A 57,671-nucleotide genomic window follows, 5' to 3' on the forward strand; every position below is an offset into this window, starting at 1 on the left:
TACTTCACAATGCTCAATGATGCGTCCACCGAGTTGTCCAACTTGCTGATATAACGCTCTTAATAAGCGAGGGTTACGCACCTGCGCGATATGGGGCAGAAACAGTGAATGTTCCATGGTTAAATGAAGAGGATCGATTTGCTCGCTCAATGGAACAGATTGGGTGAGCGCATCCGCTTCCGCATTTACCCGATGTGATCTCTCCCATCTTTGTGCAGCCTCGATATGATAGGGTGGCAATACCAGCATCCCACTTACCACATATTCAGCATCAATACCGGTTGATGCGTACAGCTCTGCTACCCATGCTGAAAACATGGCTGCACTATATTCCGTTAGCTGTGTCACGCTATCGGGATAGTCCCACGGGCAGAGCGCCGACAAAATACCGCCCCCTGCCCAAGATGATTCCTGCCCAACCTTAGCTCGCTCCAAAATAGTGACCGTTGCACCTTCTTTCAGCAACTGAGCTGCAGTAGCAAGCCCCATCACGCCAGCACCAACAACAATAAAATCTTGAGTCACTTCATTCATATCTCAATCGCGGCATCGCATGCAATTCACTCCATTTTTAAATCTAATTCCAAATCAAAACTGACGAGAAGGTGAGCCAGGAACAGTATCAATAATACGGCAAAGAGAGTCGACAAAATCAATTTTGATTTAGAAATCGAATAGCCCATGCTTATCTATACTAGATACGGCTCGTCTCGGACTGACCGCTAAAATTACTCTCACACGCTTAATGACCCATCAATGCAGGCTAAAGTTGATTAAAAATCATCCGTTACCTCTAGAGGAGAAAATAGGGAATAAAAATTTTATATGCTTGTTAATAGTGGTTTTACAATGTTAGAGCTTATGATTGCGCTGAGCATTGGCGCTATTTTAGCCACCATTGCAGTGCCGAGTTACCAATCGATGATGGTGCAATCACGCCTTGCTACACAGGCGAATGAGTTTCTCACAGCACTTCATTTCAGCCGTTCTGAAGCAGTGAAACGCGGTATACGAATAACCATGTGTAAAAGCAGCAGTGGCACAACCTGTACAGCTGGTAGTAACTGGCAAGATGGCTGGATAGTATACAGCGATAGCGGGACAGCAGGGACAATGGATGGCAGCGATCAAATTTTAAGAGTTTTTCCTGCATTGAAAGGCAGCACAATGGATGGTGGCTCAAAGTTTGCAGATTGGATTGCTTACTTACCTAATGGAAGTAGTCGAGGTGCGGGTGGCTTAGTAGGCACCGGCACTTTCACACTATGCAATAGCACAAAAGGACGCAAGATTACTATAAACGGTACAGGTCGACCATATACTGAGACGATGTCATCATGTTAATCCTCAAAAGAAATTCTCAATTGCCACATCAGAAGGGTGTCACCATGATTGAAGTGTTAGTGGCAATCATTGTGCTATCCATTGGTTTGCTTGGCTTGGCAGGTCTGCAGTCTGCCGGGCTTACTTATAACCAGAGTGCAAGTTTTCGCTCTACTGCCACGATGATGACTTACAGTATTCTGGACAGCATGCGTGCTAATCGTACTGCAGCAATTAATGGTAGTTATAACATCGCTATAGGCGCCTCCATCCCTTCCGGTAGCACCATTCCAGAGCAGGATCTTAACAATTGGTTTAATGAATTGGCCTTGCGCTTACCCGCTGGCACAGGCGCCATTAATGTCGCCGGTAATGTCATTACCGTTACCATTCAGTGGGATGATAGCCGTGGTACTTTAGCTGCTCAGCAATTTATTCTGACTACCCAGCTATAGCATGAAGAGAATAGCTATAACACAGCATGGTTTTACATTAGTTGAGGTGATGGTTGCCATGACCATTGGACTTTTGTTAATGAGTGGTGTCATCACCATTCTAACCTCCAGTCACCAAACCTATCGAGTCAACGATGCCCTAGCCAGAGTACAGGAAAATGCGCGCTATGCCTTCCACATACTTTCAAAAGATATCCGTATGGCTGGCTATTCGGGTTGCGCAGGCAATGGTGTGCCGACAGTGAATACCTTAAATAACTCCGCAGATTTTTTATGGCGAATCGGGCAAGCTTTGGAGGGGTTCGAGGCGACCAGCGCAACGGGATGGACACCAGCTCTGCCTCCTTCAGGGGCTATTCCCAGTCCGCTAGGAGGACGAGATATTATCGTAGTGCGCGGAGTCGATGACAGTCCCACCAAGGTTACTCAACAACCTGGTGGAAATCCACCCGACTCCGCTGATCTTAAAGTGACAGCTGGTAGCGGATTCAAAGAAAATGATATCGTCTTGGTTACTGATTGCATGGCATCAGCTATCTTTCAAATTACCCATATCAATACTTCACAAGGAATGGACAATTTGGTGCATAACACTGGTAACCCAACCACAGACACGCCAGGAAATTATACAAAAGCCTTGGGTAAGGACTTTACTAAAGGAGGCGAGCTCGTCAAGATTTCTACCCGCTCTTATTTTATTCGCATGGCAGAGGAATGGCCGGCACTTTATCGCAAGGTTGGAACAAACCCGGCGGAAGAGATGGTGAGAGGCATAGAAAACATGCAGATCGAATATGGCGAAGATCTCGATGAAAACTGGACAGTGGATAGCTATCGTACCGCCGATGCGGTGACCAATTGGGGGAAAGTCGTCAGCGTCCGAATTAGTTTATTGATGCAATCGATAGAAGATAGTATCACCAGCCAACCCCAACCCTACACCTTTAACGGCACGACAACCACCCCTACTGATCGGCGACTACGCCAGGCTTTTACCACTGTGGTAACATTGCGCAACCGAGTATCTTAATAAGTTCCAGTAAAAATGATGAGACATGATTTATCAGGAAGCTAAGTTTGGATCAAGACAACAGGGGGTCGTTCTTGCTACCGGATTAATCTTTCTCGTCATGATGACGCTGCTGGGGGTAACAGCTATGCAAACTACCCTACTAGAAGAAAAAATGGCAGGTAATTTGCGTGACGAGATTCTGGCTTTCCAAGCGGCTGAAGCAGCTCTCAGAGAGGGAGAAATGTTTCTGCAGCAGATTACCTTACCCGAATTTGACGGTTCAAATGGGCTTTATGATTATGCTCAGATTGAAACTCAAGCACCAGACCCTGTGACCTGGTCTGGATGGGCTACCTCTGGCAGAACAATAGCTACCACAATGTCAGGTGTAGCAAGCCAACCACGCTATATCATTGAACAGCTCATCACTGTCCCTGCAGAAAAAGGAGGCAGCGTGCAGCAATCAGCCACAACGATGACATCCAATATATACAGGGTCACTGCCAGAGGAGTGGGCGGCACTGAGTCAGCAGTAGTGATATTACAAAGCGATTACCGAAGATGAAGGGAGATAAAATTGAAAAAACTGGGTTTTGCCAGGATATGGATAATTGCTGCTCTTATCACTAGCATTCCCATTCACACGCAAGCAACGCTTGCCCTATCAGATGTTCCTCTCTATCTGACTACCGCCGTTGACCCTAATGTGATGTTTACGCTGGATGACTCAGGTTCCATGCAGTTTGAAATCTTGCCGGAGGATTGGATTTTTCACGAGGTTTACTACGTGTTTCCTCGGGCGAACAATGTTTATGGTGGGGGCGACTACGAGAACCGGGTCGTCGATTTCGATCCGGATAATCCTTACTCCGCAGCTTCACGTTCCAGCTACGTTAACAAAATTTATTACAACCCTACTGTAAGATACCAGCCCTGGAGCAATGCGGATGGCTCTCTGATGAACAATGCTTCGCCTACCTGTGCGTCTCATAACCCCATGAATACAAGTGCTGGCTGCCGGAATCTTACTGTCGATATCACTCAAACTGCTTTCTGGTTAGATCACGATGGTGGTTTATCGAATGCTGAATCAAGAACATTCTATCCTGCTGTTTATTTCACTTACCACGGTGGTGAGATTCTGTCCATAAGCAGTTATTCCAGGATTGAGATTAAACCCACGATCTCTTCCTATATTGGCGGAGCAGATCGGACAGATTGTGCTGCAGCCCCTGTTTGCACTTATAATGAAGAAATTCAGAATTTTGCCAACTGGTACACTTATTATCGTTCACGTATCCTGTTATCCCGTGCCGGCGTAGGTAGGGCGTTTGCTGTCCCAGGAAGTAGCGTACGAGTCGGATTTGGCGCCATCAACCAGAGAAATACTAACATCGATGGTGTTGCAACCGCTACCATTATCAGTGGGGTGAGGCAATTTAGCGGGACAAATAGAACAGTTTTTTTTGATAAGCTTTATAATCACCCTATCCCGGCAGCAGGCACCCCGCTCCGCATGGCAATAGACAACGTAGGTCGCTATTTTATGCGTACCGATGATCAGGGCCCGTGGGGCCAAACGCCTGGTTCAACGGGGGGCACTCAATATGCATGTCGACAAAATTATCATATTTTGGTAACAGATGGTTATTGGAGTGATGCTTACTCTGGAGTAGGAAATTCAGATAATACAGCGGGGAATACCATTAGCAACCACCTCCCTTATGCCATTCCTGCTGCTTATAAATATACGCCCACACTTCCTTATTCTGACAACTACAGCAATACACTTGCCGATGTAGCAATGCAATATTGGAAGAATGACTTGCGCACCGATCTTGACAATAAAGTACCCACAAACCCGGAAAATCCCGCCTTCTGGCAACATATGGTGAATTTCACAGTGGGTCTAGGTGTGCAGGGCACACTATCCTCATTACCGGCTGGATCAGAATCATGGCCAGATCCAACGTCCGGTAATGCTGCCAAAATTGATGATTTATGGCATGCCGCCGTGAACAGCAGAGGTAAGTTCTTCAGTGTACAAGACTCGACCACTATTGCCAGCAATTTGAGCAACCTCTTCAGTACTATTACCTCAAGGGTAAGCTCCTCAGCGTCGATGACCTCGAATACCAGCAGAATGAGTACCGGCACTCATATTTATCAGGCAAAGTTTAATAGCAATGACTGGAGTGGGCAGTTGTTTGCATACCAATTGAGCTCGGATGGATCGTTGGATACGATGCTATGGGAAGCTTCCTCCGTGCTGCCATCACATGATAGTCGTGCCATTTTTACCCATAATGGAACGAGCGGACTTGCGTTTACTTCCGAAAATTTTTCACTTTTATCGAGCGAACAAAAAACTGTCCTGAACACCAATATGGGAGGTATTAACGATGGGCTGGGTGCCAATAGAATTTCCTGGCTGCGAGGTGACAAAACCACTGAATTGGCACAAGGCGGGAAATTCCGTAATCGCAACAATGGTTTGCTAGGAGATATTGTCAATTCAGATCTTTTATTCGTCCAGGCGCTAGATTTTGGCTATGATGCACTACCTAGCGGGACAGCAGGACAAAACTCTTATTCTAGTTATGCTCAATCCAATGCGAGCAGAACACCGGTGATTTATACCGGAGCAAACGATGGTATGCTTCATGCCTTTAATGCTGAAACAGGTATTGAACTATTCGGTTATATCCCTGGTGCCGCTTATCCCAAACTAAGCTGGCTAACTTCACCCGATTACACGCATCGTTATTTTGTAGATGGGAATGCTTATGCCGGTGATGCTTATATCGGTGCGACTCCCAGCTGGCGAACTATTTTGCTGGGTTCGTTGGGCAATGGCGGGAAAGGTATTTTTGCACTTGATATCACCGATCCAACTAATTTTTCTGCCTCAAGTGTCCTCTGGGAATTTTCTGATGCTGACTTGGGTTTTGTGCCAGGTCAAGCAAAAATTGCGCTATTGAACAACAATATCTGGGTTGCCATTGTCTGCAACGGGTACAACAGCAGCAATGATCGTGCCTACCTTTACATCATTGATCTGCAAACAGGTACGCTGATAAAGAAAATCGCAACCAATAGCAGTACCAGCAATGGCCTTTCCAGCCCGGCCTTGGTTGATACGAATGGCGACAGAATCATCGATATCGTTTATGCGGGCGATCTGCAAGGCAATATCTGGAAATTTGATCTATCACACAGCAATACAAATCAATGGGACATTGCTTACAAGGCAGGCAATACAATGGTCCCCCTCTTTACAGCTAGGAATGCCAGCAATCAGGTACAGCCCATCACTTCCCCCCTGGAAATCGGACTTCATCCCAGCGGTGGATACCTCGTTTATTTTGGCACGGGTCAGTATATTGCATCGGGGGATAATGCCAACACTCACATACAATCTCTCTATGGCATCCGGGATAATGGCAGCCCCATATCAGTAACAGATCGAAGCACGCTCCAACAGCAAACGATCCTGACTGAAACAGTGCTGCCTCCTTTTGAACGCACGGTATCAAACAATCCAGTAAACTGGTCGATTAAACAAGGATGGTATCTCGATCTTTTGCCACCGGCAGGCGGGCATCCCCAAGGGGAACGCTCCGTCATTATGCCCCAGCTCAGTTTTGGACGGATTGTCTTTACTACGCTCGTTCCTTCCACTGATCCCTGTGTTTCTGGCGGCCAGAACTGGTTAATGCTGTTAAACTCGGAAACAGGGGGAATGCTGACCACTTTGCAATTTGATACTGATAATAATGGCATGCTCAATAACGAAGATCGGCTAATCGCGGCTATTGGCTCCGACGGAGTACGCAGCGAATCAGTCACTATCAGTGCAGGTAATCTCACCCACCTGATTGCTGGTTCAACCTCTGGTTTAATTGAAGCCAATACGATTAAAGGAAGCTCACTTAATCCACGTCGCTCCTGGAGGCAGATACAATAACAATAGAAGAATTTAAACAATTAAACAGGCACTCCTGTTTATTCATAGAATCTAATATCATTTAATTCCATTTCCAAATCAAAAATGACGCGAAGGCAAGCCGCAGAAGTATCAATCATACGGCAAGGTGAAGCCAACCAAGTCAGTTTTGATTTGGAAATAGAATAACATCTGATTAGGATACAGGAATGGGACAAATGACTAGCACAATCCAGCCGAGAAAAAGATTATTGGGTTTTACCTTGATCGAAATAATGATCGTTATAGCAGTGATTGGTATTCTGGCGGCAATTGCACTGCCTTCCTATCAAGAGCATGTTCGTCGTACCAATCGTGCAGAAGCCAAAGGTATTCTGCTGGAGATGGCGCAGTTACTGGAACGTAATTTTACTGAGGCGAATCGGTATGACCTGAAAAGCGACACAACCAGTTTTACTTTACCCGTTACCCAGTCTCCCAAGACTGGTACAGCAAAATATACCATCCGGTTTTCACCAGACACCTTGACACAAAATAGCTATACACTGGAAGCTGTTCCAACAGGTTCGATGGCTAATGATGCCTGTGCCACGCTGACATTAACGCATACGGGCATCAAAGGCGTCAGCGGTAATCCATCATTAACCGCATCAGATTGTTGGCAACGTTAATTGTGCTCAGCATCCTCTCTAAAAAGACTCAAACAAAGTCCTCCTTTGCGGAAGTACCTTGAATACAAAAATTAATTTTCAGCGCTGCCCAAGCATCAATTTCTGCATTGAGTAAAGTTTCAGTTAACGGATTGCGCTCTAACCATGCTTGCGAAATAAATAGCTTACAGATTCCACTGCCTGCTTGTATTCTCATGGGAGGTAATTCAATATTCATGCGGCTGCGGTAGAAAATGGTCGCTAAGCGCAGCGCTATCGATTGAGCCAGACTAATAAAATTGCTCAGAAATTCACTGACTTTGGTCAGAGATCCCTGATGAGCGAGTACAAGCTGACTGAGCTGCATCTGCTCCATTTTGGAAAAACCCGGTATATCTGCATTCCCAAGGATATAAGCAGAATGTTTATGATAGCCAGAATGGGCGACCGAAATGCCAACCTCATGCAGGCGTGCTGCCCAGGACAATAAATGCAAGGCATCTTCTACTGTTTCCTCATCAGGATAATTAGCCAGGAGTTGCTTCCCCAGCGCTAAAGACAGCGATTCTATGCGTGCGGCTTGGACAGAATCAATACGGTAACGTTGCATAAATTGCCGCACGGACACTTCTCGCATATCTTCATTATGAACGCGGCCAAGCATATCGTAGAGCACGCCCTGCCGCAGTGCGCCTGTCGCAAGCAGCATACGTGGAATGCCCAATTCCTTGAAGGCAGCAAACATGATGGCAAAGCCACCTGCAATTACAGGTGCACGATCGGGATGTAAACCGGCAATGGCAATCTTTCTGATATCACCCACTTTTAGAAGGTATTCACGAAATGCTTCCAAACCTGCCAGTGTAATCCCTTCTCTTTTATCACCATTAAAGTTATTCAATCTAAGAATACGGTCTAATGCACGCGCTGTTCCAGAAGAACCATACACTTCTTGCCATTGATCAGCTGAGAATTCTGTTGTAATACTCTGTATCTCAGTTTGCGCTGCAAGCTCAGCCCTTTTCATGATACCCTTACTAATCTTCCCATCCGGGAAAAAGCGCAAACTATGGCTGACACAGCCCATATAAAGGCTTTCCAGTTTATTGGGTTCCAGGCGCGTGCCAATAATAAATTCGGTGGAGCCACCGCCGATATCGATGATCAGCCGGTTATTATCGGAAGCTGGCAGGCTGTGTGCGACCCCCAGATAAATAAGACGTGCTTCTTCATGGCCGCCAATGATCTCGATGGGAAATCCCAATACAGCCTCTGCTCTTACCAGGAACTCTGCAGCATTTTTGGCAACACGAAGTGAGTTTGTACCCACCACACGCACAGCATGAGTTGGAAAACCTCTTAGACGCTCACTAAAGCGTTTTAAACAATCCAGGGCACGCAGCTGGCATGCTTCGTCCAGCTTTCTGTCATGCGCCAGTCCGGCAGCCAGCCGAACCATTTCCTTTAAGCTATCTAATGGATAAAGCTGTTTGCCCACCACACGCGCCACTTGAAGGTGGAAGCTGTTGGAGCCAAGATCAACTGCAGCAAGCGTTGGATATTCGCGCATAACCCTCTGCCTAAATGTTAGGCATGGCTAAATTACACAAATGATTTACCCTCTTACTTCGCGTTCAATTTCCTCAACAGTAACATGGCGAACATCCTTGCCTTTGACCATATAAACCACATACTCAGACATGTTTTTTGCATGATCACCAATACGTTCGATCGCTTTTGCCACAAAAAGAATTTCCAGTGAGGTAGAAATTTTACGCGGATCTTCCATCATAAACGTGATGAGCTGCCGAAGAATAGCACGAAATTCTTCATCAACCAGCTCGTCCTGGCGTACTATGCGTGCAGCAGCGTTCAGATCCAAGCGGGCAAAAGCATCCAGCGCTTGGTGCAACATACCCGAAGCAATTTGAGCAACGTGTTTAACTTCCACAAAACGTGGCGCATGTAAGCGATCAGTTGAATAAATGAGCCGCGCCATGCGAGCGATTTTTGCAGCTTCATCACCGATTCGTTCCAAGTCAGTGATGGTCTTGATTACCGTCATAATCATACGTAAATCACTCGCTGTGGGTTGTCTAAGGGCAATAATCTGACTACATATCTCATCAATGGATACTTCCATGGCATTGACACGGTGGTCATTGTCAATGACCTGGTCAATGATAGTTTCATTGCCTTCTGTTAAGGCATCTATTGCCCGTTCAATTTGTTCTTCAACAAATCCACCCATTTGTAACACACGGGTTCGCACTTCTTCCAGATCTGCATCAAACCGTTTTGAAATATGTTCTTTAATAGCCATATTGCACCCTCAGCCAAGTCAGATGAAACTATTATTTATGTCATCAATAATATTTTTATTATAGGTCTCAACTAGCCAACAGTAATTGTTTCAACACCAGCATCTGTGCCTAGCAACAAAACATTGGCACCTTTTCTGGCAAACAATCCGTTAGTGATCACTCCTGTTATTTGGTTAAGCGTCGTTTCCAGCTCAACCGGGTTCAGGATTTGTAGACCATGTATATCCAAAATAACGTTACCATTATCGGTAGTAAACCCCTGACGCAGCGCTGGATGACCACCCAGCAAGGTAATTTCACGAGCCACATAACTGCGCGCCATTGGAATAACTTCTACTGGAAGTGGAAAACTACCCAAGATATTGACTAATTTACTCTGGTCAGTGATGCATATGAATTTTCTGGCTACCGCTGCAACAATTTTTTCTCTGGTCAAAGCGCCGCCGCCACCTTTGATCATATGCAAATGCTTAGTAATTTCATCTGCACCATCGACATAAACAGGCAAATCTGCAACTGTGTTAAGATCTAATACATCTATTCCATGCTTGTGCAAACGTTGTGCAGTTGCCTCGGAGCTGGCAACTGCACCTTCAATTTTATGTTTGATTTTAGCAAGCTCATCGATAAAATAATTTGCAGTAGAACCGGTTCCAACCCCGATTACAGCCCCAATCGGGACATATTGAATGGCGGCCTGTGCAGCCGCACGCTTTTGCTCATCTTGTGTCATGGTGCTCCTATGTCGATATCAAGTAATAGTCAACCATCAGAATAGTATTAACTGAATATTTAGACAATAACTACATTGTTTCCTGAGTAGCACTTAACAGTTCTGGCTATAACTCCCATTTCTCAATAGAAGATTGCACGATTAATAGAAGATTGCACGATTTCAACCTAGAACCAGAAATTTTTGCCTTTTCGATTTCAGTAAAATTAGTATGTGATACCCTCGCAAGAGTATCATAACTTTAAGGCAAAATAATGGCTATGAATACTCATTTTATTTTTATATGAATGTAATCAAGTTGCTTCCGGATGTGCTCATCAATCAGATCGCTGCAGGAGAAGTCATCGAGCGGCCCGCCTCGGTACTGAAAGAAATACTAGAAAACAGTATAGATGCTGGTGCAACAGAAATTACTGTCCAAATTATGCAAGGCGGCCTTAACCTGATCCGCGTAGCTGATAATGGAAAAGGAATTTCCGGAATGGACCTGCCTCTTGCGTTAGCACGCCATGCCACCAGCAAAATCAGCGCCCAGGAAGATTTACACAAAATAGCCAGTTTAGGTTTTCGTGGCGAAGCACTCGCAAGTATCGGAGCTGTCTCTCGATTATTGTTAATGAGTTATCAATCAGGCGACAAACATGCCTGGCATATTCAGGCTGAAGGAGGGCAAGTTACCCGTCCAGAACCGACAGCGCGTGACATTGGCACTACTCTGGAAGTGCGTGATCTTTTTTTTAATTTGCCAGCACGTCGTAAATTTCTGAAAACAGAAGCTACTGAATTTGCACATTGTGAAGAAGTATTCCGGCGTATCGCTCTTTCCCATGCCCATATTGCATTCAATTTGCAACACAACAATAAGACACGACATCACTTATATGCGGTCGATATCCTTCAGCGTATTACAGCTGTTCTAGGAAAAGAATTTAGTCAAAGTGCCGTACTGGTTTCTGAGCAGGCAAATGATATCAGCTTGCAAGGCATGGTCGCATTGCCAACTTATTCGCGTTCAGCTCGTGACTTGCAATATTTTTATGTCAACGGCCGCTACGTGAGGGACAAGCTGATTTCCCATGCTTTACGTGAAGCCTATCGCGATGTGCTCCATCTGGATCGGCACCCCGCTTTTGTGCTCTATCTTCAAATCAATCCTCAAAATGTAGATGTTAACGTGCATCCAGCCAAAGCAGAAGTGCGTTTCCGTGATGCGCGCGCTATCCATCAATTTGTTTTCCACAGTATCAACAAAGTATTGGCCTCACCTCACCGTCAAGCAGATTCTCAAATACCTCCTGCTATCGTTACCCAAGTAACCGATAACCCTAAGCGTCTTCCAATAACCTATTCACGACAAATAAATTTACCGCTTACAAGCGTTGCACAATCCTCAACTTTTTATCCAACCTTATATGGTGACAAACCGGATTTGCTGAAAATGGATCCTGGTAATCCACCTATTCAGCCCACGCAGCCAATTCCACCGTTAGGCTTTGCATTAGGACAATTGCTCGGGGTTTATATTCTGGCACAAAATGAGCAAGGTCTTATCATTGTAGATATGCATGCTGCTCACGAGCGCGTGGTTTATGAAAAACTCAAATCAGCGCTTGATCAACGATCATTATCCATGCAACCGCTGCTAATTCCAGTTACCTTTCAGGCTGATCGATTAGATGTCGCTACAGTTGAAGACAACTATACTGTTTTAAATGAGCTAGGTTTTGAAATAGCTATTCTTTCTCCCACCTCGTTAATTATACGAGCAGTATCAGCAGTGCTGAAAGATGCCGATATAGTCAAGCTTACACGCGATGTATTAGCTGAAATTCGTGAGTTTGGAGGCAGTCAGATATTAACCAGTAGACGTAACGAACTCTTGGCTACCATGGCTTGCCATGGCTCTGTCCGTGCCAATCGACAATTAACAATTCCAGAAATGAATGCACTGCTGCGCGAAATGGAAGCAACCGAACGCTCAGATCAATGCAATCATGGCAGACCCACCTGGTTCGCACTTAGTCTGGCAGAGCTTGACAAGATGTTCATGCGAGGGAATTAACTGCAATAGCCAAGCAAACAACAACTGTGTTCTATAGCTTCAGTCTCGCACAAGACCTGAAACTATAGAACACTCATGAATCCACTCATGAATCTTTAGTAATTTGATTTCTCTTCTGTGGATCTGGCTTTACCTCCACCTTCCTGAGCATCTGTTGGTATTTGATGGAAAGGCTGAATAGTTTTCCCGTACGCCGAAGGATCAGGTGTCTCTGGTGCTGATGGTTTGCCGCAACCAACTAACATTAGTATTGTTATCATTGCAGCTATGTATTGAACTCTCATGTTAAATTCCTTTAACGTAAGCAAATAATTAAATTGTTTCTTAAACTACGATGAGGATAGTACCCGTTATAACTATGCACAACATTGATCTTAGTCAAACATTAAAAATAAAAGACTCCTGTATACCTTTCCCGTTAACTAAGTAAACGACTGAAGAGACGATAGGTAAATGACGGTTAGGGAAGAAGATGCGGTCGAAATAGGCAAGAATGCCTGACCAATGAGCATCAATGCTGTTAAAGAATTGCTTGGAACATATTCATATTAGAAGCAGCTGCTTTTTTACCCACTCATCAAGTGCTTTCTGAGCCGAGGTTTAATTCGGCTGGGGCCAGATATTGCGTAATTTTTCTTTCATGTAATAGGTCTTTGCCAAGGATTTATTGAGCTTGAGTGCCTCATCCAGATGTTGATGCTCATTGTGCATGTTATCCAGATTGTCAGGATTCTTGAGCAACAACCAAAGCATCCCTATCAAAAGGGTTTATCCAGCCTATTTTTTTGCCTCTCATTGCAGATCGAGACGCAGTTTTGTCAGTTTTTCATTGAACAACTAACCGTTGAGATGCTCTTCAAATTCTATATATTCTGAATCATTCTTATCTGGTTATGCTATATTGGTATCGTTCGAATGCGCCGAACACTCCTCTCGACAGTATACGTTATTCCATTTTTAAATCTAAAGTGTATTTATTGAATTTTTTATCGATGTAATTTCAATTACTTGACACAATTAATAATTAACTTTTGATTTAGAAATGGAATTACAACATTGACAAACTGGTCATCTCAGATGTCAATGATCTTCTTGTATCGCAACCACGTCTGCTACCGAATAGATGACGACCTTATTGATTTGTAATTTTATGAAGGAGAATCGACGCAGACCTCTTCTTTATGCCACTTTGGTCTGGGTGTTAATTCTTGTGGGTTTCAGGGTATATTGTGCCCCTCTGGGCTATGGATATGGCAGTTCAACATTATCCATGCGATCGAGGATGAATTGCTGGCGACGCAACAATCTTTTCGATGGATTGGCAGGGAGTCTTGAATTGGCGATAGCTGCGGCTAGCAAAGCCGCCTGCTCTCGGTTTAGTTTCGAGGCAGGGATTCTGAAATACATCCTGGCTGCTGCTTCTGCGCCCCAAATACCGTCGCCCCATTCGATCACATTCAGGTAGATCTCAAAAATACGATGCTTGCTAAGCTCAGTTTCGAGCTGCTGGACGATGAAGAGCTCACGCAACTTGAAGAACTGATTTTCCGAAGGCGAAGAATAAAGGTTCTTGGCTAACTGCTGTGTAAGGGTCGTACCCCCTGGTTCGTCAGTTCCTTTTTCTTCCAGTTCATTTCAACGTAATTAAGCAGCTTACCGAAATCGACACCTTCACGCGAAAAAAAAGTGGCATCCTGCGCCGCAAGTACCGCATGTTTCAGATGAGGAGATATCTGTTCGTACGGAACCCCGTACTGAATGTGTCGCTTTATTATGCCCTTATGCTGCGCCTCAGCGGCACGCATATCGATAAATGCGGTCGACGCAGGATTTGTTAGTCCGAAGGGAACGAATATCGGGTAGGGTGAAAAACACTTGTGCGACATAACAGGCAATGCCCACAACGACTACCATGATTACCCACCACTAGCGTGAAGGCAACAGGGCATAAGAAGCATAAGCAGACATATCCTTTCCATATAAAAAATATTTTGCTGAGTGTTGTAATAACAAGAAGAGATTTTTTTCTAGCTTAGACTGAGAAGCTGTTTGGAAACTCTGAGCTTTAGCGTGAATATAGCGGTATTATGCTGTTAATATGCATTCACTATTGCCCACTTAAGCAAAATCAAGATCAAGCTGTCGTAATGATAATGGAATGGATATCTGCTATCTAGATGGCATCGAATTGCCAGAGTAGAGGTATTCTACTATTCCTGCCGGGGATGTATTCACCTGGTTTAAATCCGCCGGAACACCTTTAGGATGAACTGAGAGAAGAATGCTTTCGCCCCCCAAAAAAAGTAAATCTGTCATGTGGAAAGTTCCTCCCACAACAGCAAAATTTCAGGGTTATGCAGATGCCTTAACAATCTTCAGTATCATTTCAGATAAAGCAAACAAAAGTACTTCACTAACTCAGAAAATATGAACTATATTGAAGCAGATCCTGCGGTAAAAGTCCCTGCTTTTCTCGGCTAGCAGTTACTGCAAACTGCTCATAATTTCCGTTCAACCGGATCGATTAGAGTCGCGATAAAATCATTGTTTAGCTTTGGCAATAGCAATACGGATTGAACGATCCTCCTCCATCCCGTCCGCCAATAGAGCATTGGCAATATCGATGGCTTTCAGCCGGACTGACAGCGGTAAATTTTGCATAGCTGGCGGGCAATGCTCAGCAGTCCAAGGCATGAATTACTTTCATTCAAACTAAAATTGGCTTCAGGTTCAAACAAGTTTGAATTCTGGCACAGTGGAATAGTTCGGCTGACATAATGCTGCCTGAACCGCGTCATCAACTGTTTCTAAATAAATATACTGCATAGCTGATTTCGCTGTTTCTGGCACATCATGCAAATCTTTCTGATTACGTACCGGCAGCAGTACTGTTTGCAAACCTGCTCTTTGTGCAGCCAGCACTTTCTCCTTAATGCCCCCAACGGGCAACACCAATCCACGCAAGCTAATTTCACCTGTCATCGCCACTTCATGATGTACCGGTCGATTGGTAAACAATGAGGCAAGCGCAATAAACATGGCTACTCCCGCACTCGGCCCATCCTTTGGAATAGCTCCTGCCGGGACGTGTAGGTGCACATCGATCCCTTCAAACATGGATACGGGAATATCCAGTTCATTAGCGCGCGCTTTTACGAGCGTTAGTGCTGCTTGGGCACTTTCCTTCATGACATCACCCAGTTGCCCTGTCAGAATTAGCCGCCCGCTGCCACTTACTCGGGTAGCTTCAATAAACAGGATATCACCCCCTACTGGTGTCCATGCTAGCCCAGTAGACACGCCCGGTAAACTGGTACGTGCCGCAGTTTCATGTTCATATTTAGCCGGCCCGAGTATGGTATCCAAATCAGATGCATCGACACGCACTTGAAGTTGCGCATCTTCTGCAATACGTAAAGCAGTATAACGCATGATTCGGCCAATCTCACGTTCGAGCTGGCGTACCCCCGCTTCGCGCGTATAGTTGGCAATGAGGCTATCCAACGCTGCAACTGTTAGCTCACATTGATGTGGGTGCAAACCATTGGCTTCTTGCTGGCGGTGTAGCAAATAACGTAATGCGATTTGAAGTTTTTCCTCCCGCGTGTAACCGGGCAGATCAATAATCTCCATGCGGTCACGTACCGGTGGAGAAACCTGATCGATTACATTGGCAGTAGCAATAAAAATCACGCGACTTAAATCAAATGGAACGCCAAGATAATTATCCCGGAAAGTTGAGTTTTGCTCTGGATCCAGGATCTCAAGCAGTGCTGCCGCTGGATCTCCATGTATGCTCACAGTCATCTTATCGATTTCGTCGAGCATCATGACACAATTGCGCGCTCCTGCCTTACGTATGCCCTGCACGATATTACCTGGCATTGCCCCCACATAAGTACGCCGGTGACCACGCATTTCTGCTTCATCATGAATACCTCCGAGCGACACTCGAACGAACGATCGCTGTAGAGCACGGGCAATACTTTGACCGAGCGAAGTTTTTCCCACCCCAGGTGGGCCTACAAAGCAAAGAATCGGCGCTCGGCCGTGCGGTTTTAATTTCTGAACGGCCAGAAACTCGATTATACGTTGCTTGACGCGCTCCAACCCAAAATGATCAGCTTCTAAAATTTCCCGAGCAAGATTGAGATCAATCGGCGCTTCTTCCGGTAATCGCCAAGGTAACTCAGTCATCCATTCCAAATAAGTATGGAGCATTGAGTATTCGCTTGAGGCAGTTGGCATACGCTGCAACCGGTTAAGCTCTTTGCGAGTCTGCACTTCGATCTCAGGAGGCATCCCCGCTTTTGTGATCGCTTCATCGAGTTGGGCAATTTCCTGCCCATGATCCCCATCCTCACCCAATTCTTTCTGAATCGCTTTTAATTGCTCCCGCAATAAAAACTTGCGTTCGCGATCTTCCATTTGCTCCTTGGTACGCTCGCTAATTTCTCTCGATAACCTTAATACCTCAATCCGGTGTGCCAAAAGTTTAAGAACTTTTTGTAACCGTTCTTCGATATCAATCGTTTCAAGCAGCATTTGCTTTTCACTAATTTCTGTATCAAGCAAACTGGCTATAATGTCGGCAAGTTGTGCAGGCGCACGAGTTGTCTGCAGAGCATGCCCAAGCTCTGCAGGAATTCCTGGTAATAACGACAAAATTTCGGTTGCGCGCTCGCGCAGTTGCACAGCGAGTGCTTCAGTTTGAGTAGATGGTTGAGAAATTTCTTCGATACGGCTAATCCGAGCAGCTAGAAAAGGATACTCCTCAATTAATTCCTTGATTTGGAAACGCTCCATTCCCTGACACACAATATGCTGCATACCATCAGTCGCAGAGATATGGCGTACAATCTTGGCAATAGTACCAACCAGACATAGATCATTTAACTCAGGATTATCCACTGAAGCATCTCGTTGTAATACGATACCGATCGGGGCATTCGTTTGCAATGCATACTCGATTGTGGCGATTGACTTGTCGCGCCCGACAGCAATCGGCATGAGAACATGTGGAAATAACACCACGTTGCGCATGGGGATCAGCGCAATAACGTTATCAGGTAATTCGAACTTTAATTCGGCTGGCTGCTCCATGATCGGTTTCTCCATGAATGAGTGGTTTTAATCTGGATAAAAACATCCATTTGCACCATTCTTTCCGCATCTAAATAAAATGTACTGAATGCCCTCTATGTTATCAATTACATCTAGAACATATTGACAACCATTGAGCCAGCCAAATTCCCGTAATAAGTAAAAATGAACGTTTAACGGTCTCATTTTTTATTTTGATTTGGAAATGGAATGATAAGGAGGACGAACAATAAGAAGCAGAATTCATAGCCACCTGCGCACATTCTTCGCATAAGCAATATATTCAGCCCCAAACTTAGCAATCAACGCCTGCTCTTCCGGAATGATCTGAAAACGATTCATATACCAAACAAAAACAGGTAATCCTGCAAAAGAAACTATATTCGACAGTAACAAAGCCCATGATAAAAGTAGCAGTAAAAAACCAGCATACATTGGATTTCGGCTTATTTTATAGATGCCTCTAGTCACAATAGACGATGTGTTACTCGGCTGCATCGGATTAACGGTTGTTCCTGCTAATCTAAACGCTATAGCACCTGCCAGAATTAACGCAATGCTGGTAAAGCCAGCAATAGCGGCTAAGATGAATTGCCCAGGAATTACTAGTACTAACTGAGGAACAAGAGTGGCAACGAACCACATAATGACCCCAATAAGCGCCATTATGATGATGGGTGGAATTTTGAGTTCTAACACTTTCATAGACTTTGATCAGGTATTATTCCAAAACAGAACAATATCGAATCAAAAATAAACGAAGCAATACTAAACACAGATCGTTCTATCTTTAAACATTCTCCATCCTATATGATTCTTAATATTCTTGTTTTAAATTATAAAGTTCAACCTCAAGCGCTTCGATACTCTCTTCGTAAAGAGCAATTTCTTCATTGACTTGGTGCAACCGTTCCTGATTACTCAGTTGACTCACATTTTTATCAGAAGAATCTTGATGAGCGGTCTCAGTCATAGATGCTTGTTTTACTCCTTGATTGCTCTTTTTATCGGTAGTTTTATTGGGCTCGGGCAAAGATGCACCTTTTTTTATAGCTAAATTTACTGGGCTATAACGACTTGCTGGCAATACTATTATTTCGGGCAAGTCAATCTCGTTAGCCCCTCTCATTTTAGTATTAGAATAGAGGGTCTGACCGTCTTGATTTACATGCTTGTATATTCCTGACTGAGCCATACACAGCAAGCTATAAGTAGAAAGCAATACCAATAAAAAATTTGCAATTTTCATGAAAACAACATCTACGTTCTATCAATAGTTAGAGATTTCCTAGCTCAGCTCGTAGTGCCATGATATTTCTTTCATGCAAGCTAATTTGATTACGTAGCTTCTTTATATTTTCATTTTCTGAAATATGGGTATCAGACAACAATTGGGTATGATGAGGCTCAGCTGACCTCATATTTTTTATAGCTTCATTTAAAGCTTGCTGTATCTCTACCAAATGTTTGGTTTCTGAAGCCAATTCACTCTCAAGAATTTGACGACGATGAACATCTCGCTTTTTCTGTTGACTATCCGTTACTTTTGGAAACCCTCCTATAGTCAAAGGCGCCCTTGTCATGGCTTTGGCGACGATTCTCGTTTCTGATGAGTTAGTCTGGAGCTTCTGTCCACCTTTAACTGGTGTATTGGTATAGGTTATATGACCATTTTCATCTACAAGTTTATAAATACCTGCTACTGCATGAGTCGTAATAGTGAATAAAACTGCCAACAATGAAGCAATGACAAAATTTTTTTGCCGCATAGCCATCTCCCGACTGAAAAAATTAAAATTAATTAAATTTTCAATCAAATGATGCTTAGGCAATAAATTAATAAACGCCTCAAATTCGACTTTTATTTACAAACTGTAATACATTGAGAACTCAACAGGATGCGTATTAATCCGATAAAGCATCGCCTCTTCTATTTTTAATGTAATGTATGCATCAATCATATCATTGGAGAATACACCACCTCGAGTAAGAAATTCACGGTCCTTATCCAGATTCTCCAGCGCTTCCTCTAAGGAATTACAAGTCCCCGGAACTTTAGAGGCTTCTTCGGGAGGGAGGTCATAAAGATTTTTATCCATGGGGTCGCCAGGATGAATTTTATTCTGAATACCATCAAGCCCAGCCATCAACAATGCAGTAAATGCTAAATAGGGATTGGCGATTGGATCAGGAAAACGGATTTCAATACGTCGCTGCTTAGGATTGCTGGCATGAGGAATACGCACAGCAGCAGAACGATTACTAGCAGAATAGGCAATATTGACAGGTGCTTCAAAACCAGCAACGAGCCTTTTGTACGAATTGGTGCCAGGATTGGTAATCGCATTCAGTGCCTTTGCATGCTTGATAACACCCCCAATATAATATAGCGCTGTTTCAGACATTCCAGCATAACCATTTCCAGAGAACAGGTTCTTTCCATCTTTCCAGATTGATTGATGAACATGCATACCAGAACCATTATCACCCACGATAGGTTTTGGCATAAATGTAGCCGTTTTACCATAGGAATGGGCAACATTGTGCACGACGTATTTGAGCATCTGGTTCCAGTCTGCACGCTTGACTAAACTATTAAATCGAGTACCAATTTCACATTGGCCTGCATTAGCGACTTCATGATGATGAACCTCAACGCTAATGCCCATCTCTTCCAGAACGAGACACATCGCAGAACGAATATCATGGAGCGAATCAACTGGCGGTACAGGAAAATATCCGCCTTTGACAGTAGGCCGATGTCCAATATTGCCATTTTCATATTTCTTCTTCGAACTCCAGGCAGCTTCCTCTGATTCGATTTCTAGAAAACACCCTGCCATATTAGTATGCCAACGTACAGAATCAAAAATAAAAAACTCGAGCTCTGGGCCAAAATAAGCAATATCACCGATCCCTGTAGATTTAAGGTAGACTTCACCACGCTTTGCTAATGAACGGGGATCACGGATATAACCTTGCCCGTCAGAAGGATCAACCACATCACAGGCAAGGAACAAAGTCGCTTCATCCATAAACGGATCCATCGTAGCTGTGTCAGGATCAGGCATGAGTAACATATCCGAAGCATGAATTCCCTTCCAGCCCCCAATAGAAGAGCCATCAAATGCATGCCCATCCTCAAATTTGTCTGCAGTAAAAGCATGAGCAGGAACGGTTACATGATGTTCCTTACCGTTAGTATCAGTAAAACGCAGATCAACAAATTTAACTTCATGGTCTTGAATTTTCTTTAAAACATCAGCTACTGCCATTTTAATCTCCAGAGAGGCATTATGGTTTTGTAAAAGCTATAAAAAATCGCATAAGTATATGCAGCGTGAAATAGGAAATAAAAATACTATTCTTTTGATACGTAACAAATAACAGATCCCTATAGTCATTAAGTTTACTGCTTAAAATCATACTCAGAAATATTATTCTGGAATATTTGTATCACGCAGGATAGTAGAAATGGAAAATCCAGCACAGACATTTAATTAGCAAGCTGCAAGCATTCGTTCTGGAATTTAAACCATTTATTAATTATATAATAATCCTGTAATTTTGCCTTCTTTACCAATTGCTATTCAAATATTGTCACCCTATCCTTATTCATGCTCATCTAGGATATTTATTTATCGGTATACCAGCATGAAATTAAGGCCAGAATTTAATCATTTGCAATTGGGAAGCGGCATGGATGTTCATCATCCCACCAAGGCAGCATGCAAGAAAAATCAGCAATTTTACTGACTTGGGAAAGTGCAAATAAAATTGCTTATGATGCTTTTGTTATTTGGTGCTGGCTTAAGCCTTGAGACTACAATTAAAAAAACTGGTGTTGCGAGATGGTTAAGTGTCAGTGTATGGAATCCAAACAATCTCTGGGTTGATATTTTCATATCGCGATTGATTGTATTTGCAATTTTTTGACAAAATTTGCGCCCGATATTGCTACTATTATGATTTTATTGCCTAGATTCGATGTACTAGTGATCACTTATAGCAACTACAACGTCGAACGCAATCGTATACCCTAGTTTCGTAACCATTTACCAAATGATAGATACCAGCTTAAAGCTCAATCTGATTGGAATTACCGTTTTGACGAGCTTTTCTTATTGTGCGGGTACTTTTCAGATAATTGCCAATTGGTTGAGATAACAAAACAATGATGCCACAAAATGATGTCGAAAAATTCCGCATTGATAAATGGCTATATGCTGCCCGTTTTTTTAAGACACGCTCTTTAGCAGCAGAAGCAATAGAACGCGGGAAAGTATACATTAATGGTGCGCGGGTCAAACCAGCCAAGATTGTAGCAATAGGCGATATGCTCACTATTCGGATTGCGCATTATCAATACGAAATCAAAGTGCTAGCATTATCGAATAGACGGGGGCCAGCATCAGAGGCGCAACAACTCTATCAGGAAACTGAGGCAAGCCGTAAAGCACGCGAAGTGCTGGCTGAGCAAACTAAAATCCAGTCACAGCAATTTTATACCAAAGGCAGGCCCACCAAACGTGATCGGCGTGAAATAGACCGTTTCAAAAACCGGCAATAGTATTCACACATGTATCGTTTGGTAATTCAATTTTGTTCAAGTTAGCAGGATTTTTCAAAGGGATTCCATTGCTAAATCAAAACTAACTTTGTCGGCTTCACCTTGCCGTATTATTGATATTGTCTGCGGTGCACCTTCGCGTCATGTTTGATTTGGAAATGGAGTAACTTTCGGTTTTACACAGAATATTTCCGAATCTTCCAACCTTGCACCGCCAGCTACAGCGTACTCCATAATATGTACAGAAATCATTTAACAACTTAATATTGGTCATGCACAACTTTTTGTTTCGAGTTTCGAGCACCAAAATGTTCATTACTGCATCGATTGGATAAAGGTACTATTTGGTGCAATAAACAAGCAAATAAAGTTGTTTTTAAATATTTTTTTTAAAACAATTTTACAAAATAATTTCTCTGTTGTACAAAAGCAACATAATGTTGCTTAAAATCGAAAATTTAATTGTTTTTAGTTGCGCCCCTAATTTATGTTGGGCACAATTTACCTAACCTTTCCAGTTCGGAAGGTCTGGATAATGAGAAGTTAAATAAAAACAAAGTTTAATAGGTTTTCAGCATAACAACCCCCGTCTTTTTAATTTTAAAGGAGAGTTTCACATGAAAAAGAAACTAATTGCGCTGGGAGTGGCTGGTGCACTTGCAGCTCCACTGATGGCCTCAGCACAAGGCACCCATGTCACCATTTTTGGTCGAGTGCAAGCTGAGTATGCCACAGTTGATACCAAGGGCAATGGCGCTCAAACAGGCGTACTTGATGATGCAGCCCAATCACGCTGGGGTCTGCAAGTAGCAGAAGATCTTGGAATGGGCTTCAGAGCAATGGGCCGCGTAGAGTTCTCTTTTAACCCTGGTTCCGGCAGATCTGATAGCGCTCGTGAACAATGGGTCGGTCTTGGCAGCAATCAGTGGGGTGAAGTGAAATTCGGTCGAGTTCAATCACCCTTCAAGGATTTTGCCGGCGGTCACACGATTGATCCTTTCTCCTACACCAGCCTCCATGCTAATGGTAGCGGTGGTCTGATGGTTGCCTCACAAAATGGTTTAGGATCAGGTGACAACAGCTTTGTCAACAGTGCAGCACGCTACGATTCACCTGTAGTTGAAGGGTTTCAAATGTCAGCTATGTTGATGCCGGGTGATGCCAGAAAACTGGATCCGTCCAGATCGGATCCAACCTCAGCAGGATTTACTCCTGGCGTTCTTGATCCACTCGCTATTGGCCAACCATTCACTGGTGCCAATTCTGGTGGTGAAGATGGTGAATGGGACTTCCAGGTTGCAGGTAAATATAGTAACCAGTTCGATGCACTTGGTCTCGACATCTTCGGTGGTTATTCACGTGACAATGTCAGCAATCGGATGAAAAGTTTAGGCGGTGTACTCAATGACGAAGAAATCTGGCGTGGTGGTGCACTGATTTCTTTTGCCGATCTGCGTGTCCGTGGTCAATATGAATATGTTAACAATGCTAATCCGTTAGGCGGTGCTGCCACTTGTACTACCGCTGCTGCTTTCGGGAATGCTGTCGGCTCACTGAGCCTTGATGGCCGCGGGCAATGTAACTCCGCCATGAATGCTAATGGCGATGGTTATCTCTGGTTCGCAGGTGTCGATTACACAATCGGTAATACCATGCTTATCGCACAAGGTGGTATGGCTCATGCCTACAGCCTTAGTGGTGGAGCTGGTTCAAAAGATGTGGAAAACATTACCGCAGGTGTCATTCATAGCCTGAGCAGACGCTCCAGTCTGTTTGGTGGTTATCAGCGTGTCTGGGTAAAAGACAGAAATCTTGCCGCGATTGGACAAGATGGGGATCGTAATGTTTATTCAGTAGGTCTACGCCACGACTTCTAAACAAGTCTATAGCAAAACAAAAAGGGCGTCAGTAGATGCCCTTTTTTATTCGAAGAAAACAATTACAGTAGAAAAATATATTATTAATCATCCTAATCCGTTGGGAAGCTCTCCATCACACAAGACATGTTTTGTAATCAGCGACGGGTCTTACCCAGTATGGAGCCAAGTATGCCGCGCATGATCTGTCGACCGATCTCAGTGCCTACGGTTCGGGCAGCACTTCTCGCCATTGATTCTATGATTCCCTGAGGTTGGCGTCCAGAACGTTTGCTGACCTCTTTCTTGCCGAGTATGTCACGCCAGTCAAATCCAGGATCGCCTTCTGGCTGCATTTCCTTGCCAGTTTTCTTTTCGACTTGATCTTTCAGAATTTCATAGGCTGACTCACGATCAATAATTTCCTCATAGTATCCAGAAATGCTTGACTTACGAATTATTTTTTGCCGCTCCAGATCTGTTACAGGGCCGAGACGACTCATGGGTGGAAAAATTTTACCTATTTCAACTGGCTGAGGGCGCCCTTTCTCATCCAGAAAAGAAATCAAGGCATCACCTACGGCCAGCTCTGTAATCGCTGCTTCAACATCGATTTGCGGGTTAGGACGAAATGTTTGTGCAGCCGATTTGACTGCTTTTTGATCTTTAGGAGTAAATGCCCGCAATGCATGCTGAACACGATTCCCAAGCTGTCCAAGTATGACGTCAGGAATATCCAGTGGATTTTGACTAACAAAATAAATACCCACTGCTTTCGAGCGAATTAATCGCACCACCTGCTCGATTTTGTTTAACAACACTCTAGGCGCATCATTAAATAATAAATGGGCTTCATCGAAAAAAAATACCAGCTTGGGTTTATCCAGATCTCCCACCTCAGGGAGATTCTCATATAACTCTGAAAGCAGCCAGAGCAATAAAGTGGCATAAAGACGTGGCGTATTATGCAGAGTCTCGGCTGACAAAATACTGATCACTCCTCTTCCATCTGCATTCGTTTGCAAGAGATCTGCAAAATTCAGCATCGGCTCTCCAAAGAGATGCTCGCCCCCTTCATGCTCCAATTGCAATAATCCTCGCTGGATCGCACCCACAGATGCGGCTGAGATATTGCCATATTGAGCTGCAAGCTTTTGAGCATTCTGCGAAGCATACTGCAACATAGCACGCAAATCCTTCAGATCGAGTAATAACCAACCCTGATCATCCGCAACTTTAAAGACCGCTGTTAATACCCCAGTTTGGGTATCATTGAGGTTAAGTATGCGCGCAAGTAGCACAGGTCCCACATCTGAAATCGTAGCGCGCAAGGGATGCCCTTTCTGACCAAAAACATCCCAATAAATCACTGGATTGTCAGCATATTCGATGGATGCTAAACCGAGCTCCTTAGCTCGCGCTTCTACTTTTATGTTACCTCCGCCAGGCTGACTCAGTCCTGATAGATCTCCTTTGATATCTGCCATGAACACAGGAATACCTACGCGGGAGAATTGTTCTGCCAGAACCTGTAAAGTCACCGTCTTACCTGTGCCAGTCGCCCCAGCAATAAGACCATGCCGATTAGCCATTGGAAGCAAAAGATCCAGTGTTGACCTTCTCGACTGCGCTATGATTAATTTATCGCTCATATTTTAAAATTAAGTATGAATTAAAAATCAATTTCCTATTCTCTGAATAATTTGCGAATCCTATACCAGACTCAATCTTATCAGCTCTGATATTTGCAGCCTCCTAACCTAACTTTACTCTAGTAGAAATAGTTATTATGCCTGTAATGTAAAACTTACAAGCAAATTACACTACAATATTTATTCAACTCCTTTTGATAATCATAGCAAATTTAAATTATTATGCCCTTTGACCCGGTTATTCTTTGGACTGATGCGCTAGTTTACTTGCTTGTAGCTACTGTGCTCGCTATGGGGTGGCACATGCAGCGCCACACTCACTTGTTAATGCCATGGCGACGGGTAACCCATAGTGCAAGTGGTATGGCTGCTCTGACTGTTCTGTTTTTTTTCATCCTGATCGGGCTACTCGATACCATCCATTTTCGCCCTGCTTTAGATAAAGTCAGCGATAATTTGGGTGAAAAGGTCTACAGTGTTGAAGTATTGAGTCTTTTTGATATCATTGCGACGCCGTTACGTATTCGTGTGGAAAAAACTTATTCAGCGCCTCTTTCAGCCTATCTGTATACAAAAGAAACTGTGGAATTACCTAATGGCAGTCAAGCACGGGAGTTTACCAGGCTGACGTTCGGTGGTGCCCACCTAGAGGATCCGGAAGTACAGAGGATAAGCGATATTACTGAGCGATCTATCAGAGGTGCGGCATGGGGATTATTGACCTGGAGTTTAATGGTGATTAGCTTGGGTATGCTATTGGCCAGGTGGCATAAGATAAATTTTCTACAAATGCAGTCCAAAATTTGGGGTGGCGCTACCGAAACACCGTGGCACGTCATCATGATTACGCTTGGGTTAGTTCTCATTTTGCTGGGTATAGTTGTTACTCTATCAACCCACTACCATGTGCTGGGTACCGACAAGGTAGGACAGGATGTGCTGTATCAATCGCTCAAGAGCATTCGCACTGGGCTCGTAATTGGCACATTGACTACGCTCATCATGCTCCCTTTCGCACTGTTATTAGGGATCGCTGCCGGCTACTTCCGCGGTTGGGTAGATGATATTATCCAGTATACCTACACGACGTTAAGCTCGATTCCCAGCGTTCTACTCATTGCTGCCGCAGTTTTGATGATGCAGGTATACATCGAAACTCACCCGGAAATGTTTGAGACTATTTTAGCGCGCGCTGATCTACGTTTATTATTTCTTTGTATCATACTTGGCATCACCAGTTGGACAGGCTTATGCCGACTATTGCGAGGAGAGACCCTGAAATTGCGTGAAATGGAATACATTCAGGCTGCACATGCATTTGCTATTTCACATTGGCGGATTATCAGCCGGCATATTCTCCCCAACGTCATGCATATCGTCTTGATCGCTATTGTGATGGATTTCAGTAGCCTAGTGTTGGCAGAAGCTGTACTTTCATATGTAGGCGTCGGTGTTGACCCTTCCATGATCAGTTTTGGTACCATGATTAATGCAGCCAGGCTAGAAATGGCGCGGGAGCCAATGGTATGGTGGACACTGCTCGCAGCATTTGGATTCATGTTTGTACTCGTGTTAAGTATCAACCTTTTTGCCGATGCAATTCAGAATGCATTTAACCCACGCATTAGAACATTATCAGAAAGAGCCAGCAGGTCATCTCATCGACCAGATAAAATGTTGCCATCCAATCCGTCTCCATCCCGACCAGCTTCTGCTGCCCTCCCTCCCGAAGCAAAAAACAACAAAGTACACTCATGATGCCACTGCTGGAAATTGCGAAACTCAAAACCGTTCTAAATACTGGTTCAGCACCCATTCATGCAGTAGATGGGCTGGAATTAAAAATTTTCAAAGGCGAAACATTTGCTTTACTGGGAGAATCCGGTTGCGGGAAATCCATGACGGCTCTTTCCATCATGCGCCTGTTACCGGAAATAGCTGAAATTATTGAAGGCCATATCAAGCTTGACGGCAATGATTTATTGCTTTTACCAGAAACTGACATGCGGAAAGTGCGGGGTAAGCGCATCAGCATGATTTTCCAGGAACCCATGCTCAGCCTGAATCCAGTCATGACTATTGCCTCACAAATTAAAGAAGTATTGAAACAACATTTTATTTTGCATCACACTCACCTGCACAAACGTATCCTGGAGCTATTGCAGCAAGTTGGCATCCCGGATGCCCCGCGCCGCATGACTGAATTCCCATTTCAGTTTTCTGGTGGAATGAAGCAGCGCGTGATGATCGCCATGGCACTCGCAGGTGAACCTGAGCTACTTATCGCAGATGAACCGACTACTGCATTGGATGTCACGATTCAAGCTCAGGTACTTGATCTCATGCGCGATCTCCAGCAACGTACCCATATGGCGATCCTGCTGATAACCCATGACTTAGGCGTTGTTGCTGAAATAGCGCATCGTATTGCCGTCATGTATGCGGGAGAAATTATCGAGACTGCAACCTGTAAAGATTTTTTTCAGCAGCCTGCCCATCCTTATTCACAAAAATTATTTGCCGCTTTACCAGAAAGAGCCAAACGTAATCAAGGTCTTGCTGTGATAAGCGGCAATGTCCCTCTCCTGTCACAAGCATTTCAAGGTTGTCGTTTTGCAGAACGCTGTGATCATGCTTGGGAACTATGCCGCCAGACAGTACCCGAGTGGATCGAAATAACACCTGGCCATCGGGTTAAGTGTCACCTCTTCAGTAAAGAAAAAAGATCTGAATACCAAGTGAATAGGACGGAAAAACAAACAACTTCATCTGTTGAGACTTATCAGCCAACACATCATCAGGACTCAGCGTTATTGAATGTTACTAATCTCAAAATTCATTTCCCTATCTACCAAGGCTTATTAAGACATACTGCTGGATATGTTAAAGCTGTCGATGGTATTTCGCTTACGATTACTTCAGGAAAAACGCTTGCGTTAGTAGGTGAATCAGGCTGTGGCAAAACCACAGTGGGCAAAGGTATTTGCCTACTTATACCAGTTACAGAAGGAAGTGTACAGTTTAATGGATCCGAGCTTACTGGATTACCACGTCATCAGCTGCGTAAGAAGCGAACTGAATTTCAGATTATTTTTCAGGATCCTTACTCATCCTTGAATCCTAGAATGCGCATTATTGATATTCTTGAAGAAGGGATGAATGCATTAACCCCTGATGATCCTCACCGAATAAAACCTGAGCAACCGTTATCCTCATATCAAAAAGAAAATAGGATAGACGAGCTCCTCCAACGCGTAGGTTTGCCACCTGAAGCGAAATGGCGCTATCCGCATGAATTTTCTGGCGGTCAGCGACAGCGGATAGCCATTGCTCGTGCTTTGGCGGTTAATCCTAAGCTATTGATTTGTGATGAACCCACGAGTGCTCTGGATGTTTCCGTACAAGCACAAATCCTAAATTTGCTCAGAACTTTACAGCAGAACTTAGGTCTTGCTTATTTGTTCATTACGCACAATATATCGGTAGTAGAATACCTGGCTGATGAAGTAGCTGTCATGTATCTGGGGAGAATTGTTGAAAAAGGCTATGTGGATGAGATACTAAATACTCCCAAACATCCTTACACACAAGCACTTCTTTCGTCAGTGCCAGCGATCGAAGCAACCTCCAAGCGCCCAAATAGGACTCACCTGAAAGGGGAATTACCTTCTCCTGCCAATACACCATCAGGTTGCTACTTTCACCCTCGGTGTCCTTATGTCATGCCAATTTGCCGGAAAATCTATCCGGAAAAAAGTACATTTAGCCCGACACATAGTGCACATTGCTACCTTTATTCACAGAATCAGAATTCAGCTTAACCAAATAATAAAGTATTTAAGGATTTTTAATAATGATTGATCAAGAAGTAAAACGACGCCGCACATTCGCTATTATTTCTCACCCGGATGCAGGCAAGACAACATTAACTGAGAAATTGCTTATGTTTGCGGGAGCAATCCATATCGCGGGTAGTGTCAAGGCCCGTAAAGCAAGTCGTTATGCAACTTCTGACTGGATGGAGATCGAAAAACAACGGGGTATTTCGGTCGCAAGCTCGGTAATGCAAATGGAATATCGGGATCATGTCATCAATTTGCTTGATACCCCAGGGCACCAAGACTTTTCCGAAGACACCTATCGTGTGCTTACAGCGGTAGATGCTGCTTTGATGGTCATTGATGCTGCTAATGGTGTGGAAGCACAAACCCTGCGCTTACTGGAGGTATGTCGTGCGCGCAATACACCCATTCTCACTTTCATTAATAAAATGGATCGTGAAGTTCGTAATCCACTTGACCTGATTGATGAAATCGAGCGCACGCTCGGTATGGCAACGATCCCCTTTACCTGGCCAATAGGGATGGGCAAGCAATTTCATGGCGTATTTGACCTTCAACATCACTGCGTGCGCGTATTCCACCCAGGCGCTGACCGTGTAGAAAATGAAAATGAAATGGTCATCAATAAGCTAGAGAATAAAGCGCTGATTGAACGTTTTGGTGAAAACTTCATTGAAGCGCGCCAGGAAATGGATTTGGTTCGTGGTGTATCGCCGGAATTCGATCATACTGCCTTTCTTGCTGGGAAGCAAACGCCAGTATTTTTTGGTTCAGCAATCAATAATTTTGGTGTACGCGAAATTCTTGATGCACTTATTGAACTCGCCCCTCCTCCTAAATCACGCCAATCCATTCAGCGTGAAGTTCCGCCCGTGGAACCTAAATTCTCAGGTGTCGTTTTCAAAATCCAGGCCAACATGAATCCTGCGCATCGCGATCGTATTGCATTTGTCCGTATCTGCTCGGGAGAATTCAAACGCGGCATGAATCTCAAAATTGTCCGGAGTGGCAAAGAAGTACGTACTAATACAGTTGTTTCATTCTTGTCGCAGCGACGGGAACTGCTTGAAGTTGCGTATGCTGGTGATATTATCGGCATTCCTAATCATGGCACATTGCAACTAGGCGACACTCTTACTGAAGGGGAAACACTGCATTTCACCGGACTTCCTTTTTTTGCGCCCGAAATATTCCAGACAGTCGAAATTGCTGATCCAATGCGAAGCAAACAGCTCAAACTAGGCCTAACACAATTAGGTGAAGAAGGCGCGATCCAGGTTTTTCGCCCCCACATAGGCAGTAGCCTATTACTAGGAGCAGTAGGAAATTTGCAGTTTGAGGTCGTGACACATAGGCTGCAGCACGAATATGGGGTAGATGCTCGCATTGCTGCTGCCAAATATCAATTAGCACGCTGGATTACTGCTAATGATCCCCAGGAACTGCAACGCTTCATCGACTCGAACGCACACCGGATTGCTTATGATGCGGTCGATGCGCCTACATTTCTTGCTTCATTCGCTGCGGAAATTAGTGTAGCGAAGGAGAATTGGCCTGCTATCAGCTTTCACAAAATGCGCGAACATGCGGGATTAGTATTTCAAACCCAGGCGGATCATTGAAAAAAATTAATCTTCTGACTACGCATTTTAATTATCACTTTCGAATCAACAAAAGTCTCAAAAATATACCATTCTTTGAGTTTCAAATATATTTGCCATTTTTCTTTAGTCTTTACAATGTCATGAAACTTTAATGAAGCCAATCCCTCCAATTTTGATCCAAATAAAAATAGCTTACTGGAGTAGAGTTAAGTTATTTGTAAGAAGAGAATGGAGATTTTCATGAGAAAGACCAGCTTTCTATACTTAGCGACCGCTTGTATGGTAATGATATTGAATGAGGCGGCATGGGGATACAATGGTTATTACTATGGACAAGGTTTCTACTCTAATGGATATAGTTTTGGATTAGGATTAGGTTACGGTTCACCGGCGTTTGGCTACCCTTACTATTATGGTTATGGAGCTCCACGTTATGGGGGTTATTCTCCGTATTATTACAGACCTTATTACAGACCCTATTATTACGGCTCTTACTATGGAGGTTATACACCATTTTATTACCCTCCCATTTACGTTGTTCCAACAACACCCCCGGTTTATATTCAACAACCAAGCACTGTGCAACCTTCCCCATCTCCAGAAGCTAATTACTGGCATTATTGTGAAAACCCAGCAGGTTATTATCCTTATGTCAAGAAATGCCCAGGTGGGTGGATAAAAGTTCCTCCCCAGCCTCAAGAATAATTTAAGGAGCTATCCATGCAAAAGATTTTAAGATTCATTTATCTTTTACCAGCTCTTTTGTGCATCGCATGCGTGCAGATACCTAATGGTCCAAGCGTTATGGTTCTGCCAGGTGCAGATAAAAGTTTTGATCAATTTCGTAGCGATGATCATCTTTGCAAACAATATGCTAGTCAGCAAGACGGTAGTCAGACTACCGGACAAGCTTCCATTGCCAGTGGAGTGGAAAGTGCGGCAGTGGGTAGCGCCCTTGGTGCAGCTGCAGGTGCAGCGATTGGAGGTGGACGTGGGGCGGCAATAGGTACTGGCAGCGGCTTGCTGGCAGGGAGTTTAACTGGCAGCGAAGCAGCTCAAACCTCTAGAAATCTCAGTCAAGAGCGTTATGATATTACTTATATTCAGTGTATGTATGCAAATGGTCATCGTATTCCAGTAGCAGGCCAATTTTTGGATGAGTCTTACGTCAACCAGCCCTATTAATGCTGCTATTCCACCTGCGGAAAAAATATTCCACCAATTGGCGATCCTCCTCTAATTCCATTTCCAAATCAAAACTGGCGCCAAGGCGGGCCGCAGACAGTATCAATAATACGGCAAGGTGAAGCCGACAAAGTCGGTTTTGATTTAGAAATAGTATAACTAGTTAAGATTGGAAAACAATCTTAATGAGCATTATCTTATCAATTATATGTTAGAATTCGAAAGCTATTGATGTGATTAATAATAAAAGGAGTCTACTATATATGGCAGCGAAAGCTATTTTTTATCATGCAGGTTGCCCCGTATGCGTTGCAGCGGAACACGCTGTGGCCGATGCAATTGATCATTCAAAATATCAGGTTGAAATTGTGCATCTAGGTACTGATAAATCTCGAATCGGCGAAGCGGAAGCTGCCGGGGTTAAATCAGTTCCAGCGCTTGTAATAGATGGCGCAGCGTTCCACATCAACTTTGGCGCTAGTATTGACGATCTGAAATAATACTTTCATCTTTATTAGTCTGATCGTTAACTTACTAGCACCCCCAGCGATGGGGGTTTTTTATTTGGAAAAAACTTGGGGAATACTCAAGCAATTTAGCCCAAATTAACATTCGTTATAAAATATAGGATAATCAAAAAATTAACACAAACTAATAATTTTTGTTATTAGCTTATCCTGATTTACAATATGGGTTGTATTAATACCCCCTACTCCATAATACTTTTGATCCGGACTGGAATATTTCTGAGATCGCGTAGTGCTACTATATACAGTCGTTAAATCATACTGATAATCATCAAATGCCTGATCAACTCGTTCTACTGCTGCCTTCAAAATTCCAGAATAGGCTAAAAATTCAATAATTAGGTTCATACATAAGAGTACGAACATATGTTGTTAGATCTTGAGGAAGAGCGTCATCCACGAGTCCTTCCTGCTGAGCAACCTGGCAAATTGCTACAGCAATAGCATGAGAAACACTACGAATACGGCTAAGTGATGGATAAATTGCACCCACCTCAATTTCCTCTGGTAAAACCATATTTGCAAGCACTCTGGCTGCAATCAAGAACATACTGTCTGTGATCAACCGCGCTCTACTAGCTATCACACCGAGCCCAACACCTGGAAAGATATAAGCATTATTTCCCTGAGCGGGTTTGAATAGTTTCTCGCCCAATCTGAAAGACGGGAATGGACTACCGCTGGCAAAAATAGCGCGCCCGTCTGTCCATCGATAGGCTTCTTCAGCCGTACACTCTGTGTGAGAAGTAGGATTAGACAATGCAATGATGACTGGCCGTTCATTGAATTGCGCCATTTTTCTAATAGCCGTCTCACTAAAGGCGCCAGCCACACCCGTCGCTCCAATCAAGACATCGGGCTGAATACTTTCGATCGCCTCCAGAAAATTGACTGAAGCATGATCGTGAGCAAAAGGTCGGATACGCGGCTTAAAGTGCTCACGACTTGATACCACTAACCCTTGCCTGTCCACAAAAGAAATCCTTGATCTGGCAACATCTTCACTGAGGCCGGCCGCACAAAATGCTGGCATCATCAATTCAGCAATACCGGTCGCTGCTGAACCCGTCCCAAGTAACATAATTTTTAAATCAGTAAACGATTTGCGCGTTATCCGGGAAGAAGTATAAATACCCGCAAGCGTGACGGCTGCGGTACCTTGAATATCATCATTAAAACAGCGCACCTGTTTTCGATAACGATCAAGCAGATCAAAAGCATTCTGACTTTGAAAATCTTCGAATTGAATTAGTGCATTGGGAAATTTCGTCTGAATGGCTTGGACAAATTCATCAACTAATGATAAATAAGCATGTTCTGTTAATCGTGGATGAGGGCAGCCCAAGTAAAGCAAATCTTCCCGCAATGTTTGATTATTCGTTCCAACATCGAGCATCACTGGCAAGCATTGTGTCGGATGAATACCTCCGCAGGCCACATACAAAGCGGTCTTGCCTATCGAGATTCCCATACCATTAGCGCCTAAATCGCCAAGTCCCAATATCCTCTCCCCATCAGTGACTACCACGATACGTACGTCCGTTTCATACCAGTTATCAAGTATCGAGGCGATCTCGCCGCGATCCTCCGGGTTAATATAAAAACCCTGTGGCTTTCTGTAGATATGAGCAAATTGCTTACAAGCTTCACCTACAGTAGGCGTATAAACTAGAGGCATGATCTCATCGAGATGATCGATCATAGTCCGGTAAAATAATCGCTGATTCCGCTCCAGTAAGCTATTCAGAAAAATATATTTTTCAATATCGCTACTTTTCCGGCGCAGATTACCTAACGCTCTTTCTTGCTGCGTTTTGATATCCGTTACTTTATAAGGTAGTAGCCCTCGCAAGCCAAATTGATTGCGCTCTTCGCGTGAAAAAGCGGTTGATTTATTTTGAGCTGGATCATCCAACAACGACTTTCCTCGCAATAACTTCATCTCGATCGCCTTATTAAATAAATATATCGGGTTAAAGCGTTTAAAATTGCTTTATGCTATTTTGTTATAATTATTCTGTTGCAGTCATTTTCTACACATAATGATATTTTCAGCGAAAAACACATGACACCTCCCTTTAAATACTTTTGGATTAGTTGTTCTAATCTTAATCCCCTAATTAGACAATCCATACTGTAACCGATAAACTAGCAAGAAAATTCAAAAAGAAACTATAGACTTATCATCACATGTATTACAACGTACGTCGAGACCAAAAGAATTAGTTTCGCACCGTTGCAAGATAATTTTTAATCAAAAATATAATTACAAAGATATAATAATTATGACAGCACATTCCATACCTACACCTCATCCGGATCTCTATACTGAAGAAGAAGTTTCACGGTTAGTTCATAATTTTTACGCAAAAGCGAGAAAAGATCCTGGTCTTGGGCCAATTTTTGAAGAGCACGTGATTGACTGGGACGCGCATTTCGTTCAAATGACTAATTTCTGGTCGGCGCAGCTGCGTGGTACTAGCCGCTTCCGAGGCGCTCCCATGCCTAAACATATTGCTCTTCCAGAACTCAATGCAGCTCTCTTTAAACAGTGGCTGCGGTTATTTAAAGAAACCACACTTGAATTGGGCAACCCCGTATTGAAGCAGCATGCAGATACGGTGGCTACTTTTATTGCAGGCAGATTATGGCTCGGTTATCAAATGAGTAATTTTCCAGATCAACAACCGACCGAGCTTTTTGCTGAAACGTGTTGATTTAATTAAATAAAATCACCCTGATCGTTTGAAGCAATCACTACGACATCTTTTCCATTAATCAACGTCATATCATGCAAGTTTGCCGAAGGGCTTCACCTAGATCAGAAGCACCGGTAGCATTGACCATAGGTAATTTTGATGGGGTGCATTTAGGTCACCAGGCCATGCTGGTGCGTCTGAAACAAGCGGCTAATCAATTGAACATTGCTGCCTGTGTTATGACGTTTGAGCTTCATCCGCGTGAATTTCTGGCTCCTCAGCAGGCACCGACACGTCTTACCAGCTTACGTGAAAAATTGGAACTCTTGGCAGAATCAGGCATAGATCGTGTTTATGTTTACCGCTTCAGCCATGATTTTGCAAAAATTGATGCAGAATCTTTCATAACACATATTCTTCAACAGGAGCTTGCTGTTCGTTGGCTCCTAGTTGGAGAAGATTTTCGTTTCGGTGCTCAACGTGCTGGAAATGTTGAGATGCTAAAAACATTTTCTCAAAGATCGGGCAGTTTTGAAGTAGAAATCATGCCCAACTTTAGCGTGAATGGCTTACGCGTATCGAGTACCGCTATACGGCAAGCATTGGCTTGCGGCAATCTAGATCTTGCTAAACAATTATTAGGGCGTCCTTATAGCATAAGCGGACGTGTCGTGAACGGTGACAAATTAGGAAAACAAATTGGATTTCCCACAGCTAATATCCAGCTAAAACATAATCGCCCTCCTCTGATGGGTATTTTCGTCGTTGAAATCAGTAGCGAAGCTAACTCACCTTTTTCTGCAACGATGCGTGGGGTAGCCAGTCTGGGAATACGACCGACCACTCATGCAAAGAGTGAACCCATTCTCGAAGTTCATTTATTCGATTTCCATAAAGAGATTTATGGCTATCATTTACGCGTACATTTTCTGCACAAACTCAGAGATGAGGAAAAATATCCTGATTTAGTTACGCTTACCAGGCAAATAGCACGAGATGTCGAGGATGCAAAAGACTATTTTTTAACTCAGGAAAACCTCGTTTCACAATAAAAAACCACATTAACCCTCCATGACTGACTACAAAAAAACACTCAATCTACCCGATACTCCTTTTCCGATGCGTGGTGATCTTGCCAAGCGGGAACCACATATGCTCAAAGCTTGGCAAGAGAGACAGCTTTATCAGAAAATTCGCGCTGCTAGTCAAGGGCGCCCTAAATTTATTCTGCACGATGGCCCACCCTATGCCAATGGAGATATTCATATCGGCCATGCTGTTAACAAAATCCTCAAGGACATCATTATTAAAAGCAAAACACTGGCAGGCTTTGATGCCCCTTATGTTCCAGGCTGGGATTGTCATGGCTTACCCATTGAGCACCAGATCGAAAAAAAGCATAGCAAACACCTTCCCCCTGACCAAGTGCGTGCACTCTGCCGTACGTTTGCTCAAGAGCAAGTCGAACGACAAAAGGTTGATTTCATTCGGTTGGGCGTATTAGGGGATTGGGAACATCCTTATCTCACCATGAATTACCAGACTGAAGCAGGTATCATCCGGGCGCTCGGTAAGATTTATGAAAATGGTTACCTCTATCAAGGACAAAAACCGGTTAATTGGTGTATTGATTGCGGTTCTGCGCTAGCCGAAGCAGAAGTCGATTATGAAAATAAAACCTCACCTGCAATTGATGTCGGCTTTGAAATCGTTTGCAATAATGCGGCTAATCATCCGCTTGCTCAACCCTTCGGCGTTTTGATACCACCCGATAAGAAAGCCTATGCTGTCATTTGGACCACTACTCCTTGGACATTGCCTGCCAATCAAGCCGTTTGCGTGCATCCAGATTTTGAGTATGAATTGATTGATACGCCGCGAGGGTTCTTGATTTTGGCGACTGGACTCAAGCAAGCCTGTTTAACGCGCTATCAATTCGAAGGTAAAACGCTGGCTATCTGCAAAGGACGTGACCTGGAGCATCTACCATTGCTCCATCCATTCGATGCGCGCACTGTCATGATTATTTGTGGCAAACACGTCACGCAGGAAGCTGGCACAGGCTTAGTTCATACTGCGCCCGCGCATGGCCTGGATGACTACTTTATTGGTCAGCAATATGGATTATCCAGTGACAGCCCTGTCGGTGGCGATGGTAAATTCAATAGTACGACGCCACTGGTGGGTGGTCTGTTTGTCTGGAAAGCCAACGATGTCATCATCGATGCTTTGCGAGTTAACCATTGTTTGTTACATAGTGAAAAGATAGACCATAGCTACCCGCATTGCTGGCGGCACAAAACACCCATTATTTTTCGCTCAACACCGCAGTGGTTTATTGGCATGAATGTAACACAACACACTAGCTCTTCCTCGGCAGGAGAATCGCTGCGTGAACTTGCCAAGAAAGCGGTCGATGAAACCACTTTCTTTCCAGCATGGGGTCGTGCTCGTTTGGAAGCAATGATCAGAAACCGCCCGGATTGGTGTATTTCGCGTCAGCGGAACTGGGGCGTTCCGATGACATTCTTCGTACACAAAGAAACGCATGCTTTGCATCCCCGCACGCCTGAATTATTGGAAATCGTCGCACAAGAAGTAGAAAAGCATGGCATCGAAGCATGGTTTAAACTTGACGCCGCAACGTTATTAGGTGATGAAGCCAAGGATTACCATAAATTGAGTGATACGCTGGATGTGTGGTTTGATTCCGGTACCACGCATGATACGGTACTGAGACATAATCCGCAGCTCAATCATCCGGCTGATCTTTATCTAGAGGGCTCAGATCAGCATCGCGGCTGGTTCCAGTCCTCATTGCTGACAGGTTGTGCCATAGATGGGCGTGCCCCTTATCGCGCTTTACTGACACACGGCTTCGTCGTGGATGGTCTGGGCCACAAAATGAGCAAATCCAAGGGGAATGTCATCGCGCCACAAAAAATTGCAGATACCTTAGGCGCGGATATTCTACGTCTGTGGGTGGCTTCGGCCGATTACTCGGGCGAGTTATTCATTTCTGATGAAATTCTTAAGCGTACTGTTGAAACCTATCGGCGTATCCGTAACACCTTGCGTTTTTTGTTAGCTAATCTTGCCGATTTTGATGCGGCTACAGATAGCTTGCCAATCGAAAATTGGCTGGAAATTGATCATTATATGCTAGCCTATACCGAAGCGTTGCAAAACGAGCTGACCGCACTCTACCAGCGTTATGAGTTTCACCAGATCGTGCACACATTGCATAATTTCTGCTCAGAAGATTTAGGTGGATTTTATCTGGATATCTTGAAAGATCGATTATATACTGCCGCGGTCAAGAGCGTGTCACGCCGCTCTGCGCAGAATACGCTGTATCATATTGCTCATAGCCTCGTACGCTTGTTTGCTCCGATTTTAAGTTTCACTGCTGAAGAAGTTTGGGAACGGCTGACAACCTCAGCGGGAGATAGTGTGTTTTTACATACTTGGCACAGCTTTCCTACCTACTCGCAATCGCCAGCAGAAACAGACAGACTCCTTCAGCGCTGGGAACGACTGCGGCTACTACGATCGCAAGTACAGAAAAAACTGGAAGAAGCACGGACACAAGGAACGATTGGCTCATCTTTGGCCGCCATGGTCATAATCCATGCAACGGAAGAAGATTTTGCGCTGCTCAGCTCACTTGGAAACGATTTACGCTTCGTCATGATCACTTCTGAAGTACAACTGTATCAAGCATCCAGCAACGAGAAAGAAAATATCACGGTGACAGCCAGCCCGTACGCTAAATGTGAACGCTGTTGGCATTATCGCCAGGATGTCGGTCACAACACGGAGCATCCTACTTTGTGTGATCGGTGCTTATCCAATCTTTTTGGGTCAGGAGAGCAACGTCACCATGCCTAATTCCAATTCTCCCCGTTCATACATAACGCGACGACGGGCTCTCAACACTATCAATAATAGCGCAAGAAGAAAACGACGAAGCAGGTTTGATTTAGAACTGGCAAACATCTTTAATCCTCGTCCATCATAACTTTCACCAATGAAACTCTATTATAGTCTGACAATTACATTTGTCGTGTTAGTCCTGGATTTAGCCACGAAGTATTGGGTGGAAGCCAGGTTACTTTATGGTCAACCGATCCCAGTGACTTCTTTTTTTAATTTATCGCTAGCTTATAACCCAGGCGCAGCCTTCAGTTTTCTGAGCGATGCTTCCGGCTGGCAACGCTGGCTCTTGAGTGGTATTGCACTGATTACCTCAATCGTGATCATCTTTCTACTGCATAAACACGCAACCAGTAAGCTGTTTTGTCTTGCCTTAAGCCTGGTATTAGGCGGTGCGCTCGGAAATCTTTGGGATCGCATCACATTGGGACACGTCATTGATTTTCTTGATTTCTACATTGGCAACTATCACTGGCCTGCATTTAATATTGCGGATTCGGCAATTTTTGTTGGAGCGGTATTACTCATTTATGATAGCTTCCAGTCAAAAAATCCGTAGAAAAGATCAAAAATAACATAGAAGGTTTAATATCAATGTGGGTTGCCAACAAATTATTCCATTTTGATTTCCAATAAAAAATACATAATTTAATATAAACGATTAGAATTTAATTTTATTCTTATGATATGAAAAAGCTCTATTCTGCCAGCAATCTGATCGAAGCACAGATGATCCTTTGCTTGCTAGAACATGCTTATATACCAGCAAAGCTATTTAATACCCATGCACAGGGTGGAGTAGGAGAAATTCCTTTTACCCATACGTACCCTGAGGTATGGATCATTCAAGATAATGATTTTGAAAAAGCACGAGCGATTATTGATATATATGAAAACACGCCAGTTGAAGAAGGGTGTGTGGTTTGCCCAGCATGCCATGAGCAAAATCCACGAAATTTTCAGTTATGTTGGCAATGCGGTGAAGGGTTGGAAATTGTGCATTTGCAATTAAACAATACTTAATTAATCTTGCTTGCGCTTATCAATAAGGAACGGCGTAAAGAGTGCCGGAATAACCTTTTTATTCGGTTGACTAATAGAATGAGAAACTTTATCGCTGGTATCTGATTTCTTTACCAGCGCCATAGGTACATATGGTTGAGTAAAGATCGGATCAACTGGAATGGGTCGAGATGGTTTATTTCTTCCATAAGAAGCTGGTTGCTGCTTACCCCCACTATGTTTACTCCTTTCTAAGCCAGTCTTATGATGCATTAGCTTGCCATTATGCCCTTGATGATGCGTAGTTTGTGGAAAAACAGAATAATGACTCTTCCCAGTTTCAAACCCATTCGTTTTCGTCACAGCCAGTTTCGTTTGGAGCAGCTTCTCAATACCTACCAGATATTCCTTTTCATTTTCACTTACTAACGAAATGGCATTACCTTTACTCCCCGCACGGCCTGTTCGTCCAATGCGATGGATATAATCTTCTGGAACAGTTGGTAACTCGAAGTTAATTACATAAGTAAGACTCTCAATATCCAATCCCCGTGCGGCTACATCAGTTGCCACCAATGCCTGAATTTTTCCTTCTCTGAAATCATTAAGTGCTTGGGTACGTTGCTGCTGATTTTTATCGCCATGAATCGCTGTTGTTATTACATCATACTGCAAAAGTAGCTTGGCCAGACGATCTGCACCTTGTTTGGTTCTAACAAAAATCAAGACCTGTTTAAGATCATTTTGCTTAATTAACTGCACCAATAATTCATGCTTGCGTTCAAGGTTAACTAAATGAACCCTGTGCGAGATGGATTGATTAATCGCATTGCGTTTTGCCACCTCAATTAAAATTGGCTGCTTCAGCAGCTTGTCAGCAAGTTGCTTGATTTCCTCAGAAAAAGTGGCAGAAAAAATCAAGCTCTGCCGCTGCTGAGGAAGCAACATAAGAATACGCTTGATATCTGGCAGGAAGCCCATATCGAGCATACGATCAGCTTCATCCAGGACTAAAATGGTTACGTTAGATAGATTGATGGTTTTCTGCTCAATGTGATCTAATAGACGGCCGGGTGTTGCGACCAGAATTTCTACTCCAGCTTGCAGTTCCTTAATTTGAGGATCGATACTCGTACCGCCGAAAATTACCGTGCTTCGTAATTGTGTATATTTTCCGTAGTTTTTGACATTATCATGTATCTGCGTAGCAAGTTCACGTGTAGGTGCAAGTATCAATGCTCGAATAGGATGCTTGGCTGGTGAGGCACTCGAATTCGCATGAGATTGCAATCGATGCAACATGGGTAAGGTAAAGCTAGCTGTTTTTCCTGTGCCTGTTTCGGCACTACCCATTATGTCTTTGCCTTCAAGGATATGTGGTATAACCTGAGCTTGTATTGGGGTCGGTTTGACATACCCGTGATCTGAGATTGCTCTCAGAAGCTCACTTGATAAATTTAATTGATCAAATGCTGTGGGATTACTCATAAATCTGTTCAGTCTTTGTGACTGTATTTAAAAATTGTTTGATTATTCTGTCTCCTGTTGAATACTACGTTTAGATTTATCGGTTCTTAGCCACTGATTAAATTTATTCATGATATTTTGGACAAGGGGTGCACCACCAATAGCCACTGCATCAACGAGACAGTACCAGGCAGCAACACCACTGGGAGGATTTCCTTGCGATAAGTTAAAAATGGGCTCAAGCTTTGCCCAATACCATGTTCCAGCAGCTGTACCAATCAACTCTAACCAGGTGGTGATAAAAAAAGCAGCCAGATAAACCATGGGAGATCTACCTTTGAATAGATAGATGAGAAACACACAAAATAATATTGCTCCTACCTGATCTCCCTGTTCGGGGATGCCACTAACTCCCCAAAACGACCAGATGCCGCATACGACTACAACGAATGCAGCAATTTTCCTCGCATATTTAAGGAAAAAACCTGAACGAGCCAGCGCGACTGCCGTTAAATAAACCATTCCATGTCCTGGAGGTACATATAAAGGTACATTTTCAAACCTGTAAGTATACCCCCCCATATAAACAGAGGCAAAATGCTCACCTGCTGTCGCAAATGCCACGGCAATCACTACTTGTATTCTTATTTCCTTATTTTCACCTGCTAATAAACCAATTAAAAATACCCATGCTATGATCCCCAGCAGATTCTGAATGATCAAATTTGCATGCGCATCGATAATCAGGCTTACCGCCACACAAAAAAATGTAAAAGCAGCGATGAAGTAATCTCGCTTCTTGTGAATACAAACCACATCAGGTGCGGGGAAATAACGAAGCATTTATTACCTTAATGGAATAAAAAAATAAAGAGCTCATCATATCCGACGAGCACATGTAATCTTGGTACTTTATATTTGCATTAAGGACCATTAAGCAAAGTAAGCACACTATTATCTTCATTTAAAAAAGATAATAGCGGGCCATAAGAAAACTAGCTGGGAGATACCACTTTATTCTTCCCAGCATAAGATGGGTACTGATGAAATTTTACCAAAAACAAACGTTTTTATTCTTTACTTTTTTACTCTTCTTTTCCTTTTTCACCTTCTTTGGCATTGGCCTGGAATTCATCGTGATACTTGAATTTAGGTTCACCCACAAACACACCATCGAGTTTGAAGTGCTCGTGCATGGCTTTCACATCTTTGACCATTTTATCAAAGTCAAAGGCGTATTTCGGATCCACGTCCGGAGTAAAGGGGGTGTAAGGCGGTTTCGCATCTTTCCAGGGCGAACCTTCATAGTTCAGGTGACAGGCATTGCAGCTTTCTTCAAACGCAAAGTCTTGTCCTTTGTCTGCCAGGGTTTTACGCGGCGTGGTCTTGTTTGATTTCTCAAAAGCTTGCCCGGCCTTGCGGTGATCGCCACGGTAATTTTTGCCCGGTCCATGACAGGATTCACAGCCTACTCCTGTCAGCGGTTTTTTCGGGGCATCAATGCTATAGCCGCCTGTTTTGCCAAATCCGTCGACATGACAGCCGACGCAGTCTTTGTCCTGGGTATAGTCTTTCTCAGGATCCAGCTTGGCTTTGACTTTGGCTTCCTTTTTGGTATTGGGCTTGAGCGATTCCATCGCTTTGGCATGGGCGGTGTCTTTCCAGGATTTGGCTTGCGATTTGTGACAGTTGCTGCATTTGGTGCGACCTTCAAATGGGGCGTCTGAGGCGGCGATAGCAGCGCCTGTCATGAATGCAAACATGGCTGCGATAGCAACGGCATAGGCTGTAATGTACTTCATGTTCTCTCCTCTCTTTTAATTTGGGTCTTGATTATCATCCGGCTAAGCCTCAATTGTACGCGATCATCGGATTGTGTAAATGGTTTTGATGCGATCAGGGGTATTGGTTGGCGGCTCGCTTCATGGCAGCTTGTATACCCAGTATCCCCTTGTTGATAAACGAGTTGCACCGCCTGGAGGTTCAGTGGCGGCTCTTTCTCAGTAAAAGGCAGCAGACGCGCCATGAGGGTCTGCGTGCTGGGCTCGTCGGCAAGAAAGAATGCCCGGATGTCGCGATCAGACAGGGATTGCAGGGTATAGGTGTTGTAATCATGTTCTTTCATCTCGACTTTCATGTGGTTGATCAGCCCATGGATATTGCCGGTCAGCATGAAGTTTTTGTAGGCAACGCCAAATTTGTCCGGGTGCAGCAGTCCTAATTTGTATAAGTCAGAGACATGGATCACGAGGTAGGCTTCCTGGTTGGGGCCAATCAGGTCACGCAGTTTGGCTGCGCCTGCTTCGGGCGGTTGCAGCAGGGCTTCAGTAAAGCGCTGGAACTGGTCTCGTTCTTGTGCGGTGGGCACACTGTGTGAAAGGTCGCTTTCATAGGTACGGATGGTGTCGGCATGCTGCTGCCAGCGCGCCGGAATGATGAGCGGTTCATTTAAGTGTGCGTTAAACAGGGTGTTGCGTTCGGACAGCAGGTGTATTTGACGCGAGGTATCCCACCAGGCCAGGATAAGGGCGTCCGGCGAGACGTATTTGCCGATGGCGCTGGCTAATGCGCTCAGCTCCGAGGGTTTGCGCTCCAGGGCAAGCAGCGGTTCTCCCGTTTGATTTTCCCAGTTGAGCAGTACCGGCCCTTCTTTTTCCTTTTGCCCGAAATAGGCCAGCGCAATGGGCTGGTCTTTTTCTGCTATGTGTATTTCATATTTGCTGACCTTGAGCGTCGGCCAGGCTTCCAGTTCGAGTTCCGGAAATTGGTTCGCTTCCCCTTCTGCGATCAGCTGGTAGTGATAGGGGGCTGTCTGCGGTGTCAGCCAGAGATAAGCAAACCAGCTAAGTAAAATGAAACCTCCCGTTACGAGCGTGATGCCTAGTAACGGGAGGAGCTTGTCTTGCCAGCGCCCCCCGGGGGGGCGCTGTTTGTCATTGGCAGTACTCAAGCTTTGTTTTGCTTACGTTTACGCCAGCCGATCAGCGCGAGCGTGCCAGCCAGCAGCAGGCCACCGCCGAGTCCGCCCAGTGAGATTTTTTCACTGTTGCTGTTCAGGTCAAGCAGACTGGTTTTGCTTCCTTCCAGTTTGTTGACGCGTTCCTGCAGGGTGAGCATTTCGCGCAGTCGGGTGTGTTCGTCCTGAATTTCGACATAGGCGCGATTCATTGGACCCCATCCTTCCGTATAGGTCCAGCCACCGGGGTTGACGTGGGCAAAGCCTACGTGCATTTTAGCAAGGTCGTTCTCAGCCATTTCGAGTACTTTGAGTTCCATCGAGGCCGGGTTGTTGCCTTTTGACCAGAACAGCTGGGTGAATTGGCCAAAGCCCGGTTTGTCAGGAGCAGGCGGGGCCGGACGGTTGGTTTTTTGTCCGGTCAGCAGGCCTTCATCGTAGAGCTTCTTGACGATGTCATGGGCTTCCTGATATTTGGCCAGGCCTTCGAGCGTGCCTTTGTCCATGAGTTCCAGGTAGGTGCGCGCAAAACGCTCGGAGTGACATTGACTACAGGTGGCTGCCCAGGAGTCGAGTCGTTTTTCTGACCATTCGCTGGTGATGTTTTCAGCCACACCGGGTACAAACGGATAGTTGGCCCAGCGTACTTTTCGTACCATGTTGTGCGCGTATTCGCCTTCATATTCCATGTGGCAGCTGGCACAGGTGGGGGCGCTTTGGCCGCCTTTTTCAAAGGCGTCTTTCAAGGGCACGTCCCAGTTCCATTTGTCGCCCATCATGGCGGTGACTTTGCCGTGTTTGGACATGGAGTAGGCTTCCCAGTTGTTGTGGTCTACCCCGCTGTGGCAGGTGGCGCAGGCTTCCGGTTTACGGGATTCTGCCGCAGAAAATTCATGCCGGGTATGACAGCCGTCACATTTGTTCTGGTTGTAGTGGCACATGGAGCAGCCTTCAGCCACTTCGCGCTGCGGCATAGCAGCCCAGACGGTGGTTTCGATGTTGGCTTTCCAGTCCAGTGCATGCGAGGGGCGTCCTTCCGGCCATTGTCCATTCGGGAAAATCATGGTGTCGCGTTCCGATTCACGCTCGGCAAATTCGCGCAGGTGACAGGTGCCGCAGGCGTCAGCGGTCGGCATGCGGATGTCTTTGGTGTGATCCGCTTTCTTCTTGGTGTTTATTTCGACGTGGCAGTCGATACAGCCTACTTCCTTCAGATTCTCCTTGGCACCCAGTTTACCGAGAGAACGCAGGTTATTTTCGACTTCCTCCAGCTTTTCCTTTTTGTAATATTTCGCATCTTCCGGTTTCAGTTTACGTACTTCGTCCAGGTTAGCATGGGTGCTGCGTTTCCAGGCTTGTACCCAGACCGGTGATTCGTCGGAGTGACATTCGACGCATTCTTGACGCGTGACGACTTCCTTGACCGATGAAGGGGATTTGTAAAAGGTGGTCGGGTCCAAATACATGCTATAGGGAATCGGCTCCCAGTATTCAGCCATCGTGCCACGTCCTGCTCCCTGAGCAGGATCCTTGTAGCGCTTGACCAGCGCGTCGTAGGTCTCCTTCGGCGTTGCCTTGCTACGATCCAGATTCAGTGCCTTGTATGTCTCATCCGGCACGGTCGACAGGTTCGCATGCACTGCTCCCGCCATCATTACTCCACAGGCTATCGCTAGCCCTTTCAGCCATTTTCTGGCATCCATTCCTCTCTCCTTCTTTCTTATGTTGTTATCCATTCATGCCCATCTAAAAATGCCTATCCATTTCTTCCGATAGCTTGAGCATAAAGTCAATACTAACCCATACTTCTTTTTCTTTACTTGTAACTCCCAAGCCTACTTCTTTGACCATATCTGTGTCAAGGATTTTGGGTGATAAATTATTATCCAGCTAATTAAATTATGATTTCTCAGTAATTTCTTTGGCTGAATTTTTTTTAGACCGCAAGAAAAAGTACGCGACTCCGCCTGCTAAACCGAGCAAGAGCATGATCTCCAGCATGCCAATACCACCACCATGGCCCCCATGCCCACCCTCTCCACCAACATGCAGCGGAACACGAACAGCAGTACGCACAGTATCACCTTCTACTTTTTCCAGTAGTATTGCATATTGACCAAGCTCCTTAAGCTCTGTCGCCACAACAACAATTCCAGAAGGATAGGTTGTGGGCGCCATATAAAAGCCATCATGTGCTTTATCTTTATGCTCTTCATTTTTATTCACTTGATGCCCAGCATGAGCATCATGATTAGCGTGACCTTTATGCTCATTATGGTTCATTTCATGATCTTGCTCTTTATTGTCGCTGTTATTCGCCGCTGTGTTGCCCTTAACTTCTCCCCCATGCCCCTCATGCCCCTCTTTTACAAGGCGTACGGCAAGCGGTATCTCACGCGCTTCAGTAGGCAGCTCAATCGTCACATTTACTTTTCCAATATTTGGCACATGATCACAATAGGAATGCATGGGAGGAATATCACCTTCCGGCACTTCATATATGCTGACAGTTACCGGAAACTCTCCCTCTTTAACTTGACATCCACCATGCCCAGCATGATGTCCCTCATGCGCAAGCATCAACTGTGCATGAAGGGAAAAAGCTGCTAATGAAAATATTGCTGCTACGCATAATTGCACAACCCATCTATTACGTGAAGCCTTTCTCATACATTCTCCAAAATCTTTAATCTTAAACAACTTGTAATTGTAACTTACTCAGCAATATTGAATATTGCCCAGCATATTTGCTCTGATGGATTGTATAACAAAATTTAAGGAAGGTCTGAATAAGTATGCCATGAAAACAATGTAGAGAATTTAATCAGAAAAATTCAAATATAGCTTAACCAGCTAAGAATGATTCATAATGTATAGAATTTGAAGAGCATCTCAACGGTTTGGCAATGTTGTTTACGCAGTACTTTGGCGTATGCCCATTTATGCCTGATGTGTCAACACTTTTCTGGACACAAAGTTAAGCAGCATTTTGCTGCAACTCGAAGTCAACGGGCGATATATATCCATTAGCTGAATGCAATCGCTCTCGGTTGTAAAACACTTCGATATATTCAAACACAGCCTGTTTACCTTCTTCCCGAGAAGAAACGTTTGATGATGGATCAATTCTGTTTTTAAGGTATGGAAGAAGCTTTCCGATACGGGTCGAGTCACCTGAAGGGAGCCGCTCCCTTCAGGTGCTCGTAACCGTACGTGAACCTCTCGATTCATACGGCTCTTGTTATTCGTTATTCAGCCGCCCAATGCCAAACACACCAATGTGCAAATAATGTTGGATATTGCCGATATCGTTGCCGCAACCATTGGCTGGCTTTATGGGCGAGGAGGAAATACAAAAAGCTCAAGCATCACAGAAGACGTGCGGAATACCGACTTGGCTGCATTGCTAAAATGCATCCTGGTATGTTTCCGCATTGGAAGATGGGTGTGAGACCAATGGTTGTATAATGGGAGCCCAGTGAGTTGAGAGGCTCACGCTGGGTTAACGGGGCAAACAGGCACTCAGCAAAGCGGATGCGCGCAAATATGAATTTTTAAAGGCTCCTTAAAGTCAATAAACCTAACTTTATGATGCTTTCCATTTCTAAATCAAAACTGAGTTTGTCGGCTTCACCTTACCGCATTATTTTATTTATACTGTCTGCGGTTCGCCTTCGCGTTATTTTTGATTTAGAAATGGAAAAAGTAGAATTTTGTAAGGTACAGCTTTAGGCAGGGTACGTAAAGAACCTGCCGCGACCCTCTGGTGAAACGCTCATGCAGCTCGGTGCGGACATATTTTGGCGTGCGTCAATGCGGCAAACAGAGACAGCCTGCCTCCTCCGTTTGAATTTCTGCGATATCGGTATGAAAGTAGCCGATAGGATAATTTCTAAATTTCTTCTTGGGTTTATCGCCTTCAATCTCCGGCAAGCGGGATATGCCGTGGTATTGCAAGCAGTAATGCAGCTTTAACCGAATCAGGCCGAGGACGGCTGGCTGCTTCTTCCACTCATCCTTTTTGATCAATAAAGTATCTTTTTAGAAATTTATTTACTATAATTAAATGCAACTAAGTTGCATATTATTTTTCTATGCCAAATGACTTCTATGAAAAAGCCAAAGAGCTGATTAGACATACTGGGTATCGCGTCACTCATAATAGACTTCGAACGCTTGCCATACTATTAGCAGAGCAATATGCACTTACCCATCGTGAGATTGAAGAACGATTAAACGTGAAAGAACATCTGGATCGCGTAACGCTTTACCGCGTTCTTGAATGGTTGAGCAAGAATAATTTAGTACATAAAATCGCAGGAGATGATCGAGTATGGCGCTTTCGCGTCAATATGGAATTACATTCACATCAACACGCGCATTTTATATGTACACGATGCACCAAAGTCATATGTCTGAATAACTTCAGGATTAAATCCAATCCTTCCTTACCACTTGGTTATTTATTTCATGAAGTTGAATTAACGGTTAAAGGGGTATGTGCTGAATGCGCTTGATGGAGCAGCCATTCAGAAAAAGGGAATAGTAACCATTTTCTACAAAATAATTACCCTTTATTTCCCATAAAACGCAACTCAGTTGCATTTTATGGGACGACAGCTCCCCCAACTCTTAACTATAAAGTACTACTCATCGGCATGACGCATCATAGAATCATAAAAAATACAACCAGGTACCATCAAAAAGAACGATTAAGGCTAACTGCCATAAGTCTAATCCTCTTTGTTTTCAATACTAACGCTCAAGCTGAAGAAGCCAACACAACAATTAAGCTTCCCGAGGTCACCATCACTTCGACGCCATTTCAAGACCGGAGTGAGCTCAATATGACTCAACCTACTAGTGTTTTACATGGAGACAACCTTCGCAGAAAGCGTGAGATAAGTCTTGGTGATACGTTATCTAGTGAACTTGGCGTAGCCTCGAGCTCATTTGGACCTGGAGCCGGCCGTCCTATCATCCGCGCTTTGGATGGGCCACGTATTCAGGTACTGGAGAACGGCATCAGCACACTTGATATTTCTTCTCTCAGCCCAGATCACGCCGTCACTATTGAGACGCTTAATACTTCGCAAATTGAAATTCTGCGGGGCCCAGCAACCCTGCTTTATGGTGGAGGGGCAACAGGTGGAATAGTGAATGCTGTAACTGGGCGCATCCCTAATCAAGTGTTTAAATCATTAAAAGGTAATTTTGAAGTACGGGGGAATACTGCAACTGAAGAAAGAACTGGGGCGCTTAATGTAAATGGCAGTTTTGGTCAAACCTCATGGAGCGTCGGCGGCTTCAAGCGTAAAACGAGCGATTACGATATTCCCGGTCATGCCAATATTAATCAGGAAGTTAACAATGAAAAGAATGTAGTCAAAAACAGTGCGGTTGATTCTCAAGGTTTGTCTGTTGGCAGCTCCTATATAGGTGAAAGAGGATTCTTCGGTGGCTCTATCGCATTACAGGAGAGCAAATATGGCATCCCCACTCCTGAAAGGCCTACTATTGAGTTGACCCAAGCTCGTTACAACTTGACTGGGGAGCTGGACACCCCCCTTACCGGCCTTGAAAAACTCAAAGTACGCGTGGGCTACAATGACTATAAACATAATGAACTTGAAAGTAATGGGGAAATCGCGACTCGTTTTAAAAACCGGGAACTGGAAACGCGGGCTGAGTTTTTGCATTCGCCTATTGCTGATTTAAAAGGTTTATTCGGCATACAGTTTCAGGATCGAACATTTTCTGCTTTAGGTGAAGAGGCGATAATACCCGTGACAAAATCACGTTCTACCGGGCTGTTCCTTATCGAAGAACGCAGCTGGGGTAATTTTCGATTTGAATTTGGTAGTCGCTATGAGTATGCAACACGTAATCCACAAAACAACATTGACCGGTCTCGCGCATTCGGTCTGTTCAATGGTTCCGCTGGCACTTTCTGGAATTTTATAAAAGACTATAATTTAGGATTAACAGCAACGCATGGCCAACGCGCGCCAGCGATAGAAGAGCTCTATATAAATGGCCCTCATCATGCCACAGGCACCTTCCAAATTGGCGATAATGCGCTACATAAAGAAGCCACCAATAATCTTGATTTGTCCCTTAGCAAAACTACTGGATCCATGAGATGGAAGGTGAATGCTTTTTATAACCGATTTAACAACTATATTTTTTTAAGAAATGTGGATACGAATGGAGATGGCATTGCGGATCGTGTTGATGAAGATGGAACATTAAATCCACAAGGTGAATTTCAGTTACTGAATATGGCTCAAACAGACGCCACCTTCTATGGAGCAGAAGCGGAAGTTATTTTTACGCTTAACCCGGATAATTTAGAGTTGCGTTTATTCACAGATTATGTACGCGGCAAATTAAACCACAATGATGGAAATGTCCCACGCACTACCCCACAACGTTTTGGATTGGAACTAAACTACCAGCAGGGCTCCTGGGCAGCGAACCTCACGACGATACACGTACTCCGCCAGAATAAACGAGCTGAACTTGAAACCAGCACTCCCGGTTATACGCTACTCAATCTAGAAGCTAGCTACCGCATAAAAGAAACTCGATCAAATGGTATCCGGCTCTTTGTTCAAGGAAAAAATTTGCTTGATGAGGAAATACGTGTTCATACCTCTTTTTTGAAGAATTTTGCACCTTTACCTGGAAGAGCTTTAGTAGCAGGAATAAGAGGTGATTTCTAAACCTGCTCAATAAGAGAACCTTTACTCAAAGATTTAAGTTATCTCACTTATAACTTAATTTATAAGAATATTGCAGGATTTTTAGTCAGCGCAACTAATACAATATAAAAGAACACTATCTGAGCCATAATCCAGGCGCCAACTTTTATTGGGTAGGTCTTGCCGAATCTGAATGCTGTTATGCCCAAACCAATATAAAGAAGCAGTCCCGCGACCTTTGCAGTCAGCCAAGCATCTGCGAGCGGGTATTGTTGTATCAGGACTGTCAGCGTGATTGCGCTGGTTAGCAACACTGTATCAATTACGTGTGGCATTATTTTTACCCACCGTTGCTGTAATTGAGCTGATGAATGTATCATCCAAATACCCCGTGTTAGAAACAGCAAATAACTTAGTATGACACTGGATATATGAATGAATTTTAATACCGTATAGCTCATCATCCTTCCCCAAACAAAACCCAGCCATGACTACCCGCAACCGCACCCGCAACTGTAACCAAGCTGATACTCAATAAAAACCAGTGCAGACGCTGAATCAACACAAATGTTTGTTCTGGCTTATTTAGCGCTCTAGTCTTAAACCATTTATGGAGCACCCATGGCTCCAGCACAAAAAGCATTAGCGTGAAAACACTCCACACGAACACCATGGCATGCATCCACCAGAAATGGGGCTCAACAAAACGGCTCCATCCATCTAGAATATGTACCATGTAAAAACCGCTCAATCCTACTAACAATGTGGTATAGCGCGCTTGAGTAGCAAAGCAGCTTTCAATAAGCTCAAAGAACTCGACCCGCTCTTCAGCTAATTTTATTTTCGCTACGGCAGGAAGCAGGACTGTTGTTACCATGGCCACCCCACCAATCCAAAGGACTACACCCAATACATGCAATACCCGAGCTAAAACAAACTCATCCATGCTGAATTATGCTTGAATTTTTTTACATGAATACGCCAAAAGCTTAGCATCTATTTACAAGGAAACCCATTCCTTTGCTTCCTCATAATCAGAGAAAACCACTACATCCGCATCGATAAACAAATTTGATACCCATGCACTCCATGCCTGCCATTGATTATCAGTAACGACCGCGACCCGATTGAATTCACTACCATGCTCACGCATAAATTTGATCTCTTCCCAAGCGACATCAACCGTATAATCGACCATATCACGCCAATCAAACAATAAATTTATCTTATCTTCAGGATGTGATCGATATAACACCTTGTCTTCAAATTCTTTAAAATCACTGAGAGTAAATTCCCCAATTACAGCTAAAATGATCAGGTTATTGATTTTTTGAATAGTAATCATGCGCGTACTCCCAGATATAATGTATTCATTCTAAATAATTAATTCACCAGGTAAATATGATTGAATCTAGTGCCTGCTAACACTTATTGGAGCACTTCTCAGGCTTAATGCCCCTCCTAATACAATCATCCCCATCCCTACCCAGGCAGAAATGGGCAAAGTCTCATGCCATAAAAGAACATCCCATAATCCTGCAAATAATACTGTACTGTATGCAAGTGCACTAACTACGATAGTTTTACCGACGCGATAAGCCCTGGTAAGCGCTAGCTGTGCAAGAGTAGCCGTTACACCAATCCCAACCAATATCCATAAATTATTCGAATTAATAGCACTGAATGCAGTTAACCACAGCCATATACCGGTTATTACCGTACAGATCAAGGTAAAATAGAAAACCACTACCCATTCAGATTCACCCAGTTTACCGAGCTGTTTCAGATTAAGATGGGCGAGGCTTGCAAGAATCCCCGAGATCAGACCAATTAATCCAGCCTGCCACTGATCTTCATGTAAAGTGGGCCGTAATAACAAAACTACGCCTATAAACCCGAGTACGACTGTCATAACCAACATCCAGTGGAAACGCTCTTTTAAAATAATTGTCGTCAACAATGCTAGAAATAGCGGCCAGGTATTATTCAGGGATACGGCGGTTGCTAATGGAAGTTGTGTAATGCAATAAAAAAATAGCAACAGTCCGCCGAGACCAAACAGTCCACGCCAGCAATGAATTTTCCAGTGTTCAGTAATCAATGACACTCGACGAGTACGCATGGTCAGATAGGTTAAAAATAGACCAATTAAGGAACGGTAAAACACCAACTCGATACTAGAAAAATAGACTGCACCTAGCTTTACCAACATTCCCATACAGGCAAACAAAAAACCCGCTACAAGCATCCACAGCGAATGCATCAGTCATTACTTTATAAAAAACATTTCAGAATTATAGTTAGCATAAGTAAGAGCCTATCTCTCTTTGCAGGAAATTATGAAAATGCAACATCCCAGCTTCCATCGGCATTTGATAGGGACCACATTCATTAATATGTTGTTTATAAAGTGCACGACGCCCCATTGTCATCAACCTACAGATTTCTTCATCTTCTAAAGCAGTTTCGAAGTATGCTGCCTGTTCTGCCTCAATGAATTCACGCTCAAACAAAGCAATCTCTTCTGGATAGTAAAACTCAATTACATTCATGCAGCTTTCTACTCCAGTTGGTAGTATCGTACTAATGATGAGGGTGTGGGGATACCATTCAAGCATCACATTGGGATAATAAAGTAACCAAATGGCACCATAAGGGGGTGTCTGATTATTATTGTACTGTAATACCTGCTTGTGCCATTTCTCATATACTGGCGTGCCTGCTCGATCGAATTCAGGATTAACTCCTACAACTTGAACGCTGTACCAATCACCAAACTTCCAATCAAGTTTATTGGTATCAACAAAATGTCCCAAACCGGGATGAAAAGGCTCGACATGATAATCTTCCAGATAAACTTCTATAAATGTTTTCCAGTTACATGAATAATGATCTATATGAACACGATCAAATATATGACCCGTAAAATCAAAATCCTTGAGGACACTTAGATTTATCATATCATGTGCAACATTGCGTTCACCTGTAAACAAGAGCCCATTCCAATTTTGTAAGGGCGTTTTACCCAAATTCAGACAGGGATTATGGTTAAAATACGGTGCCCCGAGTAATTTCCCGTCCATTGCATAAGTCCAGCGATGGATAGGACAAACTATATTTCTGGCATTTCCACGCCCTTTCAGTAAAAGCGCCTGGCGATGACGACACACATTCGATAACAGCTCAACCCCATTCTCGTTGCGGACTAATACATTGGCATCATTCATCCATTCCATGACGTGGTAATCCCCGATATTAGGTACCATCAATTCATGTCCGACATAACCAGGACCCCGATCAAATAATCGTTGTTTTTCTAATTCCAATATATGTGGATCTAAATACCAGTCAACAGAAAGTTGTTGTGGTTTCTCAGTCAAATCAGTCAACAATTGTGACATTTGCGCTAGACTAGACATATGAAAACATTTATTAAAGAAGTGATGTTCAACAGAAGTTTAATGCCCAATGGACAAACCAAATATTCAGAAATTCAAAAAAATCAATAAAACAGAAAATTGCGTCTATACTTATTAATATAAGGAAAACTCTAATATATAAATAAGCTTCACTTTGAGGGCTGTAAAAAATTCACATTACCAGGATAATGCCTACATTATCCTCTTATTTCATAAGATTACAATCTTAGCGTTATGCGTAAACCGCATGAATTAATTAAACATAAATTGGAAGAGCTATCTCAATGAAATTGAATCAACAAACAAGCAAAAAAGTCTGCGTATTTTTATCGAGTGCACTTATCATAGGACTTTCTTCCTGTAGCGATAGTCAGGAATCAAAAGTTAGCAAAGCTCCTCTCAAAGGACCTACTACCGGAATACTCACTGATGCCGCTCCAGTTGCAGGCGTTGCTTATACGACATCTTCAGGCTCATCAGGAACTACGGATGCACAAGGCATGTATCGCTATAACCATGGCGATAATGTCAAATTCCAATTAGGTGAACTGATCATTGGTGACATCAAGGCTACTGGCATTGTTACACCAATAGAACTGGCCGCAGGCAATGAGAATAAATTACAGAATCTGCCCGTTCTCCTGCAATCACTCGATTCAGATAATGATCTCTCGAACGGAATATCGATTCCAGCAGAAGCCACTGCAGCACTTAAATCTACTCTTAATCTCGCAAGCGATCCAGTCAGTTTTGCTAATTCTGCAATACTTAAAACCGCGCGCGATGCTGCAGGCCTAGCCGGTGATATCAAATCAGCAGAAGCAGCCGGTGCCGATTTTCTTACTAGAGGAATCAGTCTATTGAGTAGTCACATTTGGGTAAAATACGATGACACGAATGCAAGCGTTATACGAGTAGCAGCAGATGGCAGTGGTGAATTCTTGCAGGGTGAAGCAACGGCAGATGATTCATGCGATGAAAATCGTGTTTGTGGAGGCAGTACTATTATTAAAGCCGGGGTAGAATACGGCGTTGCAAACGCATCGCAATTTGATACCAGAGGATTTAACCTCAATAGCTCCTTATCCGTTGATACTAATCTGCGAGCAGGTTTATCACACCCGCGCCCTACTTGGCGAGTCCATACAGACGGCAACGAGCTCATTATTTCTGACATCGTAGTTGCCCAAAGAGCAAGAGAACAAAGTGGCGTCTTAGGAGAACTCTTTCACATCGCGCGCCCGATTGAACTCAGTTCAGATGATGAACCCATTCTCACCGAAATCAAAGAAAAGCGATATGCCAAAATGGATAATAATACTTCTGGTATTGTTGGCGCCTGGGAATTAGATCAAAATAGCGTTAAAACCAAATTACTTCTGTTCTTTCCTAATAATAAATTCATGCTGGTAGATCCGCTTGGTACAACCTTTCAGTCCGAGCAAGTGGAATGCGGATCCCCAGGAGTTGAGTTTGCCTCATATGCATACAATGCCAATTCTAAGGAATTGAATATCAAAAGCTTTATTTATGATACCAACGGCTGTGTCGGTTTCTCCAACGGTTCAGACAAATCCATTTCATTTGATATCAGCGCAAACGGCAATACTGCGGTCTTAAGCAAACAAGGCGAAGCATCTGTTACGTTATATCGGGCTTCAAATTAATTCACAAATAACTTACCAGGATGTGATAAAACAAGATCATTAAGCATTCTCCCAATTCGGCGAGAGCAAAATTTGCTCTCGCCTTTTCTTAACCTACCCCTATCTTCGCCATTTACACAGCAGCTAATTGATTTTGATCAAACTGCTTTTCGATATTCAACACTCGCCATATTGTATGTTAATAATCCTGAGCATAGATTGAAGTCTAATCCTTTCATGAATATCAGAAATTTGGTTAAGCCCAGATTTTTTATTAGAAGCTTAATTAGCTGATTCCTAAGGATATACTTAAAAAGGAGTATCAGAATAATTTGTTAATCCAATTAAAATCAGGAGCTCTGATAGAAAATTTGAGTTAAATGACTATAATCCGCGTCGCACTCGATATCCCTATTGATAGCCTATTCGACTATATTGCACCCGATGCAACACAGCTTGACATTGGTTCATATGCACGTGTTCCTTTTGGTAAAAAATTCATGATAGGCATTATCCTAGCCATATCTGATGATGCTCACGTTTCTCATGACAAACTCAAGCAAGCTGACGAGATTTTACGGAATATTCCCCCAATACCTCCAGCTCTCATAGAATTATTTGAATTCTGTAGTCACTATTACCATTACCCCATTGGAAGGGTAATCATGAATGGCGTACCCACGCGGTTACGCAGCATTAAACCTGTGCCACAACGATTTATCACGTCATTCCTCTTCCGTTTGACCGAAACAGGTTATGCTATAGCACTGTCTTCCACTCCTGGCCGGAGTAAAACTAAACATCACTTGCTTACTCATCTTAAAGAAGTAGGCACCATCACGAGTAAAGAAGCCAAGCAGCTCTCTCAACGTGCCCCGAAATTATTACAAGAATTTCTAGCTCAAGGATGGGTAGAGAAGATTTTAGAGGAGCCGGAATTCACACCAAACATAAACGCTTCTCCCATTTTGCAGCTCACAACCGAACAAATCACCGCA

Annotated in this window: 52 protein-coding genes and 2 pseudogenes (2 of these 54 only partly in view); 25 read left to right on the forward strand and 29 right to left on the reverse strand. The window is 43.8% G+C overall.

All coding sequences use genetic code 11. The features are described 5' to 3' along the window. A protein-coding gene (gene thiO, locus AAW31_RS18090) for a glycine oxidase ThiO (RefSeq protein WP_046851304.1) crosses the window boundary here: on the reverse strand, window positions 1-534 show its 5' portion. 579 nt of this gene lie to the left of the window's left edge; the window shows 534 of its 1,113 coding nt (coding positions 1-534); it begins with the start codon at window positions 532-534; its stop codon lies off the left edge, out of view. 291 nt (window positions 535-825) lie between these two features. Here thiO and AAW31_RS18095 point away from each other — a divergent pair, with 291 nt between their 5' ends. The 6 genes from AAW31_RS18095 (at window position 826) to AAW31_RS18120 (ending at window position 7,407) form a co-directional block, all read left to right on the forward strand. Next, entirely contained in the window at window positions 826-1,344 is a 519-nt protein-coding gene (locus tag AAW31_RS18095; RefSeq protein ID WP_046851305.1) for a GspH/FimT family pseudopilin, read from the forward strand. 44 nt (window positions 1,345-1,388) lie between these two features. Beyond that, a complete protein-coding gene (gene pilV, locus AAW31_RS18100; protein WP_235264419.1) occupies window positions 1,389-1,778 on the forward strand; it encodes a type IV pilus modification protein PilV in 390 nt (129 codons plus the stop codon). 1 nt (window position 1,779) lies between these two features. Continuing rightward, window positions 1,780-2,808: a PilW family protein gene (locus AAW31_RS18105; RefSeq protein WP_046851307.1), complete on the forward strand. Its 1,029-nt coding sequence runs from the start codon at window positions 1,780-1,782 to the stop codon at window positions 2,806-2,808. A gap of 25 nt (window positions 2,809-2,833) precedes the next feature. After that, on the forward strand, window positions 2,834-3,355 hold the full coding sequence (locus AAW31_RS18110; RefSeq protein ID WP_046851308.1) for a pilus assembly PilX family protein: 522 nt from the start codon (window positions 2,834-2,836) through the stop codon (window positions 3,353-3,355). 12 nt (window positions 3,356-3,367) lie between these two features. Next, on the forward strand, window positions 3,368-6,757 hold the full coding sequence (locus tag AAW31_RS18115; RefSeq protein ID WP_052752352.1) for a pilus assembly protein: 3,390 nt from the start codon (window positions 3,368-3,370) through the stop codon (window positions 6,755-6,757). 197 nt (window positions 6,758-6,954) lie between these two features. Next, complete coding sequence (locus AAW31_RS18120) at window positions 6,955-7,407, forward strand: type IV pilin protein (protein ID WP_046851951.1); 453 nt, start codon at window positions 6,955-6,957, stop codon at window positions 7,405-7,407. A gap of 28 nt (window positions 7,408-7,435) precedes the next feature. Here AAW31_RS18120 and ppx read toward each other — a convergent pair whose 3' ends face one another. From ppx to rpiA, 3 genes are all read right to left on the reverse strand, one after another. Next, complete coding sequence (gene ppx / locus AAW31_RS18125; protein ID WP_046851309.1) at window positions 7,436-8,956, reverse strand: exopolyphosphatase; 1,521 nt, start codon at window positions 8,954-8,956, stop codon at window positions 7,436-7,438. Window positions 8,957-9,001: 45 nt separating this feature from the next. Next, the gene (gene phoU, locus AAW31_RS18130) at window positions 9,002-9,709 is read right to left on the reverse strand and encodes a phosphate signaling complex protein PhoU (RefSeq protein ID WP_046851310.1); all 708 of its coding nucleotides are present in this window, start codon (window positions 9,707-9,709) and stop codon (window positions 9,002-9,004) included. A 71-nt stretch (window positions 9,710-9,780) separates the two neighbouring features. Next, window positions 9,781-10,443, reverse strand: coding sequence for a ribose-5-phosphate isomerase RpiA (gene rpiA, locus AAW31_RS18135; RefSeq protein ID WP_046851311.1), 663 nt, complete (start codon window positions 10,441-10,443; stop codon window positions 9,781-9,783). Between the two features lie 283 nt (window positions 10,444-10,726). Between rpiA and mutL the strand changes: the two genes are divergently transcribed. Next, entirely contained in the window at window positions 10,727-12,505 is a 1,779-nt protein-coding gene (gene mutL / locus AAW31_RS18140; protein WP_046851312.1) for a DNA mismatch repair endonuclease MutL, read from the forward strand. 95 nt (window positions 12,506-12,600) lie between these two features. On the opposite strand, the gene AAW31_RS18145 is transcribed toward mutL, so the two are convergent. From AAW31_RS18145 to glnA, 10 genes are all read right to left on the reverse strand, one after another. Then, on the reverse strand, window positions 12,601-12,789 hold the full coding sequence (locus AAW31_RS18145) for a hypothetical protein (protein WP_046851313.1): 189 nt from the start codon (window positions 12,787-12,789) through the stop codon (window positions 12,601-12,603). Between the two features lie 316 nt (window positions 12,790-13,105). Beyond that, the gene (locus tag AAW31_RS20245; protein WP_082110518.1) at window positions 13,106-13,258 is read right to left on the reverse strand and encodes a DesA/ISL3 alpha bundle tail domain-containing protein; all 153 of its coding nucleotides are present in this window, start codon (window positions 13,256-13,258) and stop codon (window positions 13,106-13,108) included. A gap of 489 nt (window positions 13,259-13,747) precedes the next feature. Then, on the reverse strand, window positions 13,748-14,134 hold the full coding sequence (locus AAW31_RS19310) for a biosynthetic peptidoglycan transglycosylase (protein WP_082110519.1): 387 nt from the start codon (window positions 14,132-14,134) through the stop codon (window positions 13,748-13,750). Beyond that, window positions 14,080-14,391 (reverse strand): transglycosylase domain-containing protein, encoded by a 312-nt coding sequence (locus tag AAW31_RS19315; protein WP_052752354.1) that lies wholly within the window; start codon window positions 14,389-14,391, stop codon window positions 14,080-14,082. The genes AAW31_RS19310 and AAW31_RS19315 overlap by 55 nt, the downstream gene beginning before the upstream one ends. Window positions 14,392-15,046: 655 nt before the next feature. After that, a complete protein-coding gene (locus AAW31_RS22400) occupies window positions 15,047-15,199 on the reverse strand; it encodes a DUF2188 domain-containing protein (RefSeq protein ID WP_187426878.1) in 153 nt (50 codons plus the stop codon). Window positions 15,200-15,235: 36 nt separating this feature from the next. Further along, window positions 15,236-17,623 (reverse strand): endopeptidase La, encoded by a 2,388-nt coding sequence (lon, locus tag AAW31_RS18155; RefSeq protein ID WP_235264420.1) that lies wholly within the window; start codon window positions 17,621-17,623, stop codon window positions 15,236-15,238. Between the two features lie 228 nt (window positions 17,624-17,851). Then, window positions 17,852-18,313: a methyltransferase family protein gene (locus AAW31_RS18160; protein WP_046851315.1), complete on the reverse strand. Its 462-nt coding sequence runs from the start codon at window positions 18,311-18,313 to the stop codon at window positions 17,852-17,854. 112 nt (window positions 18,314-18,425) lie between these two features. Beyond that, window positions 18,426-18,857, reverse strand: a complete 432-nt coding sequence (locus tag AAW31_RS18165) for a hypothetical protein (protein WP_046851316.1) — start codon at window positions 18,855-18,857, stop codon at window positions 18,426-18,428. Window positions 18,858-18,885: 28 nt separating this feature from the next. Next, window positions 18,886-19,440, reverse strand: a complete 555-nt coding sequence (locus AAW31_RS18170) for a DUF4124 domain-containing protein (protein WP_052752355.1) — start codon at window positions 19,438-19,440, stop codon at window positions 18,886-18,888. A gap of 33 nt (window positions 19,441-19,473) precedes the next feature. After that, the gene (glnA, locus tag AAW31_RS18175) at window positions 19,474-20,883 is read right to left on the reverse strand and encodes a type I glutamate--ammonia ligase (protein ID WP_046851317.1); all 1,410 of its coding nucleotides are present in this window, start codon (window positions 20,881-20,883) and stop codon (window positions 19,474-19,476) included. 899 nt (window positions 20,884-21,782) lie between these two features. Between glnA and AAW31_RS18180 the strand changes: the two genes are divergently transcribed. Both AAW31_RS18180 and AAW31_RS18185 read left to right on the forward strand, forming a co-directional pair. Further along, the gene (locus AAW31_RS18180) at window positions 21,783-22,178 is read left to right on the forward strand and encodes an RNA-binding S4 domain-containing protein (RefSeq protein ID WP_046851318.1); all 396 of its coding nucleotides are present in this window, start codon (window positions 21,783-21,785) and stop codon (window positions 22,176-22,178) included. A gap of 617 nt (window positions 22,179-22,795) precedes the next feature. Further along, entirely contained in the window at window positions 22,796-24,055 is a 1,260-nt protein-coding gene (locus AAW31_RS18185; RefSeq protein WP_046851319.1) for a porin, read from the forward strand. Window positions 24,056-24,192: 137 nt separating this feature from the next. Here AAW31_RS18185 and AAW31_RS18190 read toward each other — a convergent pair whose 3' ends face one another. Next, on the reverse strand, window positions 24,193-25,686 hold the full coding sequence (locus AAW31_RS18190; RefSeq protein WP_046851320.1) for a helicase HerA-like domain-containing protein: 1,494 nt from the start codon (window positions 25,684-25,686) through the stop codon (window positions 24,193-24,195). Window positions 25,687-25,908: 222 nt separating this feature from the next. Between AAW31_RS18190 and AAW31_RS18195 the strand changes: the two genes are divergently transcribed. The 6 genes from AAW31_RS18195 to AAW31_RS18220 all read left to right on the forward strand — a co-directional run bounded on the left by AAW31_RS18195 (window position 25,909) and on the right by AAW31_RS18220 (window position 32,817). Further along, window positions 25,909-27,444, forward strand: a complete 1,536-nt coding sequence (locus tag AAW31_RS18195) for an ABC transporter permease (RefSeq protein WP_046851321.1) — start codon at window positions 25,909-25,911, stop codon at window positions 27,442-27,444. After that, a complete protein-coding gene (locus AAW31_RS18200) occupies window positions 27,441-29,507 on the forward strand; it encodes an ABC transporter ATP-binding protein (RefSeq protein WP_046851322.1) in 2,067 nt (688 codons plus the stop codon). The genes AAW31_RS18195 and AAW31_RS18200 overlap by 4 nt, the downstream gene beginning before the upstream one ends. A gap of 29 nt (window positions 29,508-29,536) precedes the next feature. After that, complete coding sequence (locus tag AAW31_RS18205) at window positions 29,537-31,150, forward strand: peptide chain release factor 3 (protein WP_046851323.1); 1,614 nt, start codon at window positions 29,537-29,539, stop codon at window positions 31,148-31,150. Between the two features lie 222 nt (window positions 31,151-31,372). Then, on the forward strand, window positions 31,373-31,837 hold the full coding sequence (locus tag AAW31_RS20250) for a hypothetical protein (RefSeq protein ID WP_082110520.1): 465 nt from the start codon (window positions 31,373-31,375) through the stop codon (window positions 31,835-31,837). 15 nt (window positions 31,838-31,852) lie between these two features. Continuing rightward, complete coding sequence (locus AAW31_RS18215; protein ID WP_046851325.1) at window positions 31,853-32,317, forward strand: glycine zipper family protein; 465 nt, start codon at window positions 31,853-31,855, stop codon at window positions 32,315-32,317. A gap of 263 nt (window positions 32,318-32,580) precedes the next feature. Beyond that, window positions 32,581-32,817, forward strand: a complete 237-nt coding sequence (locus tag AAW31_RS18220) for a thioredoxin family protein (RefSeq protein ID WP_046851326.1) — start codon at window positions 32,581-32,583, stop codon at window positions 32,815-32,817. A gap of 358 nt (window positions 32,818-33,175) precedes the next feature. Here AAW31_RS18220 and AAW31_RS18225 read toward each other — a convergent pair whose 3' ends face one another. Continuing rightward, on the reverse strand, window positions 33,176-34,786 hold the full coding sequence (locus tag AAW31_RS18225) for an NAD-dependent malic enzyme (RefSeq protein ID WP_046851327.1): 1,611 nt from the start codon (window positions 34,784-34,786) through the stop codon (window positions 33,176-33,178). A 343-nt stretch (window positions 34,787-35,129) separates the two neighbouring features. Between AAW31_RS18225 and AAW31_RS18230 the strand changes: the two genes are divergently transcribed. The 5 genes from AAW31_RS18230 to AAW31_RS18250 all read left to right on the forward strand — a co-directional run bounded on the left by AAW31_RS18230 (window position 35,130) and on the right by AAW31_RS18250 (window position 40,502). After that, the gene (locus AAW31_RS18230; RefSeq protein ID WP_046851328.1) at window positions 35,130-35,561 is read left to right on the forward strand and encodes a group III truncated hemoglobin; all 432 of its coding nucleotides are present in this window, start codon (window positions 35,130-35,132) and stop codon (window positions 35,559-35,561) included. A gap of 74 nt (window positions 35,562-35,635) precedes the next feature. Next, entirely contained in the window at window positions 35,636-36,595 is a 960-nt protein-coding gene (locus tag AAW31_RS18235; RefSeq protein ID WP_046851329.1) for a bifunctional riboflavin kinase/FAD synthetase, read from the forward strand. Window positions 36,596-36,614: 19 nt separating this feature from the next. Beyond that, the gene (gene ileS / locus AAW31_RS18240) at window positions 36,615-39,434 is read left to right on the forward strand and encodes an isoleucine--tRNA ligase (protein ID WP_046851330.1); all 2,820 of its coding nucleotides are present in this window, start codon (window positions 36,615-36,617) and stop codon (window positions 39,432-39,434) included. 139 nt (window positions 39,435-39,573) lie between these two features. Then, window positions 39,574-40,038: a signal peptidase II gene (gene lspA, locus AAW31_RS18245; protein WP_046851331.1), complete on the forward strand. Its 465-nt coding sequence runs from the start codon at window positions 39,574-39,576 to the stop codon at window positions 40,036-40,038. 128 nt (window positions 40,039-40,166) lie between these two features. Continuing rightward, window positions 40,167-40,502 (forward strand): putative signal transducing protein, encoded by a 336-nt coding sequence (locus AAW31_RS18250; RefSeq protein ID WP_046851332.1) that lies wholly within the window; start codon window positions 40,167-40,169, stop codon window positions 40,500-40,502. On the opposite strand, the gene AAW31_RS18255 is transcribed toward AAW31_RS18250, so the two are convergent. From AAW31_RS18255 to AAW31_RS20255, 7 genes and pseudogenes are all read right to left on the reverse strand, one after another. Beyond that, window positions 40,503-41,969: a DEAD/DEAH box helicase gene (locus tag AAW31_RS18255; protein WP_046851333.1), complete on the reverse strand. Its 1,467-nt coding sequence runs from the start codon at window positions 41,967-41,969 to the stop codon at window positions 40,503-40,505. Window positions 41,970-42,011: 42 nt separating this feature from the next. After that, a complete protein-coding gene (locus AAW31_RS18260; protein WP_046851334.1) occupies window positions 42,012-42,791 on the reverse strand; it encodes a hypothetical protein in 780 nt (259 codons plus the stop codon). A 242-nt stretch (window positions 42,792-43,033) separates the two neighbouring features. After that, on the reverse strand, window positions 43,034-43,711 hold the full coding sequence (cycA, locus tag AAW31_RS18265) for a cytochrome c-550 CycA (protein WP_407667755.1): 678 nt from the start codon (window positions 43,709-43,711) through the stop codon (window positions 43,034-43,036). 35 nt (window positions 43,712-43,746) lie between these two features. Continuing rightward, window positions 43,747-44,898: a hydroxylamine oxidation protein HaoB gene (gene haoB, locus AAW31_RS18270; RefSeq protein ID WP_235264421.1), complete on the reverse strand. Its 1,152-nt coding sequence runs from the start codon at window positions 44,896-44,898 to the stop codon at window positions 43,747-43,749. Further along, window positions 44,895-46,607: a multiheme c-type cytochrome gene (locus tag AAW31_RS18275; RefSeq protein ID WP_046851043.1), complete on the reverse strand. Its 1,713-nt coding sequence runs from the start codon at window positions 46,605-46,607 to the stop codon at window positions 44,895-44,897. The genes haoB and AAW31_RS18275 overlap by 4 nt, the downstream gene beginning before the upstream one ends. Before the next feature lie 196 nt (window positions 46,608-46,803). Next, on the reverse strand, window positions 46,804-47,574 hold the full coding sequence (locus tag AAW31_RS18280) for a hypothetical protein (protein WP_046851336.1): 771 nt from the start codon (window positions 47,572-47,574) through the stop codon (window positions 46,804-46,806). A gap of 307 nt (window positions 47,575-47,881) precedes the next feature. After that, window positions 47,882-48,060, reverse strand: a pseudogene (locus AAW31_RS20255) (IS3 family transposase); the annotation flags it as partial. 82 nt (window positions 48,061-48,142) lie between these two features. Here AAW31_RS20255 and AAW31_RS18285 point away from each other — a divergent pair. After that, window positions 48,143-48,355, forward strand: coding sequence for a hypothetical protein (locus AAW31_RS18285; protein WP_046851337.1), 213 nt, complete (start codon window positions 48,143-48,145; stop codon window positions 48,353-48,355). 258 nt (window positions 48,356-48,613) lie between these two features. Here AAW31_RS18285 and AAW31_RS23820 read toward each other — a convergent pair. Further along, window positions 48,614-48,882, reverse strand: a pseudogene (locus AAW31_RS23820) (IS481 family transposase); the annotation flags it as partial. A gap of 116 nt (window positions 48,883-48,998) precedes the next feature. Here AAW31_RS23820 and AAW31_RS18295 point away from each other — a divergent pair. Beyond that, entirely contained in the window at window positions 48,999-49,421 is a 423-nt protein-coding gene (locus AAW31_RS18295) for a Fur family transcriptional regulator (RefSeq protein ID WP_046851338.1), read from the forward strand. A 330-nt stretch (window positions 49,422-49,751) separates the two neighbouring features. Beyond that, a complete protein-coding gene (locus AAW31_RS18300; protein WP_235264422.1) occupies window positions 49,752-51,629 on the forward strand; it encodes a TonB-dependent receptor in 1,878 nt (625 codons plus the stop codon). A 59-nt stretch (window positions 51,630-51,688) separates the two neighbouring features. On the opposite strand, the gene AAW31_RS18305 is transcribed toward AAW31_RS18300, so the two are convergent. The 5 genes from AAW31_RS18305 to AAW31_RS18325 all read right to left on the reverse strand — a co-directional run bounded on the left by AAW31_RS18305 (window position 51,689) and on the right by AAW31_RS18325 (window position 55,009). Continuing rightward, on the reverse strand, window positions 51,689-52,072 hold the full coding sequence (locus AAW31_RS18305; protein WP_309567369.1) for a SirB2 family protein: 384 nt from the start codon (window positions 52,070-52,072) through the stop codon (window positions 51,689-51,691). Next, a complete protein-coding gene (locus AAW31_RS18310; RefSeq protein WP_046851340.1) occupies window positions 52,069-52,554 on the reverse strand; it encodes a hypothetical protein in 486 nt (161 codons plus the stop codon). The genes AAW31_RS18305 and AAW31_RS18310 overlap by 4 nt, the downstream gene beginning before the upstream one ends. 54 nt (window positions 52,555-52,608) lie before the next feature. Beyond that, window positions 52,609-52,953, reverse strand: a complete 345-nt coding sequence (locus AAW31_RS18315; protein WP_046851341.1) for a SpoIIAA family protein — start codon at window positions 52,951-52,953, stop codon at window positions 52,609-52,611. 66 nt (window positions 52,954-53,019) lie between these two features. After that, window positions 53,020-53,871: a DMT family transporter gene (locus AAW31_RS18320; RefSeq protein WP_046851342.1), complete on the reverse strand. Its 852-nt coding sequence runs from the start codon at window positions 53,869-53,871 to the stop codon at window positions 53,020-53,022. A gap of 37 nt (window positions 53,872-53,908) precedes the next feature. Beyond that, the gene (locus AAW31_RS18325; RefSeq protein WP_235264423.1) at window positions 53,909-55,009 is read right to left on the reverse strand and encodes an aromatic ring-hydroxylating oxygenase subunit alpha; all 1,101 of its coding nucleotides are present in this window, start codon (window positions 55,007-55,009) and stop codon (window positions 53,909-53,911) included. A gap of 302 nt (window positions 55,010-55,311) precedes the next feature. Here AAW31_RS18325 and AAW31_RS18330 point away from each other — a divergent pair, with 302 nt between their 5' ends. Together AAW31_RS18330 and AAW31_RS18335 are read left to right on the forward strand one after the other, a co-directional pair. Continuing rightward, window positions 55,312-56,694 carry a hypothetical protein gene (locus AAW31_RS18330; protein WP_046851344.1) on the forward strand — a complete coding sequence of 461 codons (1,383 nt, stop codon included), beginning with the start codon at window positions 55,312-55,314 and terminating at the stop codon, window positions 56,692-56,694. 359 nt (window positions 56,695-57,053) lie between these two features. Beyond that, window positions 57,054-57,671, forward strand: partial view of a primosomal protein N' gene (locus tag AAW31_RS18335; protein ID WP_046851345.1) — the beginning only. The gene runs 1,572 nt beyond the window's last position; the window shows 618 of its 2,190 coding nt (coding positions 1-618); its start codon is at window positions 57,054-57,056; its stop codon lies off the right edge, out of view.

Origin of the sequence: Nitrosomonas communis, from assembly GCF_001007935.1 — a bacterium.
Classification (GTDB): Bacteria; Pseudomonadota; Gammaproteobacteria; order Burkholderiales; family Nitrosomonadaceae; genus Nitrosomonas; species Nitrosomonas communis.

What these genes read in the sequence shown, in the direction of transcription:
- lon (WP_235264420.1), bottom strand. Translation starts at nt 17,623, where the DNA reads ATGGAGAAACCGATCATGGAGCAGCCAGCCGAATTAAAGTTCGAATTA.
- AAW31_RS18305 (WP_309567369.1), bottom strand. Translation starts at nt 52,072, where the DNA reads ATGATGAGCTATACGGTATTAAAATTCATTCATATATCCAGTGTCATA.
- AAW31_RS18320 (WP_046851342.1), bottom strand. Translation starts at nt 53,871, where the DNA reads ATGCATTCGCTGTGGATGCTTGTAGCGGGTTTTTTGTTTGCCTGTATG.
- AAW31_RS18165 (WP_046851316.1), bottom strand. Translation starts at nt 18,857, where the DNA reads ATGAAAATTGCAAATTTTTTATTGGTATTGCTTTCTACTTATAGCTTG.
- AAW31_RS18235 (WP_046851329.1), top strand. Translation starts at nt 35,636, where the DNA reads ATGCAAGTTTGCCGAAGGGCTTCACCTAGATCAGAAGCACCGGTAGCA.
- AAW31_RS18105 (WP_046851307.1), top strand. Translation starts at nt 1,780, where the DNA reads ATGAAGAGAATAGCTATAACACAGCATGGTTTTACATTAGTTGAGGTG.
- AAW31_RS22400 (WP_187426878.1), bottom strand. Translation starts at nt 15,199, where the DNA reads ATGCCTTGGACTGCTGAGCATTGCCCGCCAGCTATGCAAAATTTACCG.
- ileS (WP_046851330.1), top strand. Translation starts at nt 36,615, where the DNA reads ATGACTGACTACAAAAAAACACTCAATCTACCCGATACTCCTTTTCCG.
- AAW31_RS18120 (WP_046851951.1), top strand. Translation starts at nt 6,955, where the DNA reads ATGACTAGCACAATCCAGCCGAGAAAAAGATTATTGGGTTTTACCTTG.
- ppx (WP_046851309.1), bottom strand. Translation starts at nt 8,956, where the DNA reads ATGCGCGAATATCCAACGCTTGCTGCAGTTGATCTTGGCTCCAACAGC.
- mutL (WP_046851312.1), top strand. Translation starts at nt 10,727, where the DNA reads ATGAATGTAATCAAGTTGCTTCCGGATGTGCTCATCAATCAGATCGCT.
- AAW31_RS18220 (WP_046851326.1), top strand. Translation starts at nt 32,581, where the DNA reads ATGGCAGCGAAAGCTATTTTTTATCATGCAGGTTGCCCCGTATGCGTT.
- AAW31_RS18330 (WP_046851344.1), top strand. Translation starts at nt 55,312, where the DNA reads ATGAAATTGAATCAACAAACAAGCAAAAAAGTCTGCGTATTTTTATCG.
- AAW31_RS18280 (WP_046851336.1), bottom strand. Translation starts at nt 47,574, where the DNA reads ATGAGAAAGGCTTCACGTAATAGATGGGTTGTGCAATTATGCGTAGCA.
- AAW31_RS18260 (WP_046851334.1), bottom strand. Translation starts at nt 42,791, where the DNA reads ATGCTTCGTTATTTCCCCGCACCTGATGTGGTTTGTATTCACAAGAAG.
- AAW31_RS19315 (WP_052752354.1), bottom strand. Translation starts at nt 14,391, where the DNA reads ATGTCGCACAAGTGTTTTTCACCCTACCCGATATTCGTTCCCTTCGGA.
- glnA (WP_046851317.1), bottom strand. Translation starts at nt 20,883, where the DNA reads ATGGCAGTAGCTGATGTTTTAAAGAAAATTCAAGACCATGAAGTTAAA.
- AAW31_RS18275 (WP_046851043.1), bottom strand. Translation starts at nt 46,607, where the DNA reads ATGGATGCCAGAAAATGGCTGAAAGGGCTAGCGATAGCCTGTGGAGTA.
- AAW31_RS18160 (WP_046851315.1), bottom strand. Translation starts at nt 18,313, where the DNA reads ATGAAAGTGTTAGAACTCAAAATTCCACCCATCATCATAATGGCGCTT.
- AAW31_RS18145 (WP_046851313.1), bottom strand. Translation starts at nt 12,789, where the DNA reads ATGAGAGTTCAATACATAGCTGCAATGATAACAATACTAATGTTAGTT.
- AAW31_RS18095 (WP_046851305.1), top strand. Translation starts at nt 826, where the DNA reads ATGCTTGTTAATAGTGGTTTTACAATGTTAGAGCTTATGATTGCGCTG.
- AAW31_RS18230 (WP_046851328.1), top strand. Translation starts at nt 35,130, where the DNA reads ATGACAGCACATTCCATACCTACACCTCATCCGGATCTCTATACTGAA.
- AAW31_RS18250 (WP_046851332.1), top strand. Translation starts at nt 40,167, where the DNA reads ATGAAAAAGCTCTATTCTGCCAGCAATCTGATCGAAGCACAGATGATC.
- AAW31_RS18225 (WP_046851327.1), bottom strand. Translation starts at nt 34,786, where the DNA reads ATGAAGTTATTGCGAGGAAAGTCGTTGTTGGATGATCCAGCTCAAAAT.
- AAW31_RS18300 (WP_235264422.1), top strand. Translation starts at nt 49,752, where the DNA reads ATGACTCAACCTACTAGTGTTTTACATGGAGACAACCTTCGCAGAAAG.
- AAW31_RS18255 (WP_046851333.1), bottom strand. Translation starts at nt 41,969, where the DNA reads ATGAGTAATCCCACAGCATTTGATCAATTAAATTTATCAAGTGAGCTT.
- AAW31_RS18215 (WP_046851325.1), top strand. Translation starts at nt 31,853, where the DNA reads ATGCAAAAGATTTTAAGATTCATTTATCTTTTACCAGCTCTTTTGTGC.
- AAW31_RS18180 (WP_046851318.1), top strand. Translation starts at nt 21,783, where the DNA reads ATGATGCCACAAAATGATGTCGAAAAATTCCGCATTGATAAATGGCTA.
- AAW31_RS20245 (WP_082110518.1), bottom strand. Translation starts at nt 13,258, where the DNA reads ATGCTTTGGTTGTTGCTCAAGAATCCTGACAATCTGGATAACATGCAC.
- cycA (WP_407667755.1), bottom strand. Translation starts at nt 43,711, where the DNA reads ATGTTTGCATTCATGACAGGCGCTGCTATCGCCGCCTCAGACGCCCCA.
- AAW31_RS18110 (WP_046851308.1), top strand. Translation starts at nt 2,834, where the DNA reads ATGATTTATCAGGAAGCTAAGTTTGGATCAAGACAACAGGGGGTCGTT.
- rpiA (WP_046851311.1), bottom strand. Translation starts at nt 10,443, where the DNA reads ATGACACAAGATGAGCAAAAGCGTGCGGCTGCACAGGCCGCCATTCAA.
- AAW31_RS20250 (WP_082110520.1), top strand. Translation starts at nt 31,373, where the DNA reads ATGAGAAAGACCAGCTTTCTATACTTAGCGACCGCTTGTATGGTAATG.
- AAW31_RS18200 (WP_046851322.1), top strand. Translation starts at nt 27,441, where the DNA reads ATGATGCCACTGCTGGAAATTGCGAAACTCAAAACCGTTCTAAATACT.
- pilV (WP_235264419.1), top strand. Translation starts at nt 1,389, where the DNA reads ATGATTGAAGTGTTAGTGGCAATCATTGTGCTATCCATTGGTTTGCTT.
- AAW31_RS18190 (WP_046851320.1), bottom strand. Translation starts at nt 25,686, where the DNA reads ATGAGCGATAAATTAATCATAGCGCAGTCGAGAAGGTCAACACTGGAT.
- phoU (WP_046851310.1), bottom strand. Translation starts at nt 9,709, where the DNA reads ATGGCTATTAAAGAACATATTTCAAAACGGTTTGATGCAGATCTGGAA.
- AAW31_RS18185 (WP_046851319.1), top strand. Translation starts at nt 22,796, where the DNA reads ATGAAAAAGAAACTAATTGCGCTGGGAGTGGCTGGTGCACTTGCAGCT.
- AAW31_RS18195 (WP_046851321.1), top strand. Translation starts at nt 25,909, where the DNA reads ATGCCCTTTGACCCGGTTATTCTTTGGACTGATGCGCTAGTTTACTTG.
- lspA (WP_046851331.1), top strand. Translation starts at nt 39,574, where the DNA reads ATGAAACTCTATTATAGTCTGACAATTACATTTGTCGTGTTAGTCCTG.
- AAW31_RS18325 (WP_235264423.1), bottom strand. Translation starts at nt 55,009, where the DNA reads ATGTCACAATTGTTGACTGATTTGACTGAGAAACCACAACAACTTTCT.
- AAW31_RS18295 (WP_046851338.1), top strand. Translation starts at nt 48,999, where the DNA reads ATGCCAAATGACTTCTATGAAAAAGCCAAAGAGCTGATTAGACATACT.
- AAW31_RS18310 (WP_046851340.1), bottom strand. Translation starts at nt 52,554, where the DNA reads ATGGATGAGTTTGTTTTAGCTCGGGTATTGCATGTATTGGGTGTAGTC.
- AAW31_RS18315 (WP_046851341.1), bottom strand. Translation starts at nt 52,953, where the DNA reads ATGATTACTATTCAAAAAATCAATAACCTGATCATTTTAGCTGTAATT.